The organism is uncultured Phyllobacterium sp. (genome assembly GCF_902479695.1).
Taxonomy (GTDB): Bacteria; Pseudomonadota; Alphaproteobacteria; order Rhizobiales; family Rhizobiaceae; genus Phyllobacterium; species Phyllobacterium calauticae.
In genome coordinates, this window is the sequence record NZ_CABSQF010000003.1 from 170469 (window position 1) to 227829 (window position 57361).

57 protein-coding genes and 1 pseudogene (2 of these 58 only partly in view) are annotated in these 57361 nt (G+C 58.8%); 19 read left to right on the forward strand and 39 right to left on the reverse strand.

Features of this window, described 5'->3' with window-relative positions; translation table 11 throughout:
- Positions 1–227, reverse strand: partial view of a ribosome maturation factor RimP gene (rimP, locus tag RDL77_RS03250; RefSeq protein ID WP_223612063.1) — the 5' end (the start) only. The gene continues 436 nt to the left of window position 1, outside the view; the window shows 227 of its 663 coding nt (coding positions 1–227); the start codon lies at positions 225–227; its stop codon lies beyond the left edge, outside the window.
- Positions 228–639: 412 nt separating this feature from the next.
- On the opposite strand from rimP, the gene RDL77_RS03255 reads away from it, so the two are divergent.
- Positions 640–804 carry a hypothetical protein gene (locus tag RDL77_RS03255; protein WP_165403430.1) on the forward strand — a complete coding sequence of 55 codons (165 nt, stop codon included), beginning with the start codon at positions 640–642 and terminating at the stop codon, positions 802–804.
- A gap of 28 nt (positions 805–832) precedes the next feature.
- Here the strand turns inward: RDL77_RS03255 and RDL77_RS03260 are convergent, their stop codons facing one another.
- From RDL77_RS03260 to RDL77_RS03355, 20 genes are all read right to left on the reverse strand, one after another.
- On the reverse strand, positions 833–2350 hold the full coding sequence (locus tag RDL77_RS03260) for a tripartite tricarboxylate transporter permease (protein WP_105736718.1): 1518 nt from the start codon (positions 2348–2350) through the stop codon (positions 833–835).
- A gap of 14 nt (positions 2351–2364) precedes the next feature.
- Positions 2365–2847 (reverse strand): tripartite tricarboxylate transporter TctB family protein, encoded by a 483-nt coding sequence (locus RDL77_RS03265; RefSeq protein ID WP_288191781.1) that lies wholly within the window; start codon positions 2845–2847, stop codon positions 2365–2367.
- Complete coding sequence (locus RDL77_RS03270; RefSeq protein ID WP_288191782.1) at positions 2844–3794, reverse strand: tripartite tricarboxylate transporter substrate binding protein; 951 nt, start codon at positions 3792–3794, stop codon at positions 2844–2846. The genes RDL77_RS03265 and RDL77_RS03270 overlap by 4 nt, the downstream gene beginning before the upstream one ends.
- Positions 3795–4029: 235 nt before the next feature.
- Positions 4030–4737, reverse strand: a complete 708-nt coding sequence (locus RDL77_RS03275) for a tRNA (guanosine(46)-N(7))-methyltransferase TrmB (RefSeq protein ID WP_288191783.1) — start codon at positions 4735–4737, stop codon at positions 4030–4032.
- Positions 4738–4759: 22 nt separating this feature from the next.
- Complete coding sequence (metK, locus tag RDL77_RS03280) at positions 4760–6025, reverse strand: methionine adenosyltransferase (protein ID WP_223612072.1); 1266 nt, start codon at positions 6023–6025, stop codon at positions 4760–4762.
- 165 nt (positions 6026–6190) lie between these two features.
- A complete protein-coding gene (locus tag RDL77_RS03285; protein ID WP_223612073.1) occupies positions 6191–6610 on the reverse strand; it encodes a helix-turn-helix domain-containing protein in 420 nt (139 codons plus the stop codon).
- A 100-nt stretch (positions 6611–6710) separates the two neighbouring features.
- A complete protein-coding gene (lnt, locus tag RDL77_RS03290) occupies positions 6711–8300 on the reverse strand; it encodes an apolipoprotein N-acyltransferase (RefSeq protein ID WP_288191784.1) in 1590 nt (529 codons plus the stop codon).
- A gap of 57 nt (positions 8301–8357) precedes the next feature.
- The gene (locus RDL77_RS03295) at positions 8358–9446 is read right to left on the reverse strand and encodes a hemolysin family protein (RefSeq protein WP_288191785.1); all 1089 of its coding nucleotides are present in this window, start codon (positions 9444–9446) and stop codon (positions 8358–8360) included.
- 5 nt (positions 9447–9451) lie between these two features.
- Entirely contained in the window at positions 9452–9949 is a 498-nt protein-coding gene (gene ybeY, locus RDL77_RS03300; protein WP_223612079.1) for an rRNA maturation RNase YbeY, read from the reverse strand.
- A gap of 161 nt (positions 9950–10110) precedes the next feature.
- Positions 10111–11130 (reverse strand): PhoH family protein, encoded by a 1020-nt coding sequence (locus tag RDL77_RS03305; RefSeq protein WP_223612080.1) that lies wholly within the window; start codon positions 11128–11130, stop codon positions 10111–10113.
- A gap of 31 nt (positions 11131–11161) precedes the next feature.
- Entirely contained in the window at positions 11162–12601 is a 1440-nt protein-coding gene (miaB, locus tag RDL77_RS03310) for a tRNA (N6-isopentenyl adenosine(37)-C2)-methylthiotransferase MiaB (RefSeq protein WP_288191786.1), read from the reverse strand.
- Positions 12602–12610: 9 nt separating this feature from the next.
- Complete coding sequence (locus RDL77_RS03315; protein WP_374042656.1) at positions 12611–13477, reverse strand: lysophospholipid acyltransferase family protein; 867 nt, start codon at positions 13475–13477, stop codon at positions 12611–12613.
- A gap of 4 nt (positions 13478–13481) precedes the next feature.
- Positions 13482–13985: a ribosomal protein S18-alanine N-acetyltransferase gene (gene rimI / locus RDL77_RS03320; protein WP_288191787.1), complete on the reverse strand. Its 504-nt coding sequence runs from the start codon at positions 13983–13985 to the stop codon at positions 13482–13484.
- Positions 13982–14671 carry a tRNA (adenosine(37)-N6)-threonylcarbamoyltransferase complex dimerization subunit type 1 TsaB gene (gene tsaB, locus RDL77_RS03325; RefSeq protein ID WP_288191788.1) on the reverse strand — a complete coding sequence of 230 codons (690 nt, stop codon included), beginning with the start codon at positions 14669–14671 and terminating at the stop codon, positions 13982–13984. The genes rimI and tsaB overlap by 4 nt, the downstream gene beginning before the upstream one ends.
- Positions 14672–14818: 147 nt before the next feature.
- Positions 14819–15187: a type II toxin-antitoxin system VapC family toxin gene (locus RDL77_RS03330; RefSeq protein ID WP_288191790.1), complete on the reverse strand. Its 369-nt coding sequence runs from the start codon at positions 15185–15187 to the stop codon at positions 14819–14821.
- Between the two features lie 2 nt (positions 15188–15189).
- Positions 15190–15390: a type II toxin-antitoxin system VapB family antitoxin gene (locus tag RDL77_RS03335; protein ID WP_223612090.1), complete on the reverse strand. Its 201-nt coding sequence runs from the start codon at positions 15388–15390 to the stop codon at positions 15190–15192.
- A 114-nt stretch (positions 15391–15504) separates the two neighbouring features.
- A complete protein-coding gene (locus RDL77_RS03340; protein WP_288191792.1) occupies positions 15505–17547 on the reverse strand; it encodes a GAF domain-containing protein in 2043 nt (680 codons plus the stop codon).
- Positions 17548–17715: 168 nt separating this feature from the next.
- Positions 17716–18231: a DUF3859 domain-containing protein gene (locus RDL77_RS03345; protein WP_288191793.1), complete on the reverse strand. Its 516-nt coding sequence runs from the start codon at positions 18229–18231 to the stop codon at positions 17716–17718.
- A gap of 6 nt (positions 18232–18237) precedes the next feature.
- A complete protein-coding gene (locus tag RDL77_RS03350; protein ID WP_288191794.1) occupies positions 18238–20418 on the reverse strand; it encodes a malate synthase G in 2181 nt (726 codons plus the stop codon).
- Between the two features lie 107 nt (positions 20419–20525).
- Positions 20526–22541 carry a hydantoinase/oxoprolinase family protein gene (locus tag RDL77_RS03355; RefSeq protein ID WP_288191795.1) on the reverse strand — a complete coding sequence of 672 codons (2016 nt, stop codon included), beginning with the start codon at positions 22539–22541 and terminating at the stop codon, positions 20526–20528.
- A 144-nt stretch (positions 22542–22685) separates the two neighbouring features.
- Here RDL77_RS03355 and RDL77_RS03360 point away from each other — a divergent pair, with 144 nt between their 5' ends.
- The gene (locus tag RDL77_RS03360) at positions 22686–23645 is read left to right on the forward strand and encodes a cation diffusion facilitator family transporter (RefSeq protein ID WP_288191796.1); all 960 of its coding nucleotides are present in this window, start codon (positions 22686–22688) and stop codon (positions 23643–23645) included.
- Here RDL77_RS03360 and RDL77_RS03365 read toward each other — a convergent pair.
- The gene (locus RDL77_RS03365) at positions 23642–24877 is read right to left on the reverse strand and encodes a DNA recombination protein RmuC (RefSeq protein WP_288191797.1); all 1236 of its coding nucleotides are present in this window, start codon (positions 24875–24877) and stop codon (positions 23642–23644) included. The two genes, RDL77_RS03360 and RDL77_RS03365, sit on opposite strands and share 4 nt — an antisense overlap.
- A gap of 114 nt (positions 24878–24991) precedes the next feature.
- Between RDL77_RS03365 and def the strand changes: the two genes are divergently transcribed.
- Genes def through truA form a run of 4 tightly spaced genes read left to right on the forward strand, consistent with a single transcriptional unit; the run spans position 24992 to position 27740 of the window.
- Positions 24992–25522 carry a peptide deformylase gene (def, locus tag RDL77_RS03370; RefSeq protein WP_223612100.1) on the forward strand — a complete coding sequence of 177 codons (531 nt, stop codon included), beginning with the start codon at positions 24992–24994 and terminating at the stop codon, positions 25520–25522.
- A 9-nt stretch (positions 25523–25531) separates the two neighbouring features.
- Positions 25532–26461: a methionyl-tRNA formyltransferase gene (gene fmt / locus RDL77_RS03375; protein ID WP_288191829.1), complete on the forward strand. Its 930-nt coding sequence runs from the start codon at positions 25532–25534 to the stop codon at positions 26459–26461.
- Positions 26458–26955: a GNAT family N-acetyltransferase gene (locus RDL77_RS03380; protein ID WP_288191798.1), complete on the forward strand. Its 498-nt coding sequence runs from the start codon at positions 26458–26460 to the stop codon at positions 26953–26955. The genes fmt and RDL77_RS03380 overlap by 4 nt, the downstream gene beginning before the upstream one ends.
- Entirely contained in the window at positions 26955–27740 is a 786-nt protein-coding gene (gene truA / locus RDL77_RS03385; RefSeq protein ID WP_223612103.1) for a tRNA pseudouridine(38-40) synthase TruA, read from the forward strand. The genes RDL77_RS03380 and truA overlap by 1 nt, the downstream gene beginning before the upstream one ends.
- On the opposite strand, the gene RDL77_RS03390 is transcribed toward truA, so the two are convergent.
- Entirely contained in the window at positions 27692–28303 is a 612-nt protein-coding gene (locus RDL77_RS03390; RefSeq protein WP_223612105.1) for a hypothetical protein, read from the reverse strand. The two genes, truA and RDL77_RS03390, sit on opposite strands and share 49 nt — an antisense overlap.
- A gap of 6 nt (positions 28304–28309) precedes the next feature.
- The gene (dapE, locus tag RDL77_RS03395) at positions 28310–29497 is read right to left on the reverse strand and encodes a succinyl-diaminopimelate desuccinylase (RefSeq protein ID WP_288191799.1); all 1188 of its coding nucleotides are present in this window, start codon (positions 29495–29497) and stop codon (positions 28310–28312) included.
- Positions 29498–29598: 101 nt separating this feature from the next.
- Here dapE and RDL77_RS03400 point away from each other — a divergent pair, with 101 nt between their 5' ends.
- Positions 29599–30627 (forward strand): 2-dehydropantoate 2-reductase, encoded by a 1029-nt coding sequence (locus tag RDL77_RS03400; protein ID WP_288191800.1) that lies wholly within the window; start codon positions 29599–29601, stop codon positions 30625–30627.
- A gap of 5 nt (positions 30628–30632) precedes the next feature.
- Here the strand turns inward: RDL77_RS03400 and RDL77_RS03405 are convergent, their stop codons facing one another.
- Complete coding sequence (locus tag RDL77_RS03405; RefSeq protein ID WP_288191801.1) at positions 30633–31928, reverse strand: MFS transporter; 1296 nt, start codon at positions 31926–31928, stop codon at positions 30633–30635.
- Between the two features lie 83 nt (positions 31929–32011).
- The gene (gene dapD, locus RDL77_RS03410; protein ID WP_223612111.1) at positions 32012–32866 is read right to left on the reverse strand and encodes a 2,3,4,5-tetrahydropyridine-2,6-dicarboxylate N-succinyltransferase; all 855 of its coding nucleotides are present in this window, start codon (positions 32864–32866) and stop codon (positions 32012–32014) included.
- A 153-nt stretch (positions 32867–33019) separates the two neighbouring features.
- On the opposite strand from dapD, the gene RDL77_RS03415 reads away from it, so the two are divergent.
- Positions 33020–33862: an LOG family protein gene (locus tag RDL77_RS03415; RefSeq protein ID WP_223612113.1), complete on the forward strand. Its 843-nt coding sequence runs from the start codon at positions 33020–33022 to the stop codon at positions 33860–33862.
- A gap of 86 nt (positions 33863–33948) precedes the next feature.
- On the opposite strand, the gene RDL77_RS03420 is transcribed toward RDL77_RS03415, so the two are convergent.
- Positions 33949–34674: a pyrimidine 5'-nucleotidase gene (locus RDL77_RS03420; protein ID WP_223612115.1), complete on the reverse strand. Its 726-nt coding sequence runs from the start codon at positions 34672–34674 to the stop codon at positions 33949–33951.
- A gap of 240 nt (positions 34675–34914) precedes the next feature.
- On the opposite strand from RDL77_RS03420, the gene RDL77_RS03425 reads away from it, so the two are divergent.
- Positions 34915–35592: a GGDEF domain-containing protein gene (locus tag RDL77_RS03425; protein ID WP_288191802.1), complete on the forward strand. Its 678-nt coding sequence runs from the start codon at positions 34915–34917 to the stop codon at positions 35590–35592.
- Here the strand turns inward: RDL77_RS03425 and phhA are convergent.
- Positions 35589–36422, reverse strand: coding sequence for a phenylalanine 4-monooxygenase (phhA, locus tag RDL77_RS03430; protein WP_288191803.1), 834 nt, complete (start codon positions 36420–36422; stop codon positions 35589–35591). The genes RDL77_RS03425 and phhA overlap by 4 nt on opposite strands.
- A 122-nt stretch (positions 36423–36544) precedes the next feature.
- Here phhA and RDL77_RS03435 point away from each other — a divergent pair, with 122 nt between their 5' ends.
- Positions 36545–37027, forward strand: a complete 483-nt coding sequence (locus tag RDL77_RS03435) for an Lrp/AsnC family transcriptional regulator (RefSeq protein WP_223612120.1) — start codon at positions 36545–36547, stop codon at positions 37025–37027.
- Here the strand turns inward: RDL77_RS03435 and argB are convergent, their stop codons facing one another.
- Positions 37028–37921, reverse strand: a complete 894-nt coding sequence (gene argB / locus RDL77_RS03440; protein WP_105737814.1) for an acetylglutamate kinase — start codon at positions 37919–37921, stop codon at positions 37028–37030.
- 183 nt (positions 37922–38104) lie between these two features.
- On the opposite strand from argB, the gene RDL77_RS03445 reads away from it, so the two are divergent.
- On the forward strand, positions 38105–38644 hold the full coding sequence (locus RDL77_RS03445) for a sigma-70 family RNA polymerase sigma factor (protein ID WP_223612122.1): 540 nt from the start codon (positions 38105–38107) through the stop codon (positions 38642–38644).
- On the forward strand, positions 38641–39360 hold the full coding sequence (locus RDL77_RS03450; protein WP_288191805.1) for an anti-sigma factor domain-containing protein: 720 nt from the start codon (positions 38641–38643) through the stop codon (positions 39358–39360). Before RDL77_RS03445 ends, RDL77_RS03450 begins: the two co-directional genes overlap by 4 nt.
- Before the next feature lie 22 nt (positions 39361–39382).
- On the opposite strand, the gene yihA is transcribed toward RDL77_RS03450, so the two are convergent.
- The 4 genes and pseudogenes from yihA to rpmH form a co-directional block, all read right to left on the reverse strand.
- Positions 39383–40006, reverse strand: coding sequence for a ribosome biogenesis GTP-binding protein YihA/YsxC (gene yihA, locus RDL77_RS03455; RefSeq protein WP_288191831.1), 624 nt, complete (start codon positions 40004–40006; stop codon positions 39383–39385).
- 192 nt (positions 40007–40198) lie between these two features.
- Positions 40199–42037: a membrane protein insertase YidC gene (gene yidC, locus RDL77_RS03460; protein WP_288191806.1), complete on the reverse strand. Its 1839-nt coding sequence runs from the start codon at positions 42035–42037 to the stop codon at positions 40199–40201.
- Positions 42021–42420: pseudogene (rnpA, locus tag RDL77_RS03465) on the reverse strand (ribonuclease P protein component). The gene yidC and the pseudogene rnpA overlap by 17 nt, the downstream one beginning before the upstream one ends.
- A 48-nt stretch (positions 42421–42468) precedes the next feature.
- Positions 42469–42603 carry a 50S ribosomal protein L34 gene (gene rpmH / locus RDL77_RS03470; RefSeq protein ID WP_040853797.1) on the reverse strand — a complete coding sequence of 45 codons (135 nt, stop codon included), beginning with the start codon at positions 42601–42603 and terminating at the stop codon, positions 42469–42471.
- A 242-nt stretch (positions 42604–42845) separates the two neighbouring features.
- Between rpmH and RDL77_RS03475 the strand changes: the two genes are divergently transcribed.
- Positions 42846–44348, forward strand: a complete 1503-nt coding sequence (locus RDL77_RS03475) for an ATP-binding protein (RefSeq protein WP_374042650.1) — start codon at positions 42846–42848, stop codon at positions 44346–44348.
- A 14-nt stretch (positions 44349–44362) separates the two neighbouring features.
- Positions 44363–45823 (forward strand): phospholipase D-like domain-containing protein, encoded by a 1461-nt coding sequence (locus RDL77_RS03480; RefSeq protein WP_288191808.1) that lies wholly within the window; start codon positions 44363–44365, stop codon positions 45821–45823.
- Here the strand turns inward: RDL77_RS03480 and RDL77_RS03485 are convergent.
- The 3 genes from RDL77_RS03485 to RDL77_RS03495 all read right to left on the reverse strand — a co-directional run bounded on the left by RDL77_RS03485 (position 45795) and on the right by RDL77_RS03495 (position 49062).
- Positions 45795–46640, reverse strand: coding sequence for an endonuclease/exonuclease/phosphatase family protein (locus RDL77_RS03485; RefSeq protein ID WP_288191809.1), 846 nt, complete (start codon positions 46638–46640; stop codon positions 45795–45797). The genes RDL77_RS03480 and RDL77_RS03485 overlap by 29 nt on opposite strands.
- 85 nt (positions 46641–46725) lie before the next feature.
- A complete protein-coding gene (locus tag RDL77_RS03490; protein ID WP_288191810.1) occupies positions 46726–48009 on the reverse strand; it encodes an FAD-binding oxidoreductase in 1284 nt (427 codons plus the stop codon).
- A gap of 147 nt (positions 48010–48156) precedes the next feature.
- Positions 48157–49062 carry a LysR family transcriptional regulator gene (locus RDL77_RS03495; protein ID WP_288191811.1) on the reverse strand — a complete coding sequence of 302 codons (906 nt, stop codon included), beginning with the start codon at positions 49060–49062 and terminating at the stop codon, positions 48157–48159.
- Positions 49063–49186: 124 nt separating this feature from the next.
- Here RDL77_RS03495 and RDL77_RS03500 point away from each other — a divergent pair, with 124 nt between their 5' ends.
- The 5 genes from RDL77_RS03500 (at position 49187) to RDL77_RS03520 (ending at position 55694) form a co-directional block, all read left to right on the forward strand.
- Positions 49187–50590, forward strand: coding sequence for a VOC family protein (locus RDL77_RS03500; RefSeq protein ID WP_288191812.1), 1404 nt, complete (start codon positions 49187–49189; stop codon positions 50588–50590).
- A gap of 88 nt (positions 50591–50678) precedes the next feature.
- Positions 50679–52190 carry an aldehyde dehydrogenase family protein gene (locus RDL77_RS03505; RefSeq protein WP_288191813.1) on the forward strand — a complete coding sequence of 504 codons (1512 nt, stop codon included), beginning with the start codon at positions 50679–50681 and terminating at the stop codon, positions 52188–52190.
- 324 nt (positions 52191–52514) lie between these two features.
- Positions 52515–54902: an EAL domain-containing protein gene (locus RDL77_RS03510; RefSeq protein WP_223612133.1), complete on the forward strand. Its 2388-nt coding sequence runs from the start codon at positions 52515–52517 to the stop codon at positions 54900–54902.
- 382 nt (positions 54903–55284) lie between these two features.
- Positions 55285–55467 carry a hypothetical protein gene (locus RDL77_RS03515; RefSeq protein ID WP_223612134.1) on the forward strand — a complete coding sequence of 61 codons (183 nt, stop codon included), beginning with the start codon at positions 55285–55287 and terminating at the stop codon, positions 55465–55467.
- Between the two features lie 41 nt (positions 55468–55508).
- Positions 55509–55694, forward strand: a complete 186-nt coding sequence (locus tag RDL77_RS03520) for a hypothetical protein (RefSeq protein WP_105737844.1) — start codon at positions 55509–55511, stop codon at positions 55692–55694.
- 120 nt (positions 55695–55814) lie between these two features.
- Here RDL77_RS03520 and RDL77_RS03525 read toward each other — a convergent pair whose 3' ends face one another.
- The 3 genes in view from RDL77_RS03525 to RDL77_RS03535 are tightly spaced (at most 3 nt apart) and all read right to left on the reverse strand, a layout consistent with a single transcriptional unit that may run on beyond the window.
- Positions 55815–56987, reverse strand: coding sequence for a type IV secretion system protein (locus RDL77_RS03525; protein WP_288191814.1), 1173 nt, complete (start codon positions 56985–56987; stop codon positions 55815–55817).
- 3 nt (positions 56988–56990) lie between these two features.
- Positions 56991–57176 (reverse strand): hypothetical protein, encoded by a 186-nt coding sequence (locus tag RDL77_RS03530; RefSeq protein WP_288191815.1) that lies wholly within the window; start codon positions 57174–57176, stop codon positions 56991–56993.
- Positions 57173–57361, reverse strand: partial view of a VirB4 family type IV secretion system protein gene (locus RDL77_RS03535; RefSeq protein WP_288191816.1) — the end only. The gene runs 2232 nt beyond the window's last position; only the last 189 of its 2421 coding nucleotides appear in the window; the start codon falls outside the window, past its right edge; its stop codon occupies positions 57173–57175. The genes RDL77_RS03530 and RDL77_RS03535 overlap by 4 nt, the downstream gene beginning before the upstream one ends.

Consider the following 57361-nt stretch of genomic DNA (forward strand, 5'->3'; position numbering starts at 1 on the left):
TCGCAATCCTCGACGGTCATGGTGCCATCGAAACGTTCCGTCATGATCTGCAAGGTCAGGCCGTTCAGGCCGGAAAGCCGAACACGCACAAGGCGGAAACCAATGGATTCCAGCACTGGCTCGATAATACCAGCAATACGGGCATCGACGCCCGTCTCGGTGATAATGCGCTCTTCATGCGCGGTTGTTTCAACCGCTTGGTGTTCTGTTTTGGTGCCGTCTGTCACGCAGAATTTTCCCTGTTTCGGCCCCAAGAAACAAAAAAGAGCGGGACCTGTGTGGACCCACCCCTGTTCTATCGACCAAGAATATGACTTCTATATATCGAAATGAGGGGAGAGTTTCAAGCTCTGTGACGAATTTCTGCGCGTCCGCCACAGTTCGGCGATTTCAACGCCGCATGCAGCCGCACATACCGCTTCCCGCGTTGCAAGGGCCGGCCGTTCAAACGGCGATATGCCGGATTGGTCAAAAATCATCCTAACAAATGGATTCAGGCTTTTGTAAGGGCCGAAAATGCCGAATTCATGCCGCCGCAATGCATTTTCGCATGGCTGCCGTGCGCTGCGGGGCCTAACCCTTTCGAGCCAACTCCCCTATCTATGCTGCATCGCAATATAACTGCGAAAGGAATGAGCCATGACCAAGAGACATATGCCTTACAAGATCAGCCGCTTTCTCAACGTATTCGGCAGTGCCGTTGCTGTTGCTTCTGCAACACGCCTCGGTCATCAGCCGATCCCGTCGGATCTGCGCAATCTTGGCATTGACCCTGTTCAGTTCAGCACGATCCACCGGAATTAATATCCCGGTGGACTGGGCTGATCACTGATCAGTCCTCGTTCGCAGCAAGCTGCGACAGTACCTTGCCTTTGCCCCGTGCCCGCAAAATCAGTGGCACGACCACGGCACAGACCGCCAACACCAGCAGAATGATCGCAATTGGCGACCCGACCAGCACGGTAACGTCGCCCTGGCTGATCGCCAATGCGCGCCGCAATTGCTGCTCGGCCATCGGCCCGAGGATCAGGCCGACCACAACCGGCGCAATCGGATAACCGAACCGGCGCAGAATATACCCCATGACACCGAATGCCAGCAGCATGCCAAGCTCGAATGTCGACGGGTTGGCGCCGATGGTGCCAAGCGTGGCAAACACGAGAATGCCGGCATAGAGCCAGTGCCTCGGGATGGACAGCAAGCGCACCCAAAGCCCGATCATCGGCAGATTCAGCACCAGCAGCATGAAATTGGCAACGAGAAGGCTGGCGATCAATCCCCAGACAATCTGCGGATTGGTGGCGAACAGCAACGGTCCGGGCTGCAAACCGAACTGCTGGAAACCGGCCAGCATGATCGCTGCGGTTGCCGTCGTCGGCAGCCCAAGCGTCAGCAGCGGGACCAGTGTTCCGGCAGCCGATGCATTGTTGGCAGCTTCCGGACCTGCCACACCTTCAATGGCGCCATGGCCAAATTCCTCCGGCTTCTTCGCCAGCTGCTTCTCCACCGAATAGGACAGGAATGTACCGATCTCGGCGCCGCCCGCCGGCATCGCGCCGATCGGAAAACCGATGATCGTGCCACGCAGCCATGGTTTCCATGACCGCGACCAGTCTTCCCTGTTCATCCACACCGATCCCTTGACCGGCTCGATCTTTTCATCCCCGCCGTAGCGGGCAGCCGCGACACTGAGGGTCTCGCCGATTGCAAACAGGGCAACAGCAAGGGTGGTGACTTCCACACCATCCAGAAGGTCGGGAATACCGAAAGCCAGCCGCGCCTGCCCGGTCTGGAGGTCGATACCAACCAATCCGAGGGCAAGCCCGAGAAAGAGCGCCGTGAGCCCGCGCAGGGTTGAATCGCCAAAGGCGGCGGATACGGTCATGAATGCCAGGATCATCAGGGCAAAATATTCGGCCGGACCGAACGACAGGGCAAATTTGACGATTGTCGGCGCAATCAGCGCAAGCCCAAGCGTTGCGATCAGGCCGGCAACGAAGGAACCGATGGCGGCCGTTGCCAGCGCAGGCCCTCCGCGGCCGGCGCGGGCCATCTTGTTGCCCTCAAGCGCCGTGACGATGGAAGCGCTTTCCCCTGGCGTGTTCAAAAGGATCGACGTGGTCGAGCCCCCATACATGCCGCCATAGTAAATGCCGGCAAACATGATGAGTGAACCCGCCGGGTCAAGCTTGTAGGTGACCGGCAAAAGCAGCGCCACCGTCAGCGCCGGCCCGATGCCGGGCAGAACGCCGACAGCGGTACCGAGCGTGACACCGACGAGTGCGTAAAACAGGTTCATCGGCTCCAGCGCGACCAGAAAGCCGTGGGCGAGGAGTGTAAATGTATCCATGGCTGTGATGCCTTTTAAATGAGGTGCTCAAGCGGCCCGGCAGGAAGCGACAATTGCAGCCCCTTGGCGAAAATGATCCAGACGACGAAAGAAAGGGCGATCCCGATCGGAATGGTCATCCACAGCGGCCTTTTGCCAAAACCGCGGGCTGTTGCTGCAAACAATATGCCGGTTGCAATGGAAAAGCCGACCGTGTTCAGGAGCAGCATCTGCGCGGCAAGCCCGCCGACAATCCAGATGACAGGGCCAAACTCCTGCGCTTCGCGCTCGGGAAAATCCCCGCGCCAGGCTTCAATGCCGGTCCAGACGGACAGCACGAAAAGACAGCCGGATATGGTGTAGGGAAATGCGCCGGGGCCGATGCGCGTGGTACTTCCGCCGTGGGCGGTCGCGGTGCTGTAGACAATGACAGCCGCAACCAGGGCGAGAACGACGGCTATAACAAGCGCCGCCCGGTCAGGGCGGCGCGTTGCGGATGCGGACACGTTGTTTGTCATTTTACAAGGCCGATATCTTTCAGGATTGCCGATGTTGCTTCGGTATCCTTCGCCAGCTGCGTCTTGAACGCATCACCTGCAAGATAGGTGTCTGCCCAACCCTTGGTGGCAAGCTGATCCTGCCACGCCTTCGACTTCACCATCTTCTCGACATCGGCGCTGATCACGGCTTCCTGTTCTTTGGAAATGCCGGGGGCCGCAGCAACCATGCGCCAGTTCTGGATGGCCACATCAATGCCGCCCTCCTTGAACGTCGGTGCATCGACGCCTGCTACCTTCGCATCGCTGGAAATGCCGATAATGCGTAGCGTACCAGCCTTGATCTGCGATTCGAATTCACCATAACCGGAAATGCCCACCGTCACCTGATTACCGAGAATAGCAGCCAGCGCTTCGCCGCCGCCGGAGAAAGCGATATAATTGACCTTGGTCGGGTCAACACCCGCTGCCTTGGCGATCAGGCCCGCCGTGATGTGGTCCGTACCGCCAGCCGAGCCGCCGCCCCACGACACCGAACCTGGATCGGACTTCAGCTTTTCCACGAGATCGGCCATGTTCTTGATGGGCGACGCCGCGGGGACAACCAGCGCTTCGAATTCGCCGGTCAGCCGGGCGATGGGGGTAACCTGGCTGAGATTGACCGGCGATGCATTGGTCAGGATGGCGCCGACCATGACGTAGCCGCCGACGATCAGCTGCGCAGGATCACCTTTTGCCGAATTGGCAAACTGGGCAAGACCAATGGTGCCGCCGGCGCCGGGAACATTGACTACCTGAACGCTTCCGGAAATCTTCTCATCCTGCAGCACGGACTGGATGGTGCGGGCGGTCTGATCCCAGCCACCGCCGGGGGCAGCCGGTGCCATGATCTTGTAGTCGGCAGCAAAAGCCGAACCCGACACAATCATCGCGCCGGCAGCGGCGAAAGCAAGCAACATTTTACGCATTGTAGAAATCCTCCCGTGACAGCATTCCGCCGTCTGTTTTGCTGGTTCTTTGAAGAAGCCGGGAGGCGGCAACAGTCAAAGCCATGAACTGACGCCAAGCGCGCAATTCAACGTACACCAATAAACTATAGGACAGCCTCCCAGCGGTCTCCTCATGCTCAGATTGACAGGAGAAAACTGTCTGGAAGCTGTCACGTATTGGGGAAGACCGGCCAATATCGGCCGGATCGGCAAATCAGCGGCGTGAAAAAGTCAGATAAGCACCGACACGCCCTTCGCGATGCGCTTTCTGCTCATAGCGGGTGCCGGGCCAGGCCTCATAGGGCGTGTGCCAGTCGGCGGATGTTTCTGCCTGCCACGCGAACGCGCCATGAGCGCGGCAATGCTGCAATGTCCAGTTAACGTAAGTATCGATATCCGATGCAAAACGGAACGGGCTGCCCGGCTTCAATACCCGGGCAAAACGGTCAAGGTTCTTCTGGCTGACGAAACGGCGCTTCCAATGTTTCTTTTTCGGCCAAGGATCCGGATAAAACAGATCGATACCGTCAAGCGATGCGTCCGGCAGCCAGTCCAGGACCTGCGTTGCATCGTCATCGTACAGGCGAATGTTCTGCAGGGGATTTTCGTGCAGATCGACAACCAGCTTTGCCATGCTGTTGACGAAAGGCTCGACACCGATAAAGCCGGACTTGGGAAAACGGGCAGCTTCATGCAGCAGATGCTCGCCGCCACCAAAGCCGATTTCGAGCCGGACCTTGTCGACCTCCGCAGTAAAAAGACTGCGAAGGTCGCCGGGTGCAGGTTCCGACAGATCCAGTTTCAGCAGCGGCAGCAACTCGTCGCGGATGGAGCGTTGCAGGGGCCGCAGTGTCTTGCCATTGCGTCTGCCGAAAAACGCTTCCGTTGAACGCTCGCGCCTGGGCTCTTCTGTATCTGTCATCATCTTCAATCAAACTGGCTGCTTACGCAGCCAGTGCGCTCTTCAACTGCTTGGCCAGATCGGTCTTTTCCCAGGAGAACGAACCGTCACGACCGGGCTTGCGGCCGAAATGGCCATAGGCGGATGTCTTGGCATAGATCGGCTTGTTCAGGTCAAGATGCTTGCGGATGCCCGTCGGCGACAGGTCCATGACCTTGCGCAGGGCAGCTTCCACGGCATCTTCATTCACCTTGCCGGTGCCATGCAGGTCAACATAGACCGACAGAGGCTGAGCAACACCGATGGCATAGGACAGCTGGATCGTGCAGCGATCGGCAAAGCCGGCGGCGACAACATTCTTGGCGAGATAGCGCGCTGCATAGGCAGCAGAGCGATCAACCTTGGTGGTGTCCTTGCCGGAGAATGCACCGCCGCCATGGGGCGCCGCGCCGCCATAGGTGTCCACGATGATCTTGCGGCCTGTCAGCCCTGCATCGCCGTCCGGTCCGCCGATGACAAACTTGCCGGTCGGGTTGATGTACCAGACGCAATTGTCGGCAATCTTGAGATCGCCAAGCGCTTCGCGGATGTAGGGTTCAACGACCTTGCGAACCTTTTTGGAATCCCAGCTGGCATCCAGATGCTGTGTCGAAAGAACGATCTGCGTCGCTTCCGCCGCTACGCCATCGACGTAACGAACCGTCACCTGGCTCTTGGCATCGGGGCCAAGCCGGCCGGCCTCACCCTCGCCCTTGTGGCGGGCAGCGGCGAGAAGCTCGAGAATCTTGTGTGAATAATAGATCGGAGCCGGCATCAGGTCCGGTGTTTCCCGGCAGGCATAGCCGAACATGATACCCTGATCGCCTGCACCCTCTTCGCCCTGACGGTCAGATGCATTGTCGACGCCCTGCGCAATGTCGGCCGACTGCGGATGCAGCAGCACGTCAATCTTTGCAGTCTTCCAGCTGAAGCCCTCTTGCTCATAGCCGATATCGCGGATCGCACGGCGGGCGGCAGCGCGGAAGCGGGAGGGATTGATGACCGGATGACCCTTGGCGTCATGAACAACGGCGCCGTTCTTGTCCTTCTTGAGCAGCGTGTCGGGGACACGCACTTCACCGGCAATAACAACCCGGTTGGTCGTTGCCAAGGTTTCACAGGCAATACGCACAGTCCACGGATCAACACCCGTCTTCTTTGCTTCCTTATAAATCATATCGACGATTTCATCGGAAATACGGTCGCAAACCTTATCTGGATGACCTTCCGATACAGACTCACTGGTAAAAAGATAGGAACTGCGTGTCACGGGAAACCCCTCTTGAAACAAACCTACGCCCATTCCACAGGGAACGAGCCTGCGTAGTGTTTGCCAAGGTCCAAGGATTCAGTCAATCGCTTTCGTTTTCAAACAAACAGCATTGGAAGAATTTTTCTACTGTTTGAGCGGAAAGATCGACAGGCCAACGGGAATCTATCCTTCGGGATCTTCTTCGTGGCTCAATGTCCGCACCAGATCGAGGATTTTCCGGCGAATTTTCGGGTCGCCGATCTTGGCGAAGGCACGCGCAAGCTGTATCCCCTCGGAGCTGTTGAGAAAGCCCACCACGTATGTGTTGTCACTTTCCTCCTCGAACCCCTGCACCTTCTCCGGCTGGTCGGGCATATCATCAAAGAAAAACGTGACGGGCACGTTGAGAACGTTGCCAATCGCTTGCAGACGGCTGGCACCTACCCGGTTGACACCCTTCTCGTATTTTTGAATTTGCTGAAATGTAATTCCCAGGCTATCGCCTAGTCTTTCCTGGCTGAGGCCAACCATGTTCCGGCGCAGACGGATTCGGGCGCCCACATGGACGTCAACTGGGTTCGGTCGCTTTTTATTATCGGGCATGAAAATCTCATTCGTATGAAATGGGGCTGAAAACTAATTTTATCATCAATGTATCAACAGACCAAATATAACGGTATTCGACAGGGCAAAGGTAAAAAAGTCAACCGAGACGCCTTCTATCCCGATAAAAATACGCCAGTACGGCAGCAAAAAGCAGACCGAGTACAATCAGAAATTGAAATCTGCGTAAGCCTTCACTTAATGGTAGTTGAACCCTACCGGGAAGCGCCACATCGACCACACCCACTGCATTCAGTGCCAGGGCATCGATGATTCGACCGTAGGGATCGACAACCGCTGATAGTCCATTGTTGGCGGCGCGGACAAGCGGCAAACCCTGCTCGACCGCGCGCAATTGCGCCTGGCGGAAGTGCTGATACGGACCCGGCGTATCGCCATACCATGCATCATTGGTCACATTGATGATCGCGTCGGCCGCCGGCCCCTGATACCCCATTTCAGCCGGAAAGATCGCTTCATAGCAGATGAGCGGCAAAGCGGTGAGATTGTCGCTCACCTTGAGCGACTGCTTGGAGACGCCTGCGGTAAACCCGCCAGGCATTCCAGCAATTTCGCTCAAACCCAGGCTGCGCAGAATGCCTTCGAGCGGCAGATATTCCCCGAACGGAACCAGATGCACCTTGTCGGCAGCACCGGTAATCTCACCGGCATCATTGATGCTGTAGATCGTGTTGTAATACAGCGGCGGCTGATTGCCTCCCGGCTCCTCCATCCGCACGGCCCCGGCGAGCAGGACTTGCCCCTCTTTCAGCATTCCGGCAATGGCCCGCAACGCGTCGGGTGTTTTCGTCAGGATATAGGGGACCGCTGTTTCCGGCCAGACAATCACGTCGGGTGCGGGCGCACCGGATCGGGGTGGCTTGCCGCTCATGGCGAGATATTTATCAAGAATATCGCGGCGTGCTTCCACGTCAAACTTCAGATCCTGCGCGATCGACGGCTGAACGATACGAACATTGGGGCCCTTTGCGACAAGGCTGGCTGTCTGCAGCCTGTAAAACCCGTACCCCGCATGGGCGCACACCAGGATCAGCGCGACAACCAGGCCCGTTCTGACATCCCGGCGGCCAGCAAGCAGGGCGGGCATGGAAAACACCGCCACGGCCAGCGCATTCATGCCCAGGAGGCCGACAAAAACCGATGACTGCATGAGAACGGGAACCGGCATCGCCGCATAACCGATCGCATTCCAGGGGAAACCGGTGAGCACAATGGAACGCAGCCACTCGGTAATACCGAAGGCAAACGCCAGCGACAGAACACGGCCCATCCCTTCACTCCAGAACAGCCGGGCCAGCGCTGCAGCAAAAGCGTAGAAAACGGCCAGAACGGCCGGCAGTCCAAGCACGGCAAGCGGAATTGCCCAGGCAAAGCCGGCAGCGTCCACCAGCAGTGCATTCCCCAGCCACCAGAGGCCAAAGACGAAATAGCCGAAACCAAACCACCAGCCAATCATGGCTGCCGGCCAAAGCCTGCGGAGAGGCCCGGCGCCCGCATTGTCGACGGCACCGTCAATCAGCCAGACAAGAACCGGAAAGGAGATGAAGCAGACGGCAAAAAAATCATAGGGCGGCAGCGCGAAACTGGCCAGCGCACCCACGAAAAATGCCAGCGCAACACGCTTCCATCCCCACAGCAGGATGATTTTTCCGGCCAGACGCTGGATCATGCCATGCCCCACCCTTGGTGATTTTTCGTCAGTATTAGCGGGTGAGACTTGCGCCAATCATTCGTCCATTTCAGCGGGTTCATCCGCCGCGCCCGGACGCGGAGGGCGCGGGCGGCGCTCGGCATGGCGCAGCGGCACGATGCGAACCTTGCGGATACGGCGCGGGTCGGCTTCGAGCACATGAAACTCATAACCCGGAACCGCCTGGACCATCTCGCCGCGCACGGGAATACGCCCAAGAATCGAGAAGATCAGACCACCGACCGTGTCAACGTCTTCGCCATGCTCGCCAACGACAAAGCCGGACCCGATCTTTCCGGCGACCTCTTCAAGATCGGCGCGGGCATCGGCGATGAAGACGCCTTCCGGCTCCTCCATGATCATCACTTCGTCGTCGTCGTGCTCGTCTTCAATATTGCCGACGACCATTTCGACGATATCTTCCAGCGACACCAGGCCGTCGGTCCCGCCGTACTCATCGATAACCAGCGCGATCTGAATGCGTTGTGCCTGCATGCGGCCCATCAGGTCATTGGCAAGCATCGAGGGCGGCACGAAAAGGATCGGCCGCATGAGACTGAGCTCTGCAATGGTCTTGGTCAGTTCGACATTGCCCAGATCAAACTTGGCAGCAGCCGGTGCCTTGGGTGCCTTCGCCGAAGTTCGGCGCTGGGTCTTCACCCTGGAAATCTTGGTGATGTAATTGACCACATCACGGATATGCACCATGCCACGCGGATCATCCAGGGTTTCCGCGAAAACCGGCATGCGCGAATGGCCGGATTTTTCGAAAACCTCCAGCAGATCGCCGAGAGTCGTGGTGATATCAACGGCCTCAATATCGGCGCGAGGGATCATCACATCCTCCACGCGCAATTCGCGCAGGCGCAGGATGTTGTGAAGCATGGCGCGTTCTTCCGGCGAAAACGCCGTATCGCCATTATCCGTGCCCGCCAGCGCCGCATCGATATCCTCTCGCAGGGATGTGCCCGGGCGAGCGCGCAGAAATGGAAAAATTGCAGTGAGAAGCGAGCGCTTTTCGGTTGCGGGCGCTCTGGTGCTACTTTGCCCCTCGGCGTCACTCTCCTGCCCGGTTATACCCTTGGCGGGCGCGGCAGGATCGTTCTGGTGCGACGTGTCAGACATGGTCCTCAATCGGATTGATCGTCAGTGACCGATAGCGCATATGGGTCAGGAATGGCAAGATGCGCGAGAATTTTACGCTCCAGACCTTCCATCTCTTCCGCTTCGCTCTCGATAATATGATCATAGCCCAGCAGATGCAAAAAGCCGTGCACGATCAGATGCGTCAAATGATGGTCGAAAGGTTTCTGTTCATCGGCAGCTTCACGCTCGACCGTTTCCCGTGCGATGACGATGTCGCCGAGCATGGGGCCGGGTTTCTGGCCGGGCTTGATCGGAAAGGCGGGAAATGACAGCACATTGGTTGGCTTGTCCTTGTCGCGCCAGTCATTGTTGAGTTCGCGGATCGCCGCGTCGTCGGTAAAGACGAGGCTGAGTTCACTCACCGGTTGCGGGCCGCCATCCAATGTCTGCCATGCAGCAGCAATAGCCTTTTCGGCAAGCGCCTGCAGGGTGGCCTCCTCGGGCCAGCCGTCGGTTTCAACGAGAATATCGGTATCGATCAAAATTGTACCATCAAGCGTTGGATATCTTTCGAGCACTCGGCCCGTTGAGTCGGATAGCGCGGTTTTCAAGAACCGGAGCGCCGTGGACATTGTAGTCCATAAACGCCGGAAGTGCAGAAAATCGCATCAGACGGCCAACGGGATGGAGTGATCGAAATAACTCAGGGCTTGGCGCCTTCCTTGTCGTAGGCACGGACGATTGCCGCAACAAGCGGATGGCGGACAACGTCCACATCCGAGAAGCGGACTGTGACAATACCACTGACGCCGTCGAGAATTCTCAGCGCTTCAACCAGACCGGATTTCTGGCCAGGAGGAAGATCGACCTGACTGGGATCACCGGTGATGATCATGCGTCCGTTTTCACCAAGGCGGGTGAGAAACATCTTCATCTGCATGGCTGTCGTGTTCTGCGCCTCATCAAGAATGATGGCAGAATGCGCCAGCGTGCGTCCACGCATGAAAGCCAGCGGTGCAATTTCGATGACACCGGCAGCAATGGCCCGCTCGACCTTGTCGGCGGGCATCATGTCATACAGCGCATCATAGAGCGGCCGCAGATACGGATCGACCTTTTCCTTCATATCGCCGGGCAGGAAGCCAAGACGTTCACCAGCCTCCACGGCCGGACGCGACAGAATGATCCGGTCCACCAGGCCACGCTCCAGAAGCATGGCGGCATGGGCAACGGCCAGATAGGTCTTGCCGGTACCGGCAGGGCCGACGCCGAACACCATTTCCGAGCGGTCCAGTGCCCGCATATAGGCATCCTGTGTGGGCGTGCGGGCAAAAATCGTCTTCTTGCGGGTCGATATCTGGGCTGCAGCCATCTTGCTCTTGTTTTCCATGCTGGGAAGCGTCAGTTGATCGTCGGCGGCGATAGCCATGCGCAATGCGCCATCCACATCGGATGCCGAAATATCATGGCCCTTCTGCAGCTGTTCATAGAGCTGATCGAGAGCCCTTCGGGCCTGTTCGGTCGCGCCCGGTTCACCGCGAATCGCAAGCTGGTTTCCCTTGGAGCGGACATCGACACCCAACTTCTGCTCGATGCGGGCAAGATTCTCGTCGAACTGACCGAATAAGGCGCTTGCCAGCCGGTTATTGTCGAAAGTCAGTACGATATGCGCCAGATCCGAGGCCCCTGACGGAGCGGGTTTCAGCTTTTCGGTGGCGGTCAATCGGCTCTCCTTACCAAAAGGTGTTCAGTGCTTATATAGTCCCGTCGCTCGTCGTTTCCATCTCACGAACCCCAATCAGGCTGTTGGTTCCCGTGCTGATGATTCGTACCCTGATTATGTCGCCGATTTCCCCGCCATGTACATCGATAATTACAGGTTGTAACCAGGGAGATCTGCCAACCATCTGTCCGGGTTCCCGCCCGGCCTTTTCGATCAGCACGTTCATGGTTTGACCGACCAGACTGCGCTGGAATGCATATTGCTGTTCGGACAGCAGTGCCTGCAGGCGCTGCAATCTTTCGTCCTTCACGGCTTCGGGGACATGATCTTCCATATCCGCACCAGGCGTGCCGGGGCGGGGCGAGTATTTGAACGAATAAGCCGCGGCATAGGTGACGTCGCGCACGATCTGCAGTGTCGCCTCGAAATCCTCGTCTGTCTCGCCGGGAAAGCCGACGATGAAATCCCCGGAAAGGGCAATGTCCGAGCGCGCCTCGCGAATCCGGTTGATCAGCCGCACATATTCCGCAGCCGTATGCCTGCGGTTCATGGCCTTGAGAATGCGGTCCGACCCCGCCTGTACCGGCAGGTGCAGATAGGGCATCAGCATCGGCAGGTCACGGTGGGCATGGATCAGCGTGTCGTCCATATCGCGCGGATGGCTGGTCACGTAGCGCAGGCGCGCAATGCCGGGTATCTCAGCCAGCCGGTAGAGCAGCTCGCCCAATCCCCACTCGCGCCCGTCGGCGCCTTCGCCATGCCAGGCATTGACGTTCTGACCCAGCAGGGTCAGTTCGCGCACACCGGCATCAGCCAGCTTTTCGGCTTCCTTCAAGATCTGCGCGACCGGTCGCGAGACTTCCGAACCGCGGGTATAGGGCACCACGCAGAATGTGCAGAACTTGTCGCACCCCTCCTGGACAGTCAAAAAAGCCGTCACACCACGGCTTCGTGTCTGCTCCTTGCGGGGAGCCGGCAGATGCTCGAACTTGTCTTCGATCGCATATTCCGTCTCGACGACCCGCTCGCCCTGCCGCACACGGGCAAGCGCCTGCGGCAGGCGATGATAGGTCTGCGGACCGACCACCAGATCCACCACCGGCGCGCGGCGGGTGATCTCGTCGCCTTCTGCCTGTGCCACGCAACCGGCAACGCCGACGGTCAGCTCGCGGCCTTCTTTGGCGCGGGCGTCCTTCATCTTGCGCAGGCGGCCGAGCGCCGAATAGAGTTTTTCCGAGGCTTTCTCGCGAATATGACAGGTGTTGATCAACACCAGATCAGCGTCCTCCGCCGTATCGGTGGGGCTATAGCCTTCCGCCGCCAGACTATCCGTCATACGCTGGCTGTCATAGACATTCATCTGGCAGCCATAGGTCTTCACATAGACCTTGCGCGTGTTCGCAAGTGCTGGCGAAATGGGTCGGGTTCCGGATGTCTCGTCCGGTTTATGCGAGGTGCTGATATCGTCCATGCGAGGCTTCTAAAGCTTTTTGAGGCCTTTGAGAATAGCAGAGTCACCCGGAATGGCTGACTCCGGCGTTTCTCCCGCCGCCGTGACAAGATCCCGGCCAAGGAGCGACGACAACATCATCTCCCTCACCCGCTTCTCCATCAACCGTGCCAGCATCTTGCGGTTTGTCTTGCTGTCGATGGTCATCGGTTCGCCGAACCAGACATCGACATCGATCGCACCGTCCTTCAAAAGCCCGATCAGGCTCGGTCCCAGCGGCACGTCGCCCGGCCAGGAAATGATCGGGCGATGGAAGCGGCCCATCGGCACGCCATGCACCCGCGTATAGGCAATCGCGACGGGTTGCACCGTCACTGTTTCCACGCTGGTTTCGCGGATTGCCACCTGGGCAGCACCGAAAAGCGAGGTCTTGAAGGGCAGGACGCGATTGCCGTCGGACGTGGTTCCCTCGGCAAACAGCACCATGACGTCACCGGCGGCCAGACGCGTTGCAATCTCGCTCGCCTGATCATGGGTCTTGCCGCGCTTTTCCCTCTCCACGAAGACGGAGCGCTGCAGTTTGGAGAGCATGCCGAACAGTGGCCAACTCGCCACTTCGATCTTGGCGATGAAGGACAATTCCTTGAGCGCCCCCAGCACCACGATATCTGTCCACGATGCGTGATTGGCCGCCAGCAGCAGCGGGCGCTGCGTTGCCATGTCCCCATGCATGTGGATGCGCAAGCCCAGCAGTTTGGCAACGATGCGGTGATAGAAAATCGGAAACCGCTTGCGCAAGCCCCAGCCGGCCTTGAGGAAAAAGTACTGCAATGGCACCGAGATCAGGGTGACCAGCGCAAAAGCCGTTGCCGTGACAGTAAAACGGACCCAGGACATCATGTCAGCGCGCCCGCTTCAGGTCACGGCGCATGGTCAGGGCCGCGGAACGGCCGCCCGCAGTTTCATAATAGCCGGGACGTTTGCCCACCTGCTTGAATCCAAGACGGCGGTAGAGCGCCAGGGCCGGCATATTTGTCTCGTCAACCTCCAGAAACAGCATTTCCGCCCGGGCATTGTGCAGATGGCGCAGGGTCGCGTCCATCAAGGCATGCCCAAGACCACGCCGTTGCGCGGACGGCGCCACTGCAATCGTCAGGATTTCCGCCTCGTCGACAACGAGCCTTGCCAGCACAAAGCCGCCGGGAGGCGCAGATCGCCTGCCCTCTTCCCGCGCAATGAAGCCGAAGACATTCCCTTGCATCATCAGCGCATGGAATTCCTCATCGCTCCATGGCTGGCTGAACGTCAGGGCGTGCAGCTTTGCCAGGTGAATCGAATCCGTGCTTGCCAACGGTTCAATGACAAAAGGACGGTTGCGCAGATTACCCAGGGGAAAGCCCATCATTCCGAGACCTTCCTTCGCAGGACAAAACCCTGCTGCGGCTTGACGTCGAGCCCGCGCAGATAGAGCGGCTTCGGCGCTTCGCCATCAACCGCGCGCAGAGCGCCCAGCCGGGCAAAGGCTTCAATCGTTCCCGTCGACGTGGTTACGGCCACATCGAGCTTGTGTTGCTTGCCATCATTGACGAGGGCCGCGCCCGAACCGGACAACACGACATCGTCCGGCCGTTCCGACAAGGCAGAGAACACGTCCGGTATGGTTGTCACACCGGGCACCGAGCCGGCAGAACCATCCGGCGCAAAGAACTGCGCATAGATCTCGTCGCGCCGTGCATCGATAATCGACAGGACGGGACGTTCCGGAAACACACGCCGTGCATCAAAAGCCAGTGCTTCAAGCGTGCTGACACCCACGACCGGACATTGCAAGGCAAGACCAAAGCCGCGCGCCGTGGAAACGCCGACACGCACGCCGGTGAACGATCCGGGGCCGATGCTGACCGCGATCTTGCCGATGGCACTGATCGGTACCGCTGCACGGTTCAACGTCTGTTCAATGAAGGCCATCAAACGCTCCGCATGTCCCTTGCCAATATCCTCACTCGTTGCGGCAAGCACGGTCCCGGTTTCGACATCGAGAACAGCAACGGAGCAAAGAGTGGAGGCCGTATCAAGCGCAAGCAGTTTCATGGCCAATCGCGTAAACAAGAATCAGCCAGCAAACAAGTAGTGTTCGGGGCGGCACGCATTAATCTGGACAAAATTGCACGAGGCTTTTCAGTCCTGTTGCTGATTGCCGCCTCGATCGCGAACACTGAATCCTGTGCCTTGTCCGCATCACGGAAAGTCAGCGTTGAGTTGCAGGCGAGCGGCAGCGGCAGCCAATCTCTTGTCTCTGCTCCACAACCGCGTGCCGGGTGTTAGCCGCGTTGCCGCCAGCAAGTGCGCGTCGACATAGCCGATACCAAGACTGAACAGCGCTTCGGCATCGATAAAATGCAGGACTTCCTCCTCGTTGGCTATTTTCACCTTCGGCAGATCACGAAGGGCAGCCAGGATGAGGTCACGTTGCCGTAAAATGCCTAAAGCAATTTCACCCACAATGAATGGGTGAACCATAATCTGATTGGTGTTGAGACGCAGTTTTAATTCGGCATCGCCAACGCGCAAATGATCGATCCATATCGATGTATCGGCGAGGATCACGCCTATGCGTCCGATCCGATGCGGCGGCGGGGTATCGTGTTCAAACCTGGCTCGCTCCCTCCAAGGAGCGCCAACCGGCGTGCGCTTTCACGTTCGATCAAAGCCTTGAGGGCTTCCCGAACGAGGGCGGACTTTTCATGCAATCCCGTGAAATCCTGTGCTTTGGCAATAAGCTCATCATCAAGAGCAAGTGTGGTGCGCATTTCCGGCTTCCTGGTTCAGGCATGATTTTAGCATCGAATGATGCGGCAAACAATGCATACCAAAGTCGACCCACGCTCCGCCGACCGTCCGCGCGGATTGACCAAAGATCTTGGTCAATTATCCATGATCAGTGCCAGCGGCGCCCTGAACCGCGCCACAAGCCCTTCTTTCTCATACTGAATATCGGCATCCCCGGTGCCCGACAGGCCGAAACGGATCAGGCGCGAGCCAAATCCTTTCTTTTCGGGAGCAGTTGTGGCCGGGCCGCCGCTCTCGCGCCATGTCAGGACAAATTCCATCTGCGACGGAGCACGCTGGATTTCCCAACTGATCTCCACCTTGCCCTGCCTGTTGGACAGCGATCCATATTTCAGTGCGTTCGTGGCAAGTTCATGCAGCAGCAGCGACAGGGAAAGAACGGCCTTTGGCCCGAGATTGAGATTGGGTCCGCGCAAGACGAACTGCGCTGTTTCGCCGTGCAGCGCCAGGACGCTCTCCAGTACCGAGCGGATACGCGCCGCCGACCAGTTCTGGTGCAGCAGCACATTATGCGCCGAGCTGAGTGCCATCAGGCGCTGCTTGAATGCCTCGACCGCGTCCTGCGGCGCATCGCGCAGCGTTTGCGTTGCAATGGCCTGAACCATGGTTAGCGTGTTTTTCAGGCGATGGCTCAATTCCTGATTGAGAATCCCCTGTTCATGCTCGGCCTGCAGCTTGGCAATCGCCGCGTAGGTTCGGTCGGCAATGCTGACGACAAACTGTATCTCGTCGGTCTGCCAATCCCTCGGATTCTCGCCGTGAACAAACATCAGCCCCACGAGTTCACCGGCGTGCATCAGCGGTACATTGATGAACGACCGGGCTTGAAGGGCGGCATAGCCGTCATAGTCCTGCGCCAGCCAGTCCGTTCCCGGTATGTCGGAGACGGCAATCGGAATCCCGATCTGCGAGTTCTTGATCGTCGCCTTGAAGTTCACCAGCGAGTGGCGGCCGGCCATGGACTTCAGTGCGGCCGCTGTCCAATCCCGCTCGACATTGAAAATATCCGCCGTCAAATCGATGATGGCAAATCCCGCACGACCGGCATTCAGGTTTTCACCGAGGATCCGTGAGGCAATTTCCGCAGCTTCGGCTGTTGTATGGGCGTCGCGAATACTGTCACCCAGTTCGAGAAGGGCAGCCTGGCGGATTTCCGCCTGCTTGCGCTTGGTGACATCCTGGACCGTGCCGCGGAAAAACGCGGGTTGGCCAACGTCGTCATAGGCAAGCTCGCCACGGCGGCTCAGCCAGCGCAGCGAACCGTCATCGGCACGGCGGATCCGGTATTCGATATCAAGCATGACGTTTCCATCAAGGCGAGATGGTTGATCGGAGACCAGATGCCTGTCGTCCGCATAGGTCAGCACCTCGAACGTCGGAGCGGAATATTGCTCACTCTCCGGCAGTCCGTATAACCGGCACATTTCGGGCGTAACGCGCGCAATATTGGTTTTGAGATTGAGTTCGAATGCCCCGATGCCCCCCGCCTGTTGCGCGGGACCAAGCCATCCATCGACCCGGTACTGCTTGTTGCGCGCCGCTTCACTCGACAGGGCCCGTTTCAGGCTGGAGCGAATCGACCGCCGCTGCTGGAGAACAACGTCGTTGCGGTCTTCCAGTACGCGGCGCAGTTCGAGGATGGTAATGACCTGCTCGGCAAGGTCCTGAAGAGCCTCGGTCTGCGCATCGGTCAGCCCGCCGGGGCGCGGCACGCTGTCGATCACGCACAGGGTTCCGATCGCTTCACCGCTGGGTGTGTTGAGAACGGCCCCGGCATAGAACCGGATATGGGGTTCTCCCGTCACCAGGGTATTGTGCCTGGTGCGCTCATCCAGTGTGAGGTCCGGAATAATCAGGACGGAGCCCGTCGGCAGCGCATGCGCACAAACCGATTGCTCCAGAGGGGTTTCGCAAGTCTCAAAGCCTGACCGCGCCTTGAACCATTGCCGGTCTCCGGCGACCAGGCTGATCAAAGCAACCGGTGTCTCGCAAATCTGCTTGGCAAGAGAGACAATATTATCGAATGCCGGCTCTGACGGCGTATCGAGGACATCATATTCAGCAAGGGCAGCCAGCCGATGGGCGTCCTGAAGAACTGAATGGGGCAAATCGCTCATGGATAAACCCAATCGCCAGATTATATGAGAGACACGGGAGTTTTCGTGGTTATCAAATAGTCTAATTTTGCTCCGTGACAATTGCTATTTGCGAATTCCCGCGATCCGCGTCGCCGCAGGCAGAGGAAATGCCGATCCAGCGCGATATCTGAACGGGCTTGGCCATTGTCAGGATATGGGGCAGCTTCCGGCGGTCACGTCGAAACTCCTGGTGGCAAACTCGCGCCCATGCGTGTCCTGCAGGGAAAAGGTCCAGACACCGGAAACCAGTTCGTAGCTCTTCTCGAACACCCAGCCCGCATAGCGCTGCTGCCGGATGGCGCCGTCGGGCCAGCTGCTGCGCTGCATGCTGCGGCCATCAGGCGTGTGAATCACCGGATGCCGGACAACGATCACGATCGGCACGACCTGGAAATCGGGGACATTGAACGCGGCATACATCACGCCGAAACTGGTCCCGAGGCAGGCGGTTATTTTGTCGGCCCTGACAACGTCCACCGGCCCGTCGACAAGCCGGTTATAGCCCGTCGGCGTATCCGGTGCCGCTTCAGTGCCGACATCCTTCGCCCGCGTCAACCCCCAGTCAAGAATTTCAATGGCCGGTTCTGCGCCCTGCGCCCTCGCAAGCCCCGCCCCGGCCAACAATGCCGGACACACCAGGGCCAGGAGGCGAAGAGCGCGCATCGGCTGCTATGCAGCCGCGCGCTTGGCTTTCAGTTCCAGTCTGCGGCGGTGCAGGACCGGCTCGGTGTAGCCGTTCGGCTGTGCCCGCCCCTTGAACACCAGTTCGCAAGCGGCCTGAAACGCCACCGATGCGTCAAAATCGGCGGCCATCGGCTGATAGTGCGGATCGCCCTCATTCTGCTTGTCGACGACCCCCGCCATGCGCTTCAGCGTTTCCAGAACCTGCGCCTCGCCGGCAACGCCGTGATGCAGCCAGTTGGCGATGTGCTGGGCGGAAATGCGCAACGTGGCGCGATCCTCCATCAGGCCGACATTGTTGATGTCCGGCACCTTGGAGCAGCCGACGCCCTGATCCACCCAGCGCACGACATACCCCAGGATGCCCTGGGCGTTGTTGTCGAGCTCGCGCTGGATATCTTCCGGTGTCCAGTTGGGTCGCGAAGCGACCGGCACCGACAGGATATCACCGAGTTTGGCGCGACCGCGCGTCTTCAGCTTTGCCTGTACCTCGGCCACATCAACCTTGTGATAGTGGGTGGCATGCAGCGTGGCGGCCGTCGGCGACGGCACCCATGCGGTGTTGGCACCGGCCTTCGGATGGGCAATCTTCTGTTCAAGCATGGCTGCCATCAGGTCCGGCATGGCCCACATGCCCTTGCCGATCTGCGCGTGGCCGGCAAGGCCGCATTCAAGCCCGACGTCGACATTCCAGTTTTCATAGGCGCCGATCCACGATGCCTGCTTCATATCACCCTTGCGGATCATCGGACCCGCCTCCATCGAGGTGTGAATCTCATCGCCGGTGCGGTCGAGGAAACCGGTATTGATGAAAACAACCCGTTCCTTCGCCGCACGGATGGCTTCCTTGAGGTTGACCGTCGTACGGCGCTCCTCATCCATGATGCCCATCTTCATCGTGTTGGGCTGCATGCCGAGCAGGGCTTCAACGCGCCCGAACAGCTCCGAGGCAAAGGCGACTTCTTCCGGGCCGTGCATTTTCGGCTTGACCACATACATCGAACCGGCGCGCGAATTCATGCGGCGGCCCTTGGGGCCGACGTCGTGCAGGGCGATCAGACCGGTGATTGCCGCATCCATGATGCCTTCCGGCACCTCATTGCCATCCTTGTCGAGGATGGCCGGATTGGTCATGAGATGACCGACATTGCGCACCAGCATGAGCGAACGGCCGGGCAGCGTCAGCGGCTTGCCGTCTTTTCCCGTATAGTCCCGGTCGGGATTGAGCTTGCGCGTGACTGATTTGCCGCCCTTTTCAAACGTATCCTGCAAATCGCCGTTCATCAGGCCGAGCCAGTTGCGATAGACAACAACCTTGTCTTCCGCATCGACGGCAGCAACGGAATCCTCGCAGTCCTGAATCGTGGTGAGTGCCGATTCCAGCACCACATCGGCAATATTGGCCGGGTCGGTTTTTCCAATGGGATGATCGGCGTTGATGACGATCTCCACATGCATGCCGTTCTTCACCAGGAGAATGGAGGATGGCCTGGAAGCATCGCCCTTATAGCCAACGAACTGTGCCTGATCCTTCAGCGACGGGGAAACCCCATTGGCGGTCTTGAGCACAAGCGTGCCGTGATCAACGGAAAGACTGGTCACATCAGCCCAGTGTGCGCCATCGAGCGGCACACTGTCGTCGAGAAAGGCCTTGGCCCAAGCGATGACCTTGGCGCCGCGCAGCGGATTGAATGCCTTGCCCTTCTCTGCACCCTCGGTTTCCGGAATGGCATCGGTGCCGTAGAGCGCATCGTAAAGCGAACCCCAGCGCGCATTGGCCGCGTTGAGCGCATAGCGGGCGTTCATGACAGGCACCACCAGCTGCGGTCCGGCCGTTACCGCGATTTCCGGATCCACATTGTCGGTCGAGACGGAGAATGTTCCGCCCTCGGGCAGCAGATAGCCAATTTCCCGCAGGAACGCTTCATATTGCTCTGGCGTATATCCTGTCTGCCGCTTTTCGCGATAGAACGCATCGAGCTTTTCCTGAAATGCATCGCGCTTGACGAGCAAGGCCCGGTTCTTGGGCGACAGATCATCGACAATTGCTGCCAGACCCTGGAAAAAGGCGTCGGCATTGATCGATGTTCCGACCACCGCTTCATTAGCCACGAAGTCGTAGAGCTCTTTCGCCACCTTCAGACCATCGATCTCGACCCGCTCGCTCATACCATACTCCTTAAGATTTTCTGTTAGCGTACCCTTGAACACACCAAAGCATTCCTCGTCAATTCGGCCTAAATGAACATGATTTATGCCGGAAGGGAAACAATCAATCAGTGGGCAATGCGAGGCCTGCCGGTTGCGGTTGCGACCAGCACCGCTTCGATGAATTTTCGCTGGTCTTCAACAGTCGCAGCGCTGATGTTTCGGACGATGGTGACCTGTGCCTCGTCGGTGCCAGCTTCCAGCGCGAAACTGCGAACCTGCCCTTGCAGCGTTTCTTCGGCGAAGGCAATCGCGAGATCTTCCTCCTGAAAGTCCTTCACCGCCTCCCCCGCTGCCACGCGAAAAATCCCTTCGGCGGGCTGGCTGATGTAGGCTTCGACCGATACGCGCACCTGCCCGACCACGGCACCGAGCGCATTGGCGACATCCGTATCGACGGGAACAATGCTTGGCGCACCCAGCATGGCTCCAACGGCGGGATAATAGACGGGAGCGGAAGCACCCAGGCCGATCAGCGGCCGGTCAATATCAAGCTTGACGCCGGCAATACCGCCCTGCCCGGAAAGCGCGCGCTGGGTCAGCGGACTGGCTACCATGTCAGGTCCATCCAATCCATCCTCGGCAAAGATGGTTTCCAGCACCACTTCCGATGAACGGCGGATGAGCGCGTCATAGGTACGCCGCGAAATTTCCTCCGGCGTATCGCACAGCGGGCGGCCCGCGCCGTCCTTGCGCCTCGCATAGAGAATGGCGCCATAGCGCGCCGCTTCGCCGTTCCAATTGTTCTGCAGATGGAGAACATGGCAGGCATCGGACGGCGTGAACCCCGAGAGATGGACGAGTCCCCGCGCGACCAGCCGGTTGATCGTCGCGGTCTGGGAAACGGAGTTCAGGAGCCGGTCGAGCGGCTGCGGTTCCCGCGTAATCCGCTGGTAGAGCTCGGCTTCCCCCTTGCTCAATCCGGATGCCATTTGCTCGGGAACGCCGGTCAATAGAGCGAACCGGCCATCCAGGCGTCCGGGATTGGCCGTCTTCACCTGCCGCGCCAGATGATCGATGACGATGGCACCGTGATTGGCCGCAAGCAGAGACAGCGGCACCAGCCGCCTTGGTCCAAGCATGATGCGCGGCGCCATGGCATTGTCGTCCAGCGACACCTCTGAATCGCCACCCAGCCCGAATGTGCGCATGGCCACCGCCTCGACCATGGTGCGGAAACCGCCAACGGTGGCGCCATTGGGATCGAGCCGTGGACGGCCATTGTCGAGAACGGCAACGTCCGTGGTCGTCCCGCCAATATCGGACACGATGGCGTTGTCGAGGCCCGTCATGTGGCGCGCGCCGACAAGGCTGGCAGCCGGTCCCGACAGGATCGTTTCGATCGGGCGATGCCGTGCAAAAGCCGCCGAGACCAGTGCGCCATCGCCGCGCACCACCATGAGCGGCGCATGAATGCCGCGCCGGTCGAGGAAACCTTCCGTTGCCGCGACGAGGCGGTCAATCATGGCGATGAGCCGCGCATTGAGGACCGTTGTCAGGGCCCGGCGCGGACCGTTCAGCTTGGCCGAAAGTTCGTGACTGCAGGTAACAGGCAGACCCGTCTGAGCGCGCACAAGATCACGAACGGCAATTTCATGCTCGGGGTTGCGCACGGCAAAATAGGCGCAGACTGCAAAACCCGTCACCTCCTCCTTGAGGCGCGGCAAGGCCTCCTGCAGCGCCGAGACATCGAAAGGTTGCGGGCGGCCATAGACATCATGGCCGCCGGGCAGGAAGACGACGGGATCGGAGCCAAGGGCAGACCCGAGGTCCGCCTTCTCCAGGTCGGCCGGCGAGAACCCGACCATGACAAGCGCGATCCGTCCGCCCTGCCCTTCGACAAGGGCATTGGTGGCCAGTGTCGTCGACATGGACACAAGGCGGATATGGCCGGGATCAACCGAAGCCTCTTCGACAATGCGCTCGACCGCGCCGGAGATGCCGACACTCAGATCGTGGCGTGTTGTCAGAGCCTTGGCCTTGGCGATAACGCCGCGCGCCTCCGACCAGAGAACCGCATCCGTATAGGTGCCGCCCGTATCAATACCGAGGAAAATTGCGTTCTCTACCTGTGAATCAGCCATGATGCCCTGCGCCGTTTGTGGCAGGGTTATCCCATGACGGCACCAACGACTAGCGTCATTCCGACCATTTGCCGCCGCAACAGCACAACACTGCCGGAACCATTCAACTCCTGCTACGTTGACGCGTGGGAAAAGGGGGCTTCTATGGCATCACAATCTGGCAGTCATGCGGGATCGAAGAAGGTTATCTATGCCGCCATCCTCGGCAATCTTCTGATCGCGGCAACCAAGTTCATTGCCGCCTTCTTCACCGGTAGTTCCGCCATGCTGTCGGAAGGCGTTCATTCGCTGGTGGATACGGGAAATGGCGGCCTGCTTCTCTACGGCCTGCGGCGGGCCGCCAAGCCAGCCGACAAGGCGCATCCGCTCGGCCATGGACGCGAGCTTTACTTCTGGAGTTTCATCGTTGCGCTGCTGGTGTTTGCCGTGGGTGCCGGTGTCTCGTTCTATGAAGGCCTCATCCACATTCTTGAGCCGGAGCCCGTCGCCAATCCCACTGTCAATTATGTCGTGCTTGGCTTTGCGCTGCTGTTCGAGGGCATCTCATGGACAGTCGCGCTGAAAGAATTCCGAACCATGAAAGGCAAACTCGGTTACCTCGAAGCCGTGCAACAGAGCAAGGACCCGAGCGTCTTTACGGTCCTGTTTGAGGATACGGCTGCGCTGCTGGGACTCATCGTAGCGTTTGCCGGCATTTCAGCGGCGCAATTCTTCGACATGCCCGAATTCGACGGGGTTGCCTCCATCGGCATTGCCATCATCCTCGGTGCAACCGCAATTTTCCTCGCCCGGGAAAGCAAGGGCCTGCTGATCGGCGAGTCGGCGCTGCCGGAAGCGGAACAGCAGATTCTTGATATTGCGGGCAAAGATCCGGCCATTCAGCAGGCAAACGGCGTGCTGACCGTCCATATGGGACCCAAGCAGATCGTTGCCGGGCTCAGCATTGAATTTGAGGATCGTCTTACCGCACCCGAGATCGAAGCCTGCGTCGAGCGTATCGAAACAGCAATCCGTCAGGCCAACCCGGACATCGTGTCCGTCTTCGTCAAACCGCAGACTGCAAGTACCTGGAAGACGCGGCGGCAAAAAATCGTTGAGGGCTAATCTTCATCCACCACGCGCAGGCGCAACTGGCCCGTTGCCGATGCTGCCGACCTGTTGGCATCCGGCCCCTTCGCGGGTTCGCCGGCCGCCGGATCGACAAACTCCAGCGCCTCGATCTTCTGGCCGCGCTTCGTCACCTTGCTGGACGAGACGAGAATATCGTCAATATCCTTGCTCGCCTGACCGAAATGCGTCTGCAGTCGCCGGACCCGGTCGTCCAGGCGCCCGACATCTTCCATCAGGCGGATCACCTCACCCTGGATGAGATGTGCCTGCTCGCGCATGCGCACATCCTTGAGCACCGCCTGAATGACCTGAATGGACAGCATCAGCAGCGACGGCGATACGATGACGATGCGCGAACGATGGGCTTTCTGCACAACGCCTTCGAAATTCTCGTGGATTTCGGCAAAGATGGATTCCGACGGCACAAAGAGAAATGCCGTATCCTGGGTTTCGCCATTGATCAGGTATTTCTCTGAAACATCGCGAATATGGATTTCGATATCCCGGCGAAACTGGGCAAGCGCCAGTTTCTTCGTATCCGGTGTCTCGGACTCGCGGATGGCGTTCCATGCTTCCAGCGGAAATTTGGCGTCGATGACCAGATTGGGGGCGCCATTCGGCATGCGGACGATACAATCCGGCCGGCTTCCATTGGAAAGCGTAGCCTGGAACTCATAGGCCCCTTGCGGCAAGCCATCGGCAATGATGGTTTCCATGCGCGCCTGACCGAAAGCGCCGCGCGTCTGCTTGTTGGCGAGAATCGCCTGCAGCTGGACAACCTGTCCGGCCAGCGACTGGATATTGTTCTGCGCGGTATCGATGACCGCCAGCCGCTCCTGCAATTTGGCCAGATTTTCATGGGTCGACTGCGTCTGTTCCGTCATGGTCTGGCCGATGCGGCTGGTCATGCCGTCAAGGCGTTCGCGGATCGACTGGTTGAGCTCCGCCTGGCGCGAACCGAAAAGTTCCGCCATGGTCTGCATGCGGCCCTGCATCTCTGACTGGCTCTTCAGGATCTCGGCCATCCGCACTTCCGCATCACGCGCACGGTCTTCCGCCTGGAATTCCGCGATCAGCCGTACCCGTGCCGAACGCCACAGCGCGATCCCGCACAGGACAATGGCAAGTGCAACGATGACAGCCGCCATTACCAGTGCAGTACCGACCGATATCGACGTGGCACCGAGCTGAAACAGTGGCTGGTCGAGTGAATGTGATGTTTCCATGGGAAGCAGACTAACCGATTCGGATGGCAAATGTGAGATCAAAACGAGAACATTTTCACAAATGCCATTTATGCCGGGATTGACGGTTGAAAGCCGAGATATTAGGTGATGCTCATGTCTATCAAACCGCTTGTCATTCTTCCCGATCCGCTGTTGCGCCAGGTTTCCAAACCCGTGGAGCGCTTTGATGCCGATTTGCGCAAATTCTCCAACGACATGCTCGACACCATGTATGACGCGCCGGGGATCGGCCTTGCCGCCATTCAGGTGGCGGAACCGCTGCGCATGCTGGTGATCGACCTTGCCAAGGAAGACGAACCGAAGGCACCCCAGGTTTTCATCAACCCTGAGATTTTGTCGTCGAGCACCGAACGCAACGTCTATGAAGAAGGCTGCCTGTCCATTCCGGATTATTATGCGGAAGTGGAACGTCCGGCAAAAGTGCGCGTTGCCTATTTCGATATCGAAGGCAAGAAGCACGAGATCGAGGCGGACGGTTTGCTGGCAACCTGCCTTCAGCACGAGATCGACCACCTCAACGGCGTTCTGTTCATCGATTACATCTCGCGCCTCAAGCGTGAAATGGTGGTGAAAAAGTTCAAGAAGCTTGCCAAGGATCGCGTTCCGAGCCGGCTGGCGGTGTAAGCCATGAGCCTGCGTATCGTCTTCATGGGAACCCCGGAATTCTCCGTGCCGGTTCTCAACGCGCTCATTGGCCAGGGCCATGAGATCGTCGCCGTCTACAGTCAGCCGCCGCGTCCGGCAGGCCGGCGCGGACTGGAACTGACCCCCTCGCCCGTTCATCGCAATGCCGAAGAATTCGGCATTGAAGTGCGCACGCCCAAAAGCCTTCGCAGCCCCGAGGAACAGCAGGCGTTCCGCGATCTCAATGCGGACGTTGCCATCGTGGTGGCCTATGGCCTGATCTTGCCTACCGCCATTCTCGAAGGCACGCGCCTTGGCTGCTACAACGGCCATGCCTCGCTTCTTCCGCGCTGGCGCGGCGCCGCACCGATCCAGCGGGCCATCATGGCGGGCGACAGCGAAACCGGCATGATGATCATGAAAATGGATGAGGGGCTGGATACCGGCCCGGTCGCCATGGCCGAAAAGGTCAAGATCACACCCGACACGACCGCGGGCGAGCTGCACGACCAGCTCAGCATGATCGGCGCCGACCTGATGGTGCGCGCCATGGCCGCGCTGGAACGGGACAGCCTCACCCTGACACCGCAATCGGAAGACGGTGTCACCTACGCGTCGAAGATCACCAAGGTTGAAACCCGCATCGACTGGACCCTGCCGGCCATTGACATCCACAATCGTATTCGCGGTCTGGCACCGTTTCCGGGCGCCTGGTGCGAGATGGAGATCGGTGACGGCCTCGAACGCGTCAAGTTGCTGCGCTCGCTGCTTGCAACCGGTGCCGGCGTGCCGGGCACGGTGCTTGATGACGATCTGCGCATTGCCTGCGGAGAAGGTGCAGTGCGTTTGCGCGCGCTGCAGCGGGCGGGCGGCAAGGCGATGGACGGGCAGGAATTCCAGCGCGGCGCCAAGATTGCGCAAGGGGCAAAGCTGCCATGAGCAGCATCACCATTCGTCGCGTACAGCCCGCGGACCGCGCGTTGATCTCCGCTATCGTCGAAGACGCTTTTGCGGGACCGGATGAGGCAAGGCTGGTCGAGCAACTCAGTAGCAACGGCGATATCGTGCTCGAACTGGTTGCGGAGTTCGGTGGTGCCCTGGCGGGCCACATCCTTTTTTCAAGGCTGCGCGTTGAGAATGGAACCAGCTTTGACGCGGTTGCACTGGCGCCGCTCAGTGTCGTCTCAGGTCACCAGGGCAAAGGCGTCGGATCGGCACTGATCAGGGCCGCGCATCAGGAATTGGTGCTCATGGGCGAAACCCTTTCCATTGTCCTCGGCGATCCCGCCTATTACGGCCGCTTCGGCTATACGAATGCACGGGCATCGGGTTTTGCCAGCCAATATCAGGGCGAGTATCTCCAGGCGCTGGCTTTCGCTGATGCACCTCTGTCGGGAACGCTGGTCTATTCCAGAGCGTTCGAGGGCCGTTGATGCCGCGCTACAAGCTCACCATCGAATATGACGGCACCCCCTATGCGGGTTGGCAGCGACAGGAAAACGGCCATACCGTTCAGGCAGCCATCGAGCAGGCCATCTTCAAGTTCTGCGGCGAAACCATCTCCCTTGGCGCAGCGGGCCGCACCGATTCCGGCGTGCATGCGATTGCCCAGATTGCCCATGTGGATCTGACCAAGGACTGGAGCAGCGCCAAGGTGCGCGAGGCGCTCAACGCCCATCTGGTCGTGGCCGGAGAAACGGTCGGGATCATCAATGTCGAGCGGATGACCGAGAATTTCGATGCGCGTTTCTCCGCGACGGGCAGGCATTATCTTTACCGTATCATCAATCGCCGTCCGCCAGCACCGCTGGAAGCATTCCGCGCGTGGTGGGTGAAGAAGCCGCTCGATGCGGTGGCAATGCACGAGGCGGCACAACGGCTGGTCGGAACCCATGATTTCACGACCTTTCGCGCCACCCAGTGCCAGGCAAAAAGCCCGGTCAAATCGCTCGATCACCTCAGTGTGCTTCGCAACGGGGAAATCATCGAAATCAGGGCATCCGCGCGCTCGTTCCTGCACAACCAGATCCGCTCATTTGCGGGAACGTTGAACGAAGTGGGTTGCGGGCGCTGGACAGCCGATGATGTGAGCGATGCCCTTGCGGCCCGGGACCGCAAGGCCTGCGGCCCTGTCGCGCCGCCTTACGGGCTCTACCTCGTCGGCGTGGATTATCCGAGTGTGACCGGCTCCGGCATGGCAATGCCCAGCACACTCTGAAGAACAACCACCAGAACAATATATCCCGTGACCAGAATGGCGAAGAACGCAGTCGTATAGGCATAGGTTTTCTTCAATGCCACATGCGTCAATCGATAGGTCAAAACAAGCGCAACGGCGTTGAGGACGAGGTCGACACCCAGCGAGAGCTGCGGCCGGGTCGGCATGAAAATATGAACCAGTGTGGCGGGCACAACCAGCCAGTTCACCAATGCGGAACCCCAATTGCTGGTGATCACATAGACACTGAAACGGTTGCGCAGGCCAATTCGCGGTGCAACAAAAAGCAGCACCACCAATGGCAGGACCCACGCGGTCAAATCGACAAAGGCGATCCGGCCGATCAGGGACAACCGGGTTCCGGTTTCTGGCCGGAAGGCCACCGCATCATTGGCAAAAACAATCCAGCTCAAAATCAGGGGTGGCAGCGACACCGTGATGGCCTGGAATGATTGCCAGAAACCGTCTTCGGAAAGGTCGAACAATTCCAGACCGTCGGCATGGCCGTTCATGATCCGCCACGAGCCCCAGAAATAACGCTGGATGTCTTCAAAATTCAGCATGGTCGCTCAGGCAAAAAAGTCGGCAATGAACCGCTCGTAAATTTGTGTCAGCGTTTCCAGGTCTGCGACCGCCACGCGCTCATCCACCATGTGCATGGTCTGCCCCACGAGCCCGAATTCGACCACCGGGCAATAATCCTTGATAAAGCGCGCATCGGAGGTGCCGCCCGAGGTGGACAGCTGCGGCCGCTTGCCGGTCACGGCCTCGACCGAAGCCGTCAGCGTGCCGATAAGTTTTTCATCATGGGTGAGAAAGACGTGGCTTGGCCGGTCGCGCCAGACAAGCTCGTAATTGACCGGCGTTTTCCGGCCCGGCCGCAGCTTGCGGCGTCCGGATGCCTTGTCGAGACGGTTGTGGATTTCCGCCATCAGCGTCTCATCGGTCCATGTGTCGTTGAAACGGATATTGAACGTTGCGGTTGCCTTGGCCGGGATGACGTTCACCGCCGGATTTCCGACATCGATCGTCGTGACTTCCAGGTTGGTCGCCTGAAAGTTCTTCGTCCCCTTGTCGAAAGCGGGATAAAGCAGGCTGTCCACCAGCGTCACCAGCCCGCGAACCGGGCTGTCTGCCAGATGCGGATAGGCCGCGTGCCCCTGGACGCCATGGACGGTGATTGTTCCCGAAAGCGAACCGCGCCGGCCGATCTTGATCATGTCGCCAAGCTTGTCGGGATTGGTCGGCTCGCCGACGATGGCCGCATCCCAGGTTTCGCCCCTCGCCTTGGCCCATTCTAGCAACTTGCCGGTACCGTTGATCGACGGGCCTTCCTCATCGCCGGTGATCAGGAAGGAAATCGAGCCCTTCAACGCACCGTTCTTCGCGATATGGCGGGCAACGGCGGCGGCAAAGCAGGCGATGCCGCCCTTCATGTCCACCGCACCGCGACCGTACATCTCGCCCTTGTGGATCGCCGCCGAAAAAGGCGGGTAGGTCCAGGCCGCCGCGTCACCGACGGGTACAACGTCGGTATGACCGGCAAACATCAGATGCGGCCCGTTGCCCGAACGTCTGGCGTAGAGGTTTTCCACGTCCGGCGTCCCGTCTTCGCTGAAGGTGGGGCGCTCGACGGAAAAGCCCAGCGGCGCCAGCAGGGCTTCGAGCGTGGTGAGAGCACCGCCCTCCGCTGGCGTAACCGACGGACAAGCAATGAGTTGGGCGAGGTTTTTTACGGGATCTGTCGAGGATGTCATGTGCAAAGCGATAATCCAAAAGCAGCATCCTGTCACGCACTGGATCACAATGCGTGCATCTGTTTTAATGGCTGACGATTGCGTCAAACAGGGGCCCGCCAATGCTTGAAAACGCCAGCCGCATTGTTGTCGCAGGTGCCGGTTCCATTGGCTGCTATGTCGGCGGGCAGCTTGCCGCCGCTGGAAAGGCAGTCACGTTCCTGGCGCGGCCCCGCGTGGCGGACGAAATCCGGCGCGCCGGCCTGAAGGTGGTCAATCTCGACGGCACGGAGCGGTTGCTATCCCCGGACCGGCTTTCCCTCACGCAGGACCCTGCCACTGCCTTCGACAAGGCGCGGATCATTCTCGTTGCGGTCAAGAGCGGCGCGACGCAAGAGATGGCGGGGCTGATTGCCAGATACGCTCCTGCAGACAGCATTGTCGTCAGCCTGCAGAACGGCGTTGGCAACGCCGACGTTCTGCAAAAGAACCTCCCGGAGAGCATGACGGTGATTGCCGGGATGGTGCCTTTCAACGTTGTCCAATCGGATGCGGGCGCACTCCCGCTGAGCGTACGCCGCACCACGCAGGGCACGATCCTTGTCGAGAACAAGGTCGAAGGCCTGGCCGAAGCCCTGTCGACGCCGGACCTTCCGGTCAGCCACCACGACAATATGCAAGGCATTCTCTGGGGCAAGCTGATGATGAACCTGAACAACGCACTCAACGCCCTATCAAACCTGCCGCTTGCCGCACAGCTTGCAGACCGCGACTGGCGCGTCTTGCTTGCCGATCAGATGGGCGAAGGCCTCAAGGTCATGCGCGCACATGGCATTGTTGCAGCCCCGGTCCAGGGCGTATCACCCGCAATACTCCCATGGATTCTGCGATTGCCCGATTTTCTCTTCCGCCGCATCGCCCGCAGGATGCTGGCCATCGACCCGCGTGCCCGCTCATCCATGTGGGAGGATTTTTCCCGCGGCAGGACCACCGAAATCGATTACCTCCAGGGTGTCATCGTGGAACTGGCTCGGAAAAAGAATGTCCCCACGCCCCTGGCGCAAAAGGTCATTGCCTGCGTCAAACAGGCTGAGGGGCAGCCGGTCCGCTGCCATGCGGTGGCCGAGATCCGCCAGAAATTCGTCGCGTAAACGATTCAGTCGATCGGCTTTCCCGTCTTGTCCTTCATGGTCAGAAGCGTCAGCGCGCTCACCAGCGCCGCCGCCATCACATAAAAACTCGGAGCCAGTTTCGTACCTGTCGCCTCGATCAGGAGCGTGACGATGACAGCGGCAAAACCGCCGAAAATCGTCACGGCGAAATTATAGGCCAGTGACAGCCCGGTGGAGCGCAGCCCGGCGGGAAACTGCTCGGCCAGCAGCGCCGGTGCCGGACCGGTGAATGCGGCGAGAAGCAGCCCGAGAATGCCCTGGACAATGGCCAGGGTCATCAGATCGGGCTTGGCATTGACCCAGGCAAACAGCGGATAGATCAAAACACCGATGGCAATGGCGGCGGCCAGCAACAGCCGCTTGCGCCCCACCCGGTCCGATATGGCCCCCGCAATGGGACAACCCAGCATCAGCACCAGCCCGCCAATGGTCGTGGCAACGAATGCATCGGCGAGCGGAATGTTGAGCTGCTTGACCGCATAGGTCGTCATGTAGAACAGCAGCACATAGGTGCATACCGTCCAGAGAATGGTGACGCCAAAGCCGGATGCGATATCGCGCGGATGATCCCTGAGGGCGTCACGCAGCGGCGACTCGCTCTTCTGCGTGTGGCTGTCGGTAAAGACCGGCGTCTCGTCGACGCGGGCGCGGATGTAGAATCCGACTGGTCCGATCAGCAAACCCAGAAGGAACGGCACACGCCAGCCCCAGCTGTCGATGGCTGCCGGATCAAGCGCGTGCGTGACGATCGTGCCGCAGATACCACCGAGCACGACGGCAAGCGCCTGACTTGTCTGCTGCCAGCTGGCATAGAACCCGCGTTTTTCCGGCGGCGCATACTCGATGAGAAAAGCTGTCGCGCCGCCAATCTCCCCACCGGCGGAAAAGCCCTGGATCAACCGCGCCAGAACAATAACCAGCGGTCCGACAATGCCTGCTTGCGCATAGGTCGGCGCAAAGCCGAGCAGTGCCGTGCCGAACGCCATCATCAGGATTGTCAGGGTGAGTGCCGCCTTCCGCCCCTTCCGGTCGGCGTAGACACCGAGAACCACAGCCCCGACCGGACGCATGAAAAAGCCGACACCATAGGTGCCGACCGTGAGCAGGATCGAGGTCAGGTCATTGATCGCGGGAAAGAACAAGCGCGCGATGATCGGCGTGAAGAAGCCGTAGACGGTAAAATCAAACCATTCGAGGCCATTGCCGATGGTGGCGGCGGCAATGGCATGGCGCCGCTTGGCGTCATAATCGCGGGTCAGAAGGGAAGCCTGCACAGTCATACTGGTACCTCAGCTGAGATGGAATGGGCTTGGGTACCAGCTTCTGTCGGGAATCTCCGTCTGTCCAGATGTAAATCGCCTATTCAGTCACGCAGCAATTCATTGATCGAGGTCTTGGAGCGGGTCTTCTCGTCGACGCGCTTAACGATGACGGCGCAATAGAGGCTCGGGCCCGGTTCATTGTTCGGGAAAGGCTTGCCCGGCAAGGTGCCCGCGACAACGACCGAATAAGGTGGTACCTCGCCATAGAAAATCTCGCCGGTGGCACGGTCGACGATCTTTGTCGATTTGCCGATGAACACGCCCATGCCGAGGACCGCGCCTTCGCGCACGATGCAGCCTTCGACCACTTCCGAGCGGGCGCCGATGAAGCAATTGTCTTCGATAATGGTCGGGCCTGCCTGCATGGGCTCAAGAACGCCGCCGATGCCGACGCCGCCGGAAAGGTGCACATGCTTGCCGATCTGCGCGCAGGAGCCCACCGTGGCCCATGTATCCACCATCGTCCCCTCGCCGACATAGGCGCCGAGATTGACGAAGGAAGGCATCAGGATGGCACCGGGAGCAATATAGGCTGAACGGCGGACAATCGCGCTCGGCACCGTGCGGAAGCCCGCCTTGCTGAACTCGGTCGCACCCCAGCCATCAAACTTGGAGGGAACCTTGTCCCACCACGGTGCACCGCCAGGTCCACCATCGATGATGCCCATGTGATTGAGACGGAAGGAAAGGAGCACTGCCTTTTTGAGCCACTGATTGACGGTCCATGCACCATCCGCCTGCCGTTCGGCAACACGGGCTTCGCCACTGTCGAGAAGCAGCAATGATGTGTCAACCGCGTCGCGTATTTCGCCGCGCGTTTCGGTGTTCACGGCATCGCGTTCGTCAAAGGCCTTGTTGATGGTCTTTTCAAGACTGGCCAGGTCGGGCTTGGACATTTTCAGGTCACTCCATTGCACGGGCGGTTAAGGCTGATGTAAGGCCTAGTAAGATAAGTCTGTGAGAGGGTCAATCGCAGCGCCACAATGTTGGACGACGAATAGGATTTAATGTCTGTAAGCGTCACTTGCGTCCGCAGAAGGAGAATATAATTGAATACCGATGAAAAAAACGGCTGGACGCCATTTTCCCACTCCACCGAAGCCGTACGGCGGGTAGAGACCGCTCCCGAGACCCCGCAAACACAATCGGACACCTATCGTCTTGCCTTTGCCGATCCGGAGTTCATGACACGCCGCGATCTGCGCGCAGTACGGTTGCAGCTTGAATTGCTCAAACCGGAAATGGCACTGACCCAGCGGGGTATCCGTTCGACAGTCGTGCTTTTCGGCGGCGCGCGTATTCCCGAGCCCGGCGGTGAAGCCTGGGCCGCGAAGAACGAAGTGCAGAAGAAGAACCTTGAAGCCAATTCGCGCTATTATGCCGAGGCGCGCAAGTTCGCCCAGCTGTGCTCGACCTATTCCGCGACCACCTACAACCGCGAGTTTGTCGTTGTTACCGGCGGCGGTCCCGGCGTGATGGAAGCGGGCAATCGCGGCGCCGCCGATATCGGAGCGCCGACCATTGGTCTCAACATCGTCCTGCCGCACGAACAGGCGCCGAACGAATATGTGACGCCCGAGCTCTGCTTCAACTTTCACTATTTTGCCATCCGGAAAATGCACTTCCTGATGCGGGCAAAAGCGCTTGCGATTTTCCCCGGCGGCTTCGGCACCATGGACGAGACATTCGAGACGCTGACACTCATCCAGACAGGGCGCATGGAGCGCATCCCGGTCCTCCTCTTCGGCCGGTCATTCTGGGAAAAGGCGATCAATTTTGAATTCCTGGCCGAACAGGGTGTCATTTCGCCGTCGGACAGGGAATTGATCACCTTTGTCGATGACGCCGAAGAAGCGTGGGACGTGATCAAGACCTTCTACGAGCTGCCCTGACCCTCTGCCTCATCGCGGCTGCGGGAGCCGGGCCAGGACCTGATACCCCGCAGCGTCGATGACCGCTTCGACCGATGTAAATCGCTTCAGGCGGGCATGCCTGCGCGGACCTGCCCCGGCTGGATCGCATTGAGGAACGACGCGAGATCGTCGGTCACGTAATCGACATGATCGGTATAGTCCGGATCGCGTTCCCATATCTCGGAGAACGTCGGCTCGAAATTGTGCGGCACGATCAGGACTGTCTTCATGCCGAGCGCCTTCGGCTCGACCAGATTGCGCGCGAGGTCCTCGAACATGGCGCTGCTCTTGGCATCAATCCCGTGCAGATCAAGAAAACGGTCATAGGCCTGCCGCGCCGGCTTGGGCATCAGTTCGGCCGCGACAATATCGAAAATATCGTCGAACTGGTCGAGCACACCGAGTTGCCGTGCCGCCCGCTCCGCGTGGCCACGGTCACCGTTGGTGAAAATGAACTTGCGCCCCGGCAGATGTTTGATCGCCATGGCCAGTGCCGGATTGGGAACCAGCCATGAATAATCGATATCATGGACCTTCTGCAGAAAGTCGTCCGGATCGATGTTGTAGCGATCCATCAGCCCTTTGAGGGTCGTCCCGTAATCCTTGTAGAACTGCTTCTGCATCTGGCGGGCATCCGCGTGGGAAAGTTGCAGGAGATCCGCGATATAGCCCGTCATCTTCACGTCGATCTGCGAAAACAGATTGGAATGATGCGGGTAAAGCGTGTTGTCCAGATCGAACACCCAGTCCGTTACATGGGCAAAATTCAGAGGATCGGGATTTTTCGTCATGCATACTCGCCATTGCAGGGACATCGGTAACGGGACAGGCAGTCTGTTGCCATAACGACTCAATAGACGAAAAAAGTCCGAACTACGACCGTTTTTACATTTTCCGCTAACAGCCGCTTCATGAATGCAGCATAGTAATCAGGTAGCAGCATTAGGGGTGAAATGTTCAGAATTCTGTACAAATGTGCGCTTGTCACACTGATCGCGATTGTCTGTTCTTTGCTGATCACCGGGAGCATCATGAGTGCTTTCGACATGCACAACAAAATGGGCTTCGTGATCGCCACGATCTGTCCGTTGACGATTACCCCGCCGATCTCGCTGATGGTGTTCCGGCAGTCCGAGCGACTGCGCGTGACCCTGCTTCAACTCAGTCAGGTTATGCTGCAGCTTGAGGAAACCAATGCCAAGCTTCTGGAGAAAGCCTCGCGCGACAGCATGACGGGCCTGCTCAACCGTGAAGCTTTTTTCACCCATGTGGACAGGGTCCGCCGGCAGATACCCGGATCCCTGCTGATCATTGACGCGGATCATTTCAAGAAAATCAACGACCAGCACGGCCATTACAATGGCGACGGCGCGCTGACCGCCATTGCCCACTGCATATCACGCAGCATCGGCGAGAACGACAGCATCGGCCGCATCGGCGGCGAAGAGTTTGCGGTTTTCCTGGCGACGGAACACGAGGATGAGGTGCGCGCCATTGCCGAAATCATTCGCAAAGATGTGACGTTGATTGAATTCCGGACGCCTGAAAATGAGCGGGTTCCGCTCAGCGTCAGCATTGGCGGGGTGATCGATGTCTCGACAGGGGCGATCGCCGATCATTTCCAGACCGCCGATCGCCGGCTTTACGAGGCCAAGCGCAATGGCCGCAACTGCGTCATCGTGAAACCAGCGATGAAAACCGCGGCCTAGATTGCCGACGGGTCCAGCGGCGGGCTGTCCTTCCACCGGGCAACAAGGGTGGCCATATCGGCGGTTTCGAAGGCATCGCGCAGCGCGGCAAAGCTTGGGAGAACAAAATAGGCGCGCTGGAACTTGTCGATCTCGTAGGCGGTCCGCATGACCGTTTCCAGATCGAATGGAACGTGGTGGGCATCCGGGCTTTCGACCGCAAACTGCAATTCGCTGAACGATGACATAAGGCCGGCGCCAAAAGCCTTGAGCGGGGCGCCCTCTTCCTGCATCAGACCGAATTCAGCCGTATACCAGTAAAGTCGTGCGACCATCTGTTCACCGCCGATTCGAACCGCAGCGGCACCCTTTTCACCGTAGAGTTGCATGAAATCCGCAAACACCGGCTGGCTGAGAATGGGAACATGGCCGAAGAAGTCATGGAACATGTCCGGTTCGACGATGTAGTCCAGTTCCTTCTTGCTGCGCAGCCAGTTGGTGACCGGGAAGCGGCGGTTGGCAAGATGATCGAAGAACGGCTCGTTCGGGATAAGACCGGGGACCGCCACGATCTCCCAGCCCGTCAATTTGCGCAGCCGTTCGCTTACTTCATGAAAGTCGGGGATACGGTCGAGCAGGCCCAGCGCATCGACGCCGTCGAGGTAACTGTGATGGGCAAGCCGCGACGTGAGCTTTGTCTGACGGTCACAGAGGGTGCGCCACACCTCCTGATCTTCCGCCGAGTAGTCATATTGCTGTTCGACGGTAAAATCCGGCTGGCAGGCATGATAGTCGCCGCGCAACCCTTGTGCTGCACATTCACGGGCATAGGCCTCAACACTGATGGTCATGAATTCCTCCTCGATTCCCATTCTGACATCCAGAATACTCCGAGAAATCGAGTGAATTTGACCTTATTGCCTCAATGAACCACTATCTGGAGAGGAAAATATAATATCCTGGAGAAAAACAAGTGACATCCCCTCGATTTGACGAATTTGAAATCAAGATGCTGCAGGTCCTGCGCGACAATGGCCGGGTGCCCATCACCGATCTGGCGCAGGCCATCGGGCTTTCGGCCACGCCCTGCGGTCGACGTTTTGACGCCCTGCAGGAAACCGGCGTCGTCAAAGGCTTTGCCGCCGTGATCGACCGCCGGTCTATCGGGCTCATGGTCGAAGTCTTCGTTCAGGTGCGGCTGACATCGCACAGCGATGAATCGCCGGAACGGTTCATCACGGAAATACAGCGCATGGACGAAGTATCATCCTGCTGGACGATGACCGGCGAGCACGATTTCCTGCTGCACGTGATGGTGCCCACCGTCGATGATCTCAACGATTTCGTCATGCATCGGCTGATGCGCCTCAAGGGTGTGCGTGACGTGCACACCCAACTCGTGCTGCAGAACATCAAGGGGCCGGGCAAAATTCCGCTCGACCATCTGAAACGATGATCAGGGAACGATCAGCGTTCCCGCACCACGTTCCGTGAAGAGTTCGAGCAGAACCGAATGCGGGGTCTTGCCATTGAGGATGACGACCCCTTCGACACCGCGATTGATCGCATCGATGCAGGTTTCGACCTTGGGGATCATGCCGCCTGAAATCGTGCCGTCCTTGATCAGCGCGCGGGCCTGACCGACGGACAGTTCCTTGATGAGCTTCTTGTCCTTGTCGAGAACGCCGGGGACATCCGTCAGGAACAACAGGCGCGAAGCGGCCAATGCACCGGCAATGGCGCCCGCGAAGGTGTCGGCATTGATGTTGTAGGTATGGCCGTCGCGGCCTGGCGCAACCGGAGCGATGACCGGGATCATCTCCGAGCGGGCAAGCAGGTCCAGCAGGGTGCGGTCCACTTCGACCGGTTCACCAACAAAGCCAAGGTCAACAATCTTCTCGATATTGGAATCAGGATCGACAATCGTCTTCTTGGCCTTTTCAGCGAAGACCATGTTGCCATCCTTGCCGCACAGGCCAATGGCCCATTCGCCTTCCGCATTGATCAGCGCAACGATTTCCTTGTTGATCGAACCGGCAAGAACCATCTCGACGATTTCGAGCGTCTTCGCATCGGTAACGCGCAGGCCGCCTTCGAATTTCGATTCGATGCCCATGCGCGCAAGCATCGATGCAATCTGCGGGCCGCCGCCATGCACAACGATCGGATTGATACCGGATTGCTTCAACAGGGCGATATCGCGGGCAAAGGCCTTGCCAAGCTCCACGTTGCCCATGGCATGGCCGCCATATTTCACAACAACGGTCTTGTTTTCGTATCGCTGCATATAGGGAAGAGCCGCGGATAGAAGGCTTGCCTGAATTTCTGCGGTGTGCTCAGTCTCGGACATGGGGGAAGCAAGCTCCAGCTTGAAAAGGACGGGGTCTCATAACCCTAAAGACGGTCATGGGCAAACATGATTTAGGGTGGGCGGGAACGTTTTTGCATGCGGCCCATTGACAGGACAACATATCCGCAGATTTAACTTAGGGGCAGGACTCTGGATAGTCAAAGAGTTGGAAACGCCGGTCGCATGACACCCGAAGGCATATCAGAGCTGATTTCACGGGTCGCTTTGCGGGATCGCTCGGCGTTCGATAAGCTTTATACCTCCACGAGCGCGAAACTATTCGGCGTATGCCTGCGTATCTTGGGCAATCGCTCGGAAGCAGAGGATGCACTGCAGGATATTTTCGTCAAGATCTGGAACAAGGCTGACCGGTTTGCCGTCGCGGATACAAGCCCCATCTCGTGGCTGGTGGCTATTGCGCGCAATCATTCGATTGACGTACTGCGTGCCCGCAAGCCAGCAACAGCCGAACTGGAAAAGGCGGTCGGTCTCGCGGAACCGTCCCTCAATCCCGAACAGTCTGCCATTGCATCCGGTGAAACAAAGCGCATCAACGAGTGTCTCGATCAGCTGGATTCTGACCGGGCCGCGGCCGTGCGGGGCGCCTATCTGAACGGCGAGAGCTATGATCTCCTGGCGATCCGCCACCGGGTGCCATTGAATACAATGAGAACCTGGCTGCGGCGCAGCCTGATGAAACTGAAGGAATGTCTGGAACGATGAGCACGATACCACCCGATGACACAATGCCGGAAGGCGACGATTTCGTCGCAGCCGAGTATGTGCTGGGCGTGCTGCCGGATCAGGAGCGGCAGGATGCCGCCCGCCGCATCGAAACCGATGCTTCCTTTGCGCGCCTCGTATCCGACTGGCAGAACCGGTTCGACCCATTGAACGTGCAATTTCAGCCGGTGACGGCGCCCAGCCATCTGAAGAGCCAGATCGACCAGCGCCTGTTTGGCATCGACTCGGGCCGCGTGGCGGCCGGCGCCTCCTTCTGGAACAGCCTGGCATTCTGGCGAACGGTTGCCGTTGCAGCGCTTGCACTGGTCCTGTTCAACTTCGGCAGAGAGTACGTTCTGCGCCAGACCGGACCAGCTCCTGCGCAGCTTGTTGCCTCCATGGCAAGCGACAGCGGTCCAATGCGAAGCCTTGCCGTTTTTGACGGCAAGTCGAGAAAGCTCAGGATTACGCTGGTTTCAGGTGATATTCCGCAGAACAAGTCGCTGGAACTCTGGCTGATTGCGGGAAAGGACGCTCCGGTGTCGCTGGGCGTTCTCAAATCGCCCAAGGTGACGGAGTTCGACGTACCCGCGCCAACTGCCGCAAAGCTGCGGGATGGAACAACCCTGGCCATTTCGGTTGAACCGGCAGGCGGCTCTCCAAGCGGAGCGCCCACCGGCGCTGTTGTCGCAGCGGGCGCTGTGAGCAGCATCTGAAATCAAGGAAGCTGGTAAGGCTCTATTCTTCGAGGAGAAGCGCGATTGCAGCGCGCAGCTCATCCAGTCCGCCGCCCTTTTCCGACGATGTGGCAAGGATCGTTGGATAGGCAGCGGCGCGCTTTTTGATGGCCTGCGCCGTTTCTTCCATGAGGCGCGGCACACCGGCAGGCTTGATCTTGTCGATCTTGGTCAGAACGATCTGGTAGGACACCGCCGCACGATCCAGGAGATCGAGCACTTCCGCATCGTTCTTCTTCACACCGTGACGGGCATCGATAAGCAGATAGACGCGCTTCAGCGTGGTACGGCCGCGCAGGTAATCGAAGACAAGCCGCGTCCATGCATCGACCTGTTCCTTCGGTGCTTCCGCAAAACCGTAACCCGGCATGTCGACCACGGCGAGCGGCGGCAGATCGCCATTTTCACCGGAATGGCCATCCGGGACGAAATAGTTGAGTTCCTGCGTCCGCCCCGGCGTGTTGGAGGTGCGCGCCAGACCTTTCTGGCCGATGATCGCATTGATGAGCGACGACTTGCCCACATTGGAGCGCCCGGCGAAGGCGATCTCGATGGGCCCTTCGGGCGGCAAGAATTTCATGGACGGAACGCCGCGAATGAAAACCCAGCCCTGCGCAAAGAGCATCCGGCCCTTCTCGATCAGCCGGTTCGTATTGTCGTTGGTTTCGCTCACGTTGTTTTCCGTCCGTTCAAGGGGTGGCCGCAGCCACCTGCATTCAATGTTATCGCCGCCTTGTCAACTGAACGGCGCCGTTCACCGGCAAATGAAAAGCCCCCGGTATGACGCGGGGGCTTTCGGCATTCGAGTGAAACCCGCCTATTCCGCGGGTTTGGGTTTCTTCTTGAAGAGCCCCGTGAGATTGTCCCACAGTTCGATCTTCGCGCCCTGCCGCTTCATGATGATGCCCTGCTGGGTGATCGACAGGAAGTTGTTCCACGCCCAGTAAATCACCAGACCGGCCGGGAAGCTGGACAGCATGAACGTGAAGATCAGCGGCATCCAGTTGAAGATCATGGCCTGCGTCGGATCGGGAGGCGTCGGGTTCATGCGCATCTGCAGGAACATCGTCACACCCATGATCAGCGGCCAGACGCCGATCATCAGGAACGCCGGAACAGTCCATGGAATGAGACCGAACAGGTTGAACACCGATGTCGGATCCGGCGCGGCCAGATCCTGGATCCAGCCGAAGAACGGCGCGTGGCGCATTTCAATGGTGACGTACAGCACCTTGTAGAGCGCGAAGAAGACCGGAATCTGGATCAGGATGGGCCAGCAACCAGCGATCGGGTTGATCTTCTCGGTCTTGTAGAGCTCCATCATGGCCTGCTGCTGCTTGACCTTGTCATCCGCATATTTCTCGCGGATTTCGGTCATCTTCGGCTGAACCAGCTTCATGCGCGCCATCGACGCATAGGACTTGTTGGCAAGCGGGAAGAACAGCGCCTTGAGCAGGACCGTAACAACGAGAATGGCCACGCCGAAGTTGCCGATGGCCTTGTACAGCCAGTCGATGAGATAGAACATCGGTTCGGTGATGAAGTAGAACCAGCCCCAGTCGATCAGATTCTTGAACAACGGAATATGCAGGTTGTTCATATAGCCATTGATCTTGCCAACTTCCTTGGCGCCGGCAAAAACGAGGTTCTCGATCGTTGTGGATTGACCTGGCTCAATCGTTGTCGGATCGGACAGATAGTCGCTCTGATACTGCGGACGGCCATTGTCGAAGTAGGACATGCGCGCCTTGAAAGGCTTCGTTTGCGATGGAACAAGCGCAGCGGCCCAATATTTATCGGTGATGCCGATCCAGCCGCCAGTGTCCGTTTTCTCCGGAGAAACCTCTTTTTCCTTCTCGATTGCCGCGAATTTGTATTCGACCAGCTTTCCAGCGATCACGCCGATCGGACCTTCATGCAACACATAGGTGCTGGCATGCAGAGGCTTGTAGAACCGCGTGACACGACCGTACGAGGCCAGTGACACCGGCACGGAGGTTCCGTTCGTCACGGCATCCTTGACCGTGAACATATAATTGTCGTCGACGCTGAAGGTGCGCTTGAAAACCAGGCCCTTTTCGTTGGTAAACGTCAGGGTAACCGGGGTCGACGGGCTAAGCTTGCTGTTGCCGTCCACTGTCCACACGGTCGTCGGACCGGGAACCGTGCCCGATGTCTCGTTGCCGGTGAACCCGATTTCGACAAATTGCCCGTCTGCCATTTGCGAAGGGCTTAACAGCTGAATGGTCGGTGAATTGTTGTCGACCGTTTCATGATACTGCTTGAGCTGCAGGTCATCCAGACGCGCGCCGGTCAGGCTGATGGATCCGCTGAGGCTTGGCGTGTCGATCTGCACACGTGACGTCTGCCCGAGCGCGGCGGCACGGGTGATGCTGCCGGCCTGAGCGGCATCCGGTGTCTGGCCGGGAATATTGGCACCGGGTGCGGCGGGTGTGGATGCCGGCAGATTGTTTGCTGGCGTACCGGCTGGCGTCGCGGGCTGCCCGGCGGCCTTGGTCTGCGCCTGGCGCGTGGCTTCAATCTGTGCCTGCTGCCGCTCGGCCTCGATCTTGGGGCCCATATAGAACACCTGCCACAGTCCCAGAATAACGACGGACAAGGCGATGGTGATAAAGAAATTACGATTGGTTTCCATTATCGGGTCCTGTTGGGCCGGTCATGTCTTGGGGAAACGCCGGTTTGGTATTTTTTGGAAACCCGTTTCGAGAGTTCCCGGGATAAGTCCGCAAATGGCGCATCAAGCGCGTCACGGCGAGCAACGATCACATAGTCGGTTCCGGGGGCCATGTCACCTGCAACATTGACGCGTACGGCCTCTTTCAGCCGGCGCTTGATGCGATTGCGGATAACGGCATTTCCGTTCTTTTTTGTGACTGTAAAACCAACACGCGGCGGACCTTTCCGGTCTTCGCGCTCCTTGACTTCGAGCAGAAAAAAGCCGCCGCGGCGTTTTTCTCCGGCCCGAACAGCCAAAAACTCCGCTCTCTTGCGAAGGCGGAGTGGTTTTTGATCATTCATTCCTGCAATGCCAACTTCGGCCAACCGCGCAAACCTGCGCGGAACGCCTTATGCCGACAACCGCTTGCGACCGCGAGCACGACGTGCTGCGATAACCTTGCGGCCGCCTGCAGTAGCCATACGGGCGCGAAACCCGTGACGACGTGCGCGGACAAGTTTGGATGGCTGATAAGTACGCTTCATTTGTTTAATACCGCGGTGTGCGGCCCTTCTTGTGGTCTGTTCTTTGACAGGAGCATATCAGGACCGCCATTGGCGCATAACAACACGCCGCCGGGGCGGTCAACCCGGACGTGCGCGGCTTATAGAGGCATGATACCGAGAAGTCAATTGATACCGGACAATTCACGCATAGGCAAAAATCGGGAAGTGATTTATTGTACCGGCGCAACGTTTGTCCTACATCGGGCATTGATGGAGCAAATATGGCGGTAACGCAACAGGATCAGCAACCGGCAGGCGCGCGTATGCAGCACGCGGGCCGGCGCTTGCCGATCCTCAAACGCCTTTCGGGCAAGCTGTTGCGCCTCACCATCCTGTTCGGCCTGCTGGCCGAAGTGATGATCTTCGTTCCGACCATGGCCGATATGCGCATGCGCTGGCTTTCGGACCGCCTCAATACCGTTGCGGCAGCGAGTGTCGTGCTGGCGGCAAGCGACGACAAGGATATTCCGCAGAGCGTACAGAACGATGTGCTTCTTGCCACGGGCACCAAGGCGATTGCCCTGCGCGAAATGGGCGCGTCGCGATTGCTGGCGGTGTCGGACATGCCGTCCAAGGTCGACCGGCACATCGACATGACGGTCACTGACCCGTTGACCACGATCCGCGACGCATTCGATACGCTCATCAATGGTGGCAACCGCATCATCCGCGTTTACGGTCCTATCGGCGAGACGGGAAAAGTCATCGAGCTCATCACATCCGATGCGCCCCTGCGCAATGCGATGTTACGTTATGCCCGCAATCTGACGCTGATTTCGATGTTCATTTCGGTCATTACCGCCGGCCTGGTCTTCCTTGCCATCAGCCACCTGCTTATCCGGCCGATCCAGCGCATGAGCGCGAACATGCTGGCCTTTGCCCAGCAGCCGGATGATCCGCAGCGGGTCATCCAGCCGGACAATCGCGAGGACGAGCTTGGCATTGCCCAGCGCGAGCTGGCCGACATGCAGCAGCGCTTGCAGCGCACATTGTCCGAGCAGAAACACCTGGCCGACCTTGGCCTTGCCGTTTCCAAAATCAACCATGACATGCGCAACATTCTTGCGTCTGCCCAGCTCATGTCCGATCACCTCGCCAATGCCAGCGACCCCGCCATTCAGCGCATGGTGCCGAAACTCGTACGGACGATCGACCGAGCCATCAACTACTCCCAGACCGTGCTTGCCTATGGCGGAACACAGGAGCCGCCGCCACAGCGGCGCCGGGTGAAGCTGCACACCATCGTCAGCGACGTGGAAGAAATGCTCAATCTTGATACAAAGTCGGGGATTGAATTCAAAAACCTCGTACCGGAGAGTTTTGAGGTCGACGCAGATCCGGATCAGTTCTTCCGCGTGATTTCGAATCTCTGCCGCAATTCCGTTCAAGCCATGAGCGGCGTTACGGGTGATGACATCTCCATCGTCAAACGGCTGACAATTACGGCAGGACAAATTGGCGCCACATCGATCATCGGCATTGAGGATACCGGCCCGGGACTGCCGCCCAAGGCGCGCGAGAACCTGTTCACCGCATTCAAGGGCTCGGCCCGCTCCGGTGGCACCGGGCTCGGCCTTGCCATTGTCCATGAGCTGGTTCGTGCGCATGGCGGCACCATTGAACTGCGCGGCGGCGAAGGCGCGGGAACAAGTTTTGAAATCCGCATACCGGATCAACCCGTCTCTCTCGCCGAATGGCGCTCGCGCCGGGATTCAATATCGTGATATGACACTCGCAAATGAGTGATTATCTTCCCACCTACTGGCCCCAGATCTTCTTTGTCCTTTCCATCGTCCTCGGCGTTCCCGCCGCGGTCCATGCGGCCATGACAAAGGAGGAGGTGCGTGCGGCCATTGGCTGGGTCGGCGTCATCATCCTCTCCCCGGTGATCGGCGCGGTCATTTATGCGGTCGCCGGCATCAACCGGATCAGGCGCTCCTCCATAAGCTCGCAGCGCGCCTTCCTGCACGAAATCGGTCAGGATCACCTGATGCGTTTCGATGCGGACGAAGGGAATGTCCTTGCGCATTTCGGGCAACGCTTTGCTGCCATGAAAACGCTTGGCGACCGGGTGAGCCGCTGCCGCCTGACAACCGGCAACGACGTCGCCATGCTGCAAAGCGGAGACGATGCCTACCGTTCGATGATCGACCATATCAACGCAGCTCAGCGCAGCATTCTGCTCGAGACCTACATTTTCGACCGGGACAAGATCGGTTTTCGCGTGGCAGATGCGTTGATTGCTGCCGTTCAGCGCGGCATTGAGGTCCGTGTTCTCATCGACGCTGTCGGAGCCCGCTATTCCATACCGAGTATTGTCGGATATCTGAAAAGAGGCGGCGTGCGCTCCGACGTGTTCAACGGCAACATCATCATCGGCTTGCGCCTGCCCTATGCGAACCTGCGGACCCACCGCAAGATTCTGATTGTCGACGGGACAACGGCCTTTACCGGCGGCATGAACATTCGCGCCGGTTTTTCCGAAGAAATTGCCGGCAAGGACCATGCGCGCGATACCCATTTCAGATTGACCGGCCCGATCGTCACCGACCTCTTCCATATCGCGTCGGAAGACTGGCGCTTCACCACGGGTGAACAGCTGGCTGGCGATCCCTGGCTGATCGCTTCGCCGGACACGCCGGCGGGCGATCCCGTCTTTATCCGGGCTGTCCCGGCCGGCCCGGACAAGAGCGTGGAAGCCAATCATCGCATGTTGATGGGGGCGTTTTCCGTGGCACGAAACCATATCCGGATCATGTCGCCCTATTTCCTGCCAGATCGCGAACTGATCAGCGCTCTGGTGACCGCAGCCCGGCGGGGCGTCGAGGTCGATATCGTCGTGCCGGCGGTCAACAATCTGAAACTCGTTGATCGCGCGATGACCGCGCAATTCGACCAGATTCTCAAGAGCCATTGCCGCATCTGGCGGGCCAGCGGCAATTTCAACCATTCCAAACTTCTGGCCATTGACGGACAGTGGGCCTATGTCGGGTCGTCGAATCTTGATCCGCGGTCATTGCGCCTCAACTTCGAAGTTGACCTGGAGATCATAGACGCGGCATTTGCAGAAAAAGTGGAAGGGCTCATCGAGACGGCCATTGAAACCGCAAAGCCGGTCCTGTTGCAGAGCCTGCGCGCCCGTTCATTCTGGGTGCGGCTGCTTGACCGGATTATCTGGCTAGGCTCGCCCTATCTCTGATTTCCGCCGTTTCGGCCAGGGCCCCCTTCAGGTCGACATAGGCCTTGATCGGCAGGTGATCCGATGCCACGCGGGCAAGCGGCGTGTCATGCACCTCGATGCCGGTGACCAGACTGTGCGGATGGCCGAGCACGCGATCCAGCGCCAGAACCGGAAAACGCGAGGGGAAACTGGGCACTGCATTCTTCATCGGATCGAAGACCGGATGCAGGAAATGCAATGACGATCCCCTGCCGACACGCCATTCATTCAGATCGCCGAGCAGAAGCGTCGGGCGTGATGGATCCGCATGAACAGCATCGAGGATCGCCTCGGATTGCTGCATGCGGGAATGCCGCAGCAGGCCAAGATGCGCGGCGATGATGCGCAGAGGACCAGCTTCGAGATCAAGGTCGACCACCAGAGCGCCACGCGGCTCAAGCCCCGGCAGTGTCAGCTGCTGTACCCGCCGCACGACACCTTCACGGAAAAGCAGCAGATTGCCGTGCCAGCCGTGTCCCTTGGGGTAGAGCGATGCCACACGCACGGGCACAAGATTGTTCTCGCGTTCCAGCCGGGCAAGATCGAGCAGGCCGGACCGTTCGCCGAAGCGTTTGTCCGCCTCCTGCACAGCGACGACATCTGCGCCAAGTTCGCCGATGACATGGCCAATGCGGTCAGGATCGAACTTCTTGTCGATGCCGACGCATTTATGGACATTGTAGGACGCAATGACGGTATCGTTCCGCACGACCTTGGTCACGCCAGTCGGGCGCTTGTTGCGGTTCTTGACCGCCGCGAGGATGCTGGCTGAGACACTGGGTCTTGTGTGCCGCATTGGCTTCTTGCTGTCCATGCATAAGAGATATGTCGGGTTCGCGCGAATGGCAAGCAAATGCAGCAATCAGATCAAGCGAGCGCCTTCAAACCCGGTTGCCAACGAAATGCGCCAGCTGGGCACCCACTTCGTAATATCCCTCGCGCAGGGCGCGCAGGCCTTCTTCCCGGGGTTTCGTCACCGGTAAAGGCAGGTCGGCATCGGATATCCTGCCGGCGATGTGTTCAGCCAGGACCCGGCCAAAGACTGTGCCCGGAGCGATACCGCGTCCGTTGTAACCGCTGAAACTGATGATCTTCGGCGCGAGAGTGTGGAATCGCGGCAGGTTGTCGTTGGTCATGCCGATCTGGCCGTACCAGCCCGCCTCAAACGTCACATCCCTGATCTGCGGGAACAGTTTGCGGATCGACCGGGCAGCCCACGCCTTGTGGACGGCCATTCCCGTGCCGCGCAACGCCCCCACGCTGCCGAACACCAGACGGCCGCGCTGATCCATCCGGAACGAACTCAGTATCTCCTTGGTGTCCCAGCCGCCCTGGCGCTCGGGCAAAACCGTGTTGCGCACGTCTTCCGGCAGCGGCGTCGTGGCAAAATTGAAATAGGGCAGATGCAGGAGTTCGGCTCGCAGTTCCGGCCAGGGTGACGTCGTATAGGCGTTGGTTGCCACGACGACCCACTCGGCCGACACGGTTCCTGACGGCGTATTGACGATCCAGCGGTCGCCGGAGCGGGTCGTGGATGTCACCGGGGTTCCCGTATGGACGGCAACGCCAGCGGCAATGGCAGCGGTTGCAAGGCCGCGTACATAGGCCAGCGGCTGGATCGTGCCGGCGCGATTGTCCAGAAGCGAAGCGGCATAGGCGGTCGAGCCGACCTTCTCTGCGGTTTCCTCTGCGCCCAGCAGGCGAACGGCCGCGCCACGTGCCAGCCACTGCTCAGCCCGTTGTTCCAGCTGTTTGACGCCGCTCTTGCCGACGGCGCAGTGCAAGGTACCCTTGCGCTCGAGCTCGCAGGCGATCTTGTGCTTGTCGACAAGGTTGAAAACGGATTGCGGTGCATTGCCGAGCAGTTCCAGCAAACGTTCGCCATGCACCTGCCCCAGAACCTGCGGCAGGTCATTGGGCATCACCCACATGCCGGCATTGACCAGACCGACATTGCGGCCTGATCCGCCATAGCCGATGTCGACGGCATCGAGAACGGCAACGCTTGTGCCTGTTTCAGCCAGATGCAGGGCGGCGGACAATCCGGTAAAACCGGCGCCGATGACGGCGACATCAACGGAAATATTGCCCGCCAGCTTCTGTGTTGCAGGCGCGGGCGGCGCGGTCTTTTCCCAGAGGCCGTGGGAGCGTTCATCATTCAGCATGGGGTCACCGTCAGGTCGGTCCGGCCTTTGCCGGCAATCTTGCACAGACTCATCGTCCATTCTGCTTATAAGCCGCGTTTTCGGCAACGAAAGTGAAATTCGTTGAAGAGGTGATGCGGCGGGCGAATGACCCACTAGGTCTTGACCCTAGGGACGTTTGCTAACCTGATCGGCGATCCATGCAAAAAAGCTCTGGGCCATCGGATTTTCCTTCTTGTGGTCCGGCACGACGAGATAATAGCTGTTCTCTGTCGTCAGCGGCTGATCGAACAACACCTGCAAGCGGCCGGATGCCAATTCGTGCTCGATGAGATAACGCGGCACCAGGGCAAAACCGAGTCCCGCCAGCGCAGCTTCGATCACCATGGAAAAATGCTCGAAGCGATGGCCCTTGTAGGGACTGACAACCTCCGCCTGTACCGATTCAAACCAGTCGGCCCAGGCTTTCGGCCGCGTCGAAAGGTGCAGCAGCGGTGCCGAGCCGGCCAGCTCGGCCGGGGTAACGACGGGATTGGCGGCCAGCAGTTCCGGGCTGCCGACGGGAACAATCATTTCACTGCAAAGATATGTGCACGTGGCATGAGCCCACACCGGCTGACCATAATGGATTGCCAGATCAAAGGGCTCTTCCTCGAAATCAAAGGGTTGCGAGCGCGATGCAACGCTCAAGGCCATATCCGGATAGAGCCGCAGAAAATCCGGCAGGCGCGGCATCAGCCAGCGGCTGCCGAAGGTCGGCAATGTTGCAATGCTCAGAGATGACGCCGATTGCGATGCCGCCATGGCCCGCAGCATGGTTTCCTCGGTCAGCCCAAGCAGGCGGCGCACTTCGGGCAGGAATTTCTGCCCGGCGTCGGACAGAACCACCCTTTGCCGGATGCGCTCGAAAAGAAGAACGCCGATCTGGCTTTCCAGCTCGCTCATCTGGCGGCTGACGGCACTCTGGGTGAGGTTCAGCTCCTTTGCCGCCTGCGTAAAGCTGCCATGGCGCGCCGCACACTCGAAGGTTTGCAGGATATCGATGTCAGGAATCAGACGGCGGCTCAACTTCATTCTTATCTCGCATCAACCTAGTTCAATTCATCGCAATCTTTGGCGATATCATCACTCTATAATCCAGTTTGAGCATGACAGCGATAGTTTATGCTGTTGCAGCAACAAAGCGGAACAGAACACGATGAAATCAGGCACGTTTACGTCATCCGACGTGATCAGGGCGTCCTTTTCGGCCGCCATGTCATCCATGTACCGGACAGAGGTTCCTGCCTATGGCACACTCATGTCCCTGGTTGCCGAGGTGAACAGCAAGACACTGGCAGCTTCACCGGAATTGAAAGACCAGCTCCAGGAAACCGATACGCTCGACCGCATATCGGAAGAGCGCCACGGCGCGATCCGCGTCGGCACGCCGCAAGAGCTGTCCATGCTGCGCCGCGTCTTCGCTGTTATGGGCATGTATCCCGTCGGCTATTACGATTTGAGCGAGGCAGGCGTTCCCGTCCATTCCACGGCTTTCCGTCCGGTCGATGATGCCGCGCTGAAGATCAATCCGTTTCGGGTGTTCACGTCGCTGCTGCGCCTCAACCTGATCGGCGATGCCGGCTTGCGGAAAAAGGCGCGCGCCATTCTGGATGCGCGGCAGATTTTTACGGACAAGGCCATTGCGCTCGTTGAAAAGGCAGAAGCTGAGGGCGGCCTTGGTTCTGACGACGCGGCAATATTCGTGAGCGAGATTCTCGAGACATTTCGCTGGCACGACCGGGCGAGCGTCAGCGGCACGCTTTACCAGCGCCTGCACGATGCCCACCGGCTCATTGCCGATGTCGTCTCGTTCAAGGGACCGCACATCAATCACCTGACGCCGCGCACGCTCGACATCGATGCGGTGCAGGATCTGATGCCGGAACACGGCATTTCTCCCAAGGCCGTTATTGAAGGCCCGCCCACGCGCGCCTGCCCCATCCTCTTGCGCCAGACATCGTTCAAGGCGCTGGAAGAGAATGTATCGTTTCAAAATTCCGACGGCACATGGGAAACAGGATCACACACCGCACGCTTTGGCGAAATCGAACAGCGCGGCATTGCACTGACACCGAAGGGGCGGGCCCTCTATGACAGGCTGCTGAATGACACCCGCAAGATCATTCGTCCGGCGGCTGATGGCTCCAACGCGAAAGCTTATATCGCCGCCCTGTCGGACACGTTCAAAGCGTTTCCCGACAATTGGGCGGACATTCGCCGCGACGGTCTCGGCTATTTCCGCTATTCGGTCGTCGAGAGCTTTGCGGGCCGCGTGACCACGCGCGAGGCTGGGGATATCGAGACTTGGATCGCACGCGGTGCCGTGCGGTTCGACCCTATCGTCTACGAGGATTTTCTCCCCGTCAGCGCAGCGGGTATTTTCCAGTCCAATCTCGGTGACGAAGCCAGCCAGAAATTTGTCGCCAGCCCCAGCCAGCGCGAATTCGAGACCGACCTCGGTACTGCGGTCCTCGACGAATTTGCCCATTATGCCGGGCTTGAACAGGCCTCCATCCAACAATGCCTGCAAATACTGCGCCCTGCGGCACTTGCAAGTTGAACACTCATTTGACCTTATTGCGGCCTCTCCGGCGAAAGTCCGGCGCTCACCGCACGGGCAGACAAAAGATATGTAAAGGGAAGGCAAAATGACGATTGCTCAAGACGTAAAAACACTCCTCGCAAAGCTTGGCGTGGCCGAAGCCGCCTATACCGGTGGAACAATGGCTTCCTACAGCCCGGTCACCGGCGAGAAGATTGCCGATATTGCCATTCATTCGGCGGCCGATACAGCCAAGGCCATTGAACAGGCCGATGCGGCCTTCCGCGAATGGCGCCTTGTTCCGGCACCCAAGCGCGGTGAACTCGTTCGCCTCTTTGGTGAAGAGCTGCGGGCGCTGAAGACGGAACTCGGACGCCTCGTCTCGATTGAAGCGGGAAAAATCCCGTCCGAAGGGCTCGGCGAAGTACAGGAAATGATCGACATCTGCGATTTCGCGGTCGGCCTTTCCCGCCAGCTCTACGGCCTGACCATTGCAACGGAACGTCCGGGGCATCGCATGATGGAAACCTGGCATCCCCTCGGCGTTGTCGGCGTCATTTCCGCCTTCAACTTCCCGGTTGCCGTCTGGTCGTGGAATACGGCGCTTGCCCTCGTGTGCGGCAACGCCGTTGTCTGGAAGCCATCGGAAAAGACACCGCTCACCGCCCTCGCCTGCCAGGCCATCTTCGACCGCGCGGTCGCGCGCTTCGGTGACGTGCCGGCCGGCCTGACCAAGACATTGATGGGCGACCGGACCATCGGCGAAGCCCTGGTCGATCATCCCAAGGTTGCGCTCGTCTCGGCAACCGGCTCGACCCGCATGGGCCGTGAAGTCGGCCCGCGTCTGGCCAAGCGTTTTGCCCGTTCGATCCTTGAGCTCGGCGGCAACAATGCCGGTATCGTCTGCCCGTCAGCCGATCTCGACATGGCGCTGCGCGCTATCGCCTTCGGTGCCATGGGAACGGCCGGTCAGCGCTGCACCACCCTGCGCCGCCTCTTCGTGCACGAAAGCGTCTACGACACGCTCGTTCCACGCCTGAAGAAGGCCTATGAGAGCGTTTCCGTCGGCAGCCCGATCGAGACATCGGCCCTCGTCGGCCCGTTGATCGATAAAGCCGCCTTCGACAACATGCAGAAGGCAGTGCAGGAAGCCGTCGCCCACGGCGGCAAGGTTACCGGCGGCGCCCGCGTGGATACATCGCATCCGAATGCCTACTACGTCCGTCCTGCCCTTATCGAAATGCCGAAGCAGGCCGGTCCGGTGACGGAGGAGACCTTTGCTCCAATCCTCTACGTGATGAAATACAGCGATTTCGACAAGGCGATTGCCGATCACAACGCGGTTGGCGCCGGCCTGTCGTCGTCCATCTTCACCCTCGACCTGCAGGAAGCCGAACGCTTCCTCAGCGCGGATGGATCGGACTGCGGTATTGCCAACGTCAACATCGGCACTTCAGGTGCTGAAATCGGCGGCGCTTTCGGCGGCGAAAAGGAAACGGGCGGCGGCCGCGAATCCGGCTCGGATGCCTGGAAGGCCTATATGCGCCGCGCCACAAACACCGTCAATTACTCCAAGGCATTGCCTTTGGCCCAGGGTGTTTCCTTCGACATCGACTGATCGATATCCCTGACTGCAACAATACAGCCCCCGGACTTTCAGTCCGGGGGCTTCTTATTGTGGAGACAAGACCAAAGCTGCATCTATTCGAATGGAGCCGTCGCCAGCAGCCCGCATGGTTTATTAAAATTTTATACTTTGGATAATCCCATCCATTCATTTGCATAAATACTTCTTACGCTCATTTTATATTTGTTTACTTAAATATCACTCTGACCATTTCAAACCTGTTCAAAACGGCAAATAACTCTCCTCTTAAGTTAGACTTAAGATGACAAACAATAGAGTTATCCAAGAAAAGAATTCAAAGCAGGGAACAAACGTATGTTGACAGTATACAATTGTATCGTCAATCAGCACGATATCAGGCTTGTCTTTCTTGCCGCCGCCATCTGTATCTTTTCTTGCCTGACAGCTGTTGATCTTCTTCGCCACGCCCGCAACTCGGCACATCAGGCCGTTTGGCTGAGCGTTTCCGCGGTTTCCTGCGGCTTCGGCATCTGGGCCACGCATTTCATTGCGATGATGGCGTTTTCACCCGGCCTGCCCAACGGCTATAATGGCCTTCTCACCATACTATCCCTCGTCATAGCCGTGCTCGTCACAGGTCTTGGTGCGCATACCGCAATCACCGCCAGATGGCAGAATGCGGATCTTGCCGGCGGCGCCATTATCGGCGCCGGTATCGCCGCCATGCATTTTACCGGCATGGCTGCCTTTGAGGTTGAAGGCAGAATTGCCTGGGATCCCACTCTTGTCGCGGTGTCCATTGGTACCGGCATTGTCCTTGGCGCTTTCGCCGTCCGCCTGGCGCTGGCCAAAGCGGAGGACAAAACCCGTCATGCAGCAGCCGGCATGCTGACCCTGGCGATTTGCAGCCACCATTTCATTGCCATGGGTGCGGTCGCGATCATTCCGGATTCGTCCATCTCCGTTCCGGCAAATGCACTACCCGCCAGCCTTATTGCCATAACCGTGGCGCTGGTGAGCACCCTTATTCTCGTCGCCAGTTCGATTGCGTTCACGGTCGACGTTCATAACCGCAGAAACAGGCTCGAACTGCAGCGCATGCACAAACTGGTCAACGCAGCAGTGGAAGGATTGGTCATCTGCGACGGAGACATCATTGTAACCGCCAATGAAAGTTTCCTGACATTGGCAACCATGGAGAGCGCCTCCCTTGAAGGCATCTCGCTGGCAACCTTCCTGCCCGATACGCGCCTGCGCTCCAAATTGCTGAGTGATCAGAATGAACTGATCGAGGCCGATCTTGTGGGCGGCGATGGCCAACTCGTCCCTGTGGAACTCATCGCCCACACGATCGACTTCAATGGCAAATGGCATCGCGCTCTTGCGGTCCGCGACCTGCGTTCGCGCAAGGAAGCGGAGGCGCACATCAGCTATCTCGCGCACCATGACGCACTCACCGGGCTGCCCAACCGCCGCAATTTCAATGCCCGTCTCGACCAGTTGATTGCAACTGCGGCAAGCGGCGAAGAAACCTATCTCGCGCTGTTTTGCCTGGACCTTGACCGGTTCAAGGAGGTCAACGACCTGTTCGGCCATGCGGCCGGCGACGATATATTGCAGCGGGTTTCAGGCGCGATCACGCGGCTGCTCGGCAAGGACGACATGCTGGCGCGCCTTGGCGGCGATGAATTCGCCGTTCTCGTCCCCGGGCTCGTCACACCGACGGCGGCCTGCCGCCTGGCTGACAGAATCCTCGAAGCACTGCAGTCGGAAAATTCGAATTCCCCGATCGGCTTCCTGATTTCAACCAGCATCGGCATTGCCATCTTTCCTGTCGACGCGACCGATCGCGAAACCTTGCTGAACCAGGCCGACACGGCCCTTTACCAGGCCAAGGCGGAAGGCCGTAACACCTATCGTTTCTTTGAAGCAAAAATGGGGGCCCAGGCCAGGGAACGGCGCTTGATAGAGCACGACCTGCGCAATGCCCTGCAGCGCAATGAGCTGCGGCTGGTCTATCAGCCGCAGATACGGATGGACACAGGCGCAATCACCGGCTTCGAAGCCCTGATGCGCTGGCACAATCCGCGCCAGGGCGATATTTCCCCTACGGTGTTTATCCCCATCGCCGAAGAGAGCGGTATCATTTTGCAGCTTGGCGAATGGGCGTTGCGGGAAGCCTGCCGCGAAGCGGCCAGCTGGGACAAGCCCCTGTCTGTTGCCGTCAATGTCTCTGCCGTGCAGCTCTACAGCCATGATTTCACCCAGCGCGTACACAGCGCCTTGCTGCACACGGGCCTGCCGGCACACCGGCTTGAGCTCGAGATCACCGAAACCGCACTTATAAAGGATACCAACCGCGCCCTGACCACGTTGCGCCAGTTGAAGACACTCGGCGTGCGTATCGCCATGGACGATTTCGGTACGGGCTACTCCTCGCTGTCGAACGTCCGCGCCTTCCCGTTTGACATGATCAAGATTGACCGCTCCTTCATCAAATCGGTCGACAAGAACGAACAGGCTGCCGCCATCGTCAAGGCGGTGCTCGGCCTTGGCCGGGGTCTGGGCATGCCGGTTCTTGCCGAAGGCATAGAAACCCCGGACGAGCTGGAGTTCCTGATGGGCGAATCATGCAGTGCCGGGCAAGGATTCTATCTGGGCATGCCGGGCCCGATGGAGGGTTTCCGGCATCTCGTCAGCGACGGAACGCAACCGGTGGACAAGAAACTCGTCGCACTCTGACATCGTTCTGGACGCGGCACCGCACAGGGGAGCCGCGTTCCATCGATTGACGCACGGCACCTCTGCGCCCACCTTTTCCCGCGACAAACCATTCAGGCGCGGGACTGCTTTACGCGCTGGAATATTGTCGCCTCATTTTAGAAACATCACGGAAACAAAACGCTACAAACCGGAAATATTGTCGCAATGTTCCCGCTCCATAAAGAGCAAGTAAAATGATTTTGTATTCTCGAATCACAGAAGAATACATTTCTTCTTCCCGCAGGTGGCCGTGAGAAATATTTCGACTTTACCAACAATACTGCTAGCCGGAATGATGCTCTCCACAAGCGCTGACAGTGTATTTGCTGCAGAGCGACCACCGTCACGCAAAGAGCTTTGCGTGAAATTCCAGGCAGAGGTTCATCAAGCAATCATCGAGCATGCCGAGGCTCCCCGGGCGGCCAAGGCAAAATCACTGCAGAAAAAGGCTATCCGCTTTTGTGCAAGCAATCGGCAGGCACAGGGCATACGGACCTTTGCAAAAGCACTGAAAGTACTCGGTGTGCAACCCGCCAATAATTGACGGTTGCATCACAACAGCCCCAACTGAGAGGAAACGGCATTATGAAAAAGTCACTCTACACAGCACTTGGTCTTGCACTTGCCCTTGCATTCTCTGCGCCTGTGCTCGCCACCAGCAGCACCACGGCATCGGCAGCACCGATGAAGAAGCACCATCATATGAAGAAGCATCATCGCCACATGAAGAAGCATCATCGCCATCATCGTCATCATGCAAAGAAGATGTAACAACAGCGGCTTGATTTGAACGACCCTTAAAATGATGCTGGTCAGCGGACGCCGTTGACTGGCATCATTTTGTTTTGACACTTGATCATCTGCATGCTTGACCCGCCTCGGCGGGGATCACTACCGGTTGCGGGTCTGCCGGTTTATCGCAAGGTTCCGGTCCTGAATATCCCGTATCAAGGTATCATTCATCTCGGACAGGGATGACGGGGCGCCCTGCATTCCCGGCGGAACCGGGCTCATGCCCGATGGTTTTGTGCGGATCGTCCTCCCGCTGTTTCCGCGCTCGCCGGCAAGGGAGGCAGGGAATATCCGGCCGGACCCGCCTTGCAAAACATCGCCGATCCATTGTTGCGCACCGCCGGCTATGCGGGCGCTCAATGGGACAATCTGCGCGAGAAGAAACAATCCCGAAAAACAGACCAGCACAAAGGGTGCGATTTCCTTGATGGTTGGAACCGCCCCCTGATCCATCGACACTTTCAAGGCGATCACAACCTCTTTGATGATCAGCAGGAAGAAACTCAAAAACGCATAGAAGAAAATCGGCACGAGCATTGTCTGAATGGCAACGCTCAGCCAGCCGGAAAAGAACCGCGACACGCCCTGAAACAGCAGCAGCACAATGAAACCGGGGGCCAAAGCCAGGACAATCCACAATGCGAGCTTCGAGAACAGCATCAGGAAAACCGCATATCCGACAAACAAGGCTGCCGCGATCCAGACAATGCCGGAATGCAGGGAAGACAATAGCTCGTCTGCCGGCGGCGCTCCCCTGTTGCCCGGGCCGGATTTGGCTGCGGGATCGGCGTCCGGCGGCGCCTGTTTTGCCACCGGAACTGGCGTGACCACACCCGTGGCCGGCGCAGACATCCGCGCCGAAGCCAGCAGCGCTATCTGATAGAAATCATGGAGATCCCGTTCTACCGTCGTTTGCGACATGGCGCCACGCCCGACATTGACGATGTTGTTCATCATGACCGCAGAGATGGCCGTGGGAATGCCCGAGATCACACCATATGCCAAGGTTTGAATTGGTCCCCACCCCGTGGCAATCGAGAAGATGATGGCGATGCGAAACAGGCGGAAGGCGATGTCAATGACGCTGCTTTCGCCCCGGCCCTGCCAAAACCGGAATCCCCAGAATACCAGGTAGAGCACCAGCAGCCCGGACAAGACAGGCGTGAGCTGACCGGCAAAAGCCCCGTATGTGGACGCCGTGAAACTTCTGCCGAGACGATCGATATTGTCCGACATCAGAGCGATGTAATTGGGTGCTTCCGGTAAGGCCATGGTTCAGGTCTCAAACCCGAACAAGGCAGCCAGCGCTTCATTCACCGGCCTGAGCGGCCCGCAGTCGCGTGTCGTTGCAGCAAACGAGAACAATCCGGGGGAACAGGGGGTTTTCAACCTCTGATCGCTCCCGCAGGCGGTACCCGTCATCAGGATGCAGAGCAGCAGGCAGATGGTGCGAAACGTCATGTCTTGTCTCCGGGGCGGCAAAAGGCAGGCAGCCATTTCTGCGGATCATCACCCAGATGACGGCGCAGGGCAGTCAGTTCCTCGATTGTATCGGCGCGGGCGGATAAAACCTTGATCAGGTCATCCATGCCGTTCAGGCGCAGGCGTGCAATGACCGATTCCTGTCCATGCTTGATCAGGAACGA

Coding starts and splice junctions, on each gene's coding strand:
- RDL77_RS03255 (WP_165403430.1), top strand. CDS start 640: ATGACCAAGAGACATATGCCTTACAAGATCAGCCGCTTTCTCAACGTA.
- RDL77_RS03260 (WP_105736718.1), bottom strand. CDS start 2,350: ATGGATACATTTACACTCCTCGCCCACGGCTTTCTGGTCGCGCTGGAG.
- RDL77_RS03265 (WP_288191781.1), bottom strand. CDS start 2,847: ATGACAAACAACGTGTCCGCATCCGCAACGCGCCGCCCTGACCGGGCG.
- RDL77_RS03270 (WP_288191782.1), bottom strand. CDS start 3,794: ATGCGTAAAATGTTGCTTGCTTTCGCCGCTGCCGGCGCGATGATTGTG.
- RDL77_RS03275 (WP_288191783.1), bottom strand. CDS start 4,737: ATGACAGATACAGAAGAGCCCAGGCGCGAGCGTTCAACGGAAGCGTTT.
- RDL77_RS03285 (WP_223612073.1), bottom strand. CDS start 6,610: ATGCCCGATAATAAAAAGCGACCGAACCCAGTTGACGTCCATGTGGGC.
- lnt (WP_288191784.1), bottom strand. CDS start 8,300: ATGATCCAGCGTCTGGCCGGAAAAATCATCCTGCTGTGGGGATGGAAG.
- RDL77_RS03295 (WP_288191785.1), bottom strand. CDS start 9,446: ATGTCTGACACGTCGCACCAGAACGATCCTGCCGCGCCCGCCAAGGGT.
- miaB (WP_288191786.1), bottom strand. CDS start 12,601: ATGGACGATATCAGCACCTCGCATAAACCGGACGAGACATCCGGAACC.
- RDL77_RS03315 (WP_374042656.1), bottom strand. CDS start 13,477: ATGTCCTGGGTCCGTTTTACTGTCACGGCAACGGCTTTTGCGCTGGTC.
- rimI (WP_288191787.1), bottom strand. CDS start 13,985: ATGATGGGCTTTCCCCTGGGTAATCTGCGCAACCGTCCTTTTGTCATT.
- tsaB (WP_288191788.1), bottom strand. CDS start 14,671: ATGAAACTGCTTGCGCTTGATACGGCCTCCACTCTTTGCTCCGTTGCT.
- RDL77_RS03335 (WP_223612090.1), bottom strand. CDS start 15,390: ATGCGCACCACACTTGCTCTTGATGATGAGCTTATTGCCAAAGCACAG.
- RDL77_RS03340 (WP_288191792.1), bottom strand. CDS start 17,547: ATGAGCGATTTGCCCCATTCAGTTCTTCAGGACGCCCATCGGCTGGCT.
- RDL77_RS03345 (WP_288191793.1), bottom strand. CDS start 18,231: ATGCGCGCTCTTCGCCTCCTGGCCCTGGTGTGTCCGGCATTGTTGGCC.
- RDL77_RS03350 (WP_288191794.1), bottom strand. CDS start 20,418: ATGAGCGAGCGGGTCGAGATCGATGGTCTGAAGGTGGCGAAAGAGCTC.
- RDL77_RS03355 (WP_288191795.1), bottom strand. CDS start 22,541: ATGGCTGATTCACAGGTAGAGAACGCAATTTTCCTCGGTATTGATACG.
- RDL77_RS03360 (WP_288191796.1), top strand. CDS start 22,686: ATGGCATCACAATCTGGCAGTCATGCGGGATCGAAGAAGGTTATCTAT.
- RDL77_RS03365 (WP_288191797.1), bottom strand. CDS start 24,877: ATGGAAACATCACATTCACTCGACCAGCCACTGTTTCAGCTCGGTGCC.
- def (WP_223612100.1), top strand. CDS start 24,992: ATGTCTATCAAACCGCTTGTCATTCTTCCCGATCCGCTGTTGCGCCAG.
- RDL77_RS03380 (WP_288191798.1), top strand. CDS start 26,458: ATGAGCAGCATCACCATTCGTCGCGTACAGCCCGCGGACCGCGCGTTG.
- truA (WP_223612103.1), top strand. CDS start 26,955: ATGCCGCGCTACAAGCTCACCATCGAATATGACGGCACCCCCTATGCG.
- RDL77_RS03390 (WP_223612105.1), bottom strand. CDS start 28,303: ATGCTGAATTTTGAAGACATCCAGCGTTATTTCTGGGGCTCGTGGCGG.
- dapE (WP_288191799.1), bottom strand. CDS start 29,497: ATGACATCCTCGACAGATCCCGTAAAAAACCTCGCCCAACTCATTGCT.
- RDL77_RS03400 (WP_288191800.1), top strand. CDS start 29,599: ATGCTTGAAAACGCCAGCCGCATTGTTGTCGCAGGTGCCGGTTCCATT.
- RDL77_RS03405 (WP_288191801.1), bottom strand. CDS start 31,928: ATGACTGTGCAGGCTTCCCTTCTGACCCGCGATTATGACGCCAAGCGG.
- dapD (WP_223612111.1), bottom strand. CDS start 32,866: ATGTCCAAGCCCGACCTGGCCAGTCTTGAAAAGACCATCAACAAGGCC.
- RDL77_RS03420 (WP_223612115.1), bottom strand. CDS start 34,674: ATGACGAAAAATCCCGATCCTCTGAATTTTGCCCATGTAACGGACTGG.
- RDL77_RS03425 (WP_288191802.1), top strand. CDS start 34,915: ATGAGTGCTTTCGACATGCACAACAAAATGGGCTTCGTGATCGCCACG.
- phhA (WP_288191803.1), bottom strand. CDS start 36,422: ATGACCATCAGTGTTGAGGCCTATGCCCGTGAATGTGCAGCACAAGGG.
- argB (WP_105737814.1), bottom strand. CDS start 37,921: ATGTCCGAGACTGAGCACACCGCAGAAATTCAGGCAAGCCTTCTATCC.
- RDL77_RS03445 (WP_223612122.1), top strand. CDS start 38,105: ATGACACCCGAAGGCATATCAGAGCTGATTTCACGGGTCGCTTTGCGG.
- RDL77_RS03450 (WP_288191805.1), top strand. CDS start 38,641: ATGAGCACGATACCACCCGATGACACAATGCCGGAAGGCGACGATTTC.
- yihA (WP_288191831.1), bottom strand. CDS start 40,006: ATGCTCTTTGCGCAGGGCTGGGTTTTCATTCGCGGCGTTCCGTCCATG.
- yidC (WP_288191806.1), bottom strand. CDS start 42,037: ATGGAAACCAATCGTAATTTCTTTATCACCATCGCCTTGTCCGTCGTT.
- rpmH (WP_040853797.1), bottom strand. CDS start 42,603: ATGAAGCGTACTTATCAGCCATCCAAACTTGTCCGCGCACGTCGTCAC.
- RDL77_RS03475 (WP_374042650.1), top strand. CDS start 42,846: ATGGCGGTAACGCAACAGGATCAGCAACCGGCAGGCGCGCGTATGCAG.
- RDL77_RS03480 (WP_288191808.1), top strand. CDS start 44,363: ATGAGTGATTATCTTCCCACCTACTGGCCCCAGATCTTCTTTGTCCTT.
- RDL77_RS03485 (WP_288191809.1), bottom strand. CDS start 46,640: ATGCGGCACACAAGACCCAGTGTCTCAGCCAGCATCCTCGCGGCGGTC.
- RDL77_RS03490 (WP_288191810.1), bottom strand. CDS start 48,009: ATGCTGAATGATGAACGCTCCCACGGCCTCTGGGAAAAGACCGCGCCG.
- RDL77_RS03495 (WP_288191811.1), bottom strand. CDS start 49,062: ATGAAGTTGAGCCGCCGTCTGATTCCTGACATCGATATCCTGCAAACC.
- RDL77_RS03500 (WP_288191812.1), top strand. CDS start 49,187: ATGAAATCAGGCACGTTTACGTCATCCGACGTGATCAGGGCGTCCTTT.
- RDL77_RS03505 (WP_288191813.1), top strand. CDS start 50,679: ATGACGATTGCTCAAGACGTAAAAACACTCCTCGCAAAGCTTGGCGTG.
- RDL77_RS03510 (WP_223612133.1), top strand. CDS start 52,515: ATGTTGACAGTATACAATTGTATCGTCAATCAGCACGATATCAGGCTT.
- RDL77_RS03520 (WP_105737844.1), top strand. CDS start 55,509: ATGAAAAAGTCACTCTACACAGCACTTGGTCTTGCACTTGCCCTTGCA.
- RDL77_RS03525 (WP_288191814.1), bottom strand. CDS start 56,987: ATGGCCTTACCGGAAGCACCCAATTACATCGCTCTGATGTCGGACAAT.
- RDL77_RS03530 (WP_288191815.1), bottom strand. CDS start 57,176: ATGACGTTTCGCACCATCTGCCTGCTGCTCTGCATCCTGATGACGGGT.